Here is a 56,346-nt window from a genome sequence, read left to right on the forward strand (position 1 = left end):
GGCCTCCGCGCCGCTGACGCCGCCCGAGACGGGCGCGTCGACGAAGCGGTGGCCGCGGGCGCGCGACTCGTCATGGCACCAGCGCGACGTCGCGACGTCGACGGTCGACGTGTCGAGCACGAGGGTGCCGGGCTGCGCGTTGGCCCAGACGCCGTCGTCGCCGTCGAGCACATGCCGCACGTGCTCGCCGCGCGGCAGGCTCAGCACGACGACGTCGGCGACGCGCACGGCGTCGGCGACCGACGTCGCCGCGGCGACGCCGTGCGCAGCGGCCGCCTCGACGAGGGCAGGCACGACGTCGACGCCGCGCACGGCGTCGCCCGCCTCGACGAGGTGGGCCGACATCCGCCCGCCCATGGCGCCGAGCCCGATCCAGGCCACGGTGCTCATGCGGCGCCCCGCTCGGCGATGAGGCGCTGCCTGTCCTCCTCGTCGACGTCGCGCAGCGACGAGCCCTTCGTCTCGCGCAGGGCGAGCACCGCGACGAACGTGACGGCCGCGGCGAACGCGAGGTAGATGGCGATCGGCAGCGAGCTCCCGGTCGCGCCGAGCAGCGCCACGGCGATGATCGGCGCGAGCGAGCCCGCGAGGATCGACGTCACCTGGTAGCCGAACGAGACGCCCGAGTAGCGCATGCGGGTCGGGAACATCTCGGCCATGATCGCCGGCTGCGGCGCGTACATGAACGAGTGGATCACGAGGCCGAGGCACACGGCGGCGATGATGATCGGCGGCTGCTCGGTGTCGAACATCGGGAAGGCGACGAAGCCCCATCCTGCCGCGAGCACGGCGCCGATGCCCGACAGCGGCCGCCTGCCCACGCGATCGGAGAGGTACCCGACGACGGGCACGACCAGCATGTGCAGCACGTGCGCGACGAGCATGAACCGCAGGATGGATGCGGTGTCGTAGCCGTGCTGCGTCGCCAGGTACGTGATGGAGAACGTCACGACGAGGTAGTACATGATGTTCTCGCCGAACCTGAGGCCCATGGCCGTCAGCACGCCGCGGGGGTAGCGGCGCAGCACCTCGAAGACGCCGTACGACTGCGCCGTCGACGCCGCGACCTCCGCCTTGACCTCCTGGAAGATCGGGGCGTCGTCGATGCGCGTGCGGATGTAGTAGCCGATGATCACGATGACCACCGAGAGCCAGAACGCGACGCGCCAGCCCCAGCCGAGGAACTGCTCCTCGGGCAGGGTGCTGGAGAGGATGAGCAGCACGATCGTCGCGAGCAGGTTGCCGATCGGCACGGCCGCCTGCGGGAAGCTCGACCAGAAGCCGCGCTGCCGGTCGGGGGAGTGCTCGGCGACGAGCAGCACGCCGCCGCCCCACTCGCCGCCCACGGCGAACCCCTGCACGAAGCGCAGCAGCACGAGCAGCGCCGGCGCCCAGAAGCCGATCTGGTCGAACGTCGGCAGGCAGCCCATGAGGAAGGTCGCCGCGCCGACCATGAGGATCGCGAGCTGCAGGAGGCGCTTGCGGCCGTACCTGTCGCCGAAGTGGCCGAAGACGATGCCGCCGAGCGGTCGCGCGACGAAGCCGACGGAGTACGTCGCGAACGCGGAGAGGATGGGCACGAGCGGGTCGTCGCTCTGCGGGAAGAAGATGAGGTTGAACACGAGCGTCGCAGCGCTCGCGTAGAGGAAGAACTCGTACCACTCGACGACGGTGCCCGCCATCGACGCGGTCACCACCCGTCGCAGTCCGCCCTGCCTCGTCGTCGACGACGCGGTCATGCCTACCTCCTCGTAGGTGCCATCGCTGGTCTCAGCCACCGTAGCCGACGCGTCCCCGTCTCGCGGGAGCGCTCGCCGGACGCGACGATGCCCGCCGCATCGCGCGGCGGGCATCGTCTCAGGAGCGGATGCGGTGCGTCAGGCGGGATCGTCGTCGCCGCGCGCACCGAAGACGATCTCGTCCCAGCTCGGCATGGACTGACGGCTGCCGCGTCGGGGTCGCGTGCCGGAGAGCGGGCTCGTGTGGTGCACGCCGGGCTGCTCGTCGTCGGCTGCCTCGGCGCCGAAGAGGGCGTCCTGCTGCGCACCGGGCCTCGGCAGGTCGGGGACGGTGCCGGTCTCGGCCTGCTGCAGCGCCGCCTCGCGCTCGCCGCGACGACGGCGGAGCGCCTCGAGGAGGTCGGCGGTGTGGTTGGGCGCCTGCGCGGGCCGCGCGGTCGTGACGGCGGCCTCGACGACGGCTGCGGGCTGCCCCTGCGCCGCGTCGCGGAGCACGGGGTTCGGGGTCACGGGCTTCGACGGCGACTGCGTGCCGACGCGGAACGCGCCCGAGTCGAACCGCTGGCCCTCGACGCGCGGCTGCGGCGCGGTCGGCTGCGGCGTCTCGGTCGCGGCGGGCGCGGCGGGCGCGGCGGTGGGCGCGGCTGCCTGGGCCTGATCCTGCTGCTGCTGGTGGTCGACGGCGCGCAGCCGCGGCATCAGCACGGTCGAGGCGTCGCCGCGCGTGCTCAGCGCGGTCGACTCCTTGTCACGCGGCGTGAGCGCGGCCTTGCGCGGCTCGAACGTCCAGGTGGCGACGTGGTCGATGCCCTGCGCGTGGAAGCGCAGCCGCACGACCCACTCGCCCGCGCCCTCGCGCCAGGCGAACCACGACTCGTCGCTCGCGCCGAGGTCGCGCAGGCGACCCTCGAGCGCCTCACCGAACGTCGCCTCCTTCGCGAGCGGGTCGATGTCGCCGGAGGCGACCGCGACGCGCAGCGCCTGGTCGAGCACGTGGTCGCGCTCGGCGACGACGGGACCCTCGAACCGGCGCACGAACTCGAGGTCCTCGCCCGTCTCGGTCGCGACCTCCTCGGCGGTCTGGCCGGCGCGCAGCGCCGTCTGGATCTCGCGCGGCGAGGCCTTGCGCTGCGACGTCGCGGTCTTCGCGCGCGGCAGCTCCGGCAGCGCCGCGACGTCGATCGCGAAGCGCCTGCCGTCGGCGGCCTCCACGACGAGCAGGTCGTCCTCGACCCCGATCACACTGAGCTTGTCCATGCGCCTCACGTCCCGGTTCGGATGGTCGACATCAGCATGTCATCGGCCCTCGACCGGGTGCGGGAATGACCGTGGCGTGCCGCGAGTTGCATTCGCAGGATCGAGCGTGCAGACTGTGCGCCGAATCCCCCCCGAATCCACGCCGAAGGAACGCTGAGAACGCAATGGCAACCGACTACGACGCCCCGCGCAAGAACGACGACGACGCGGAGTCGATCGAGGCGCTCAAGGAGCGGGTGCCCGCGGGCACGCAGACGGCGACGGACGACGACGCCGACAACCCGGGCAGCTTCGACCTGTCGGCCGCGGACCTGTCGGACGTCGAGCTCGAGACGATCGTGCTGCCCCCGCAGGAGGACGAGTTCACGTGCGTGAGCTGCTTCCTCGTGAAGCACCGCCTGCAGTTCGACCACGAGTCGAAGCTCGGACCCATCTGCAAGGAGTGCTCGTAGCCTCGAGCACCTCCTCGCCGGCGCCTTCAGGCGCCTTCGACGCCCTCGCCACGGATCGCCGCGGCGAGGGCGTCCGGCTTCCTGGTCGACATGATCCAGGCGGTCGTCGGATCGGCCTGGTCGACGACGGGCACGCGCACCATGAGCCGCGTCCAGGGCACCGTCGTGTGGAACGCCCTGGCATCCCATCCCGTGTGCAGCGCGACGTGCGCGGCCGCCGCGTCGAGCGACTCGGGTGCGCCGAGAGCGGACAGCGGGATGCGGGCGCGGCCGGCGCGCAGCGTCGTGGCGTCGACCTCGACGACGGGGGCGGCGGCGACGAGCGCCACCACGATGCCCGCGTAGAGCACGACGGCGACGATCCAGCCCCACGTGGGGGAGATCGGCAGGAAGACCAGCACGGCCGACGGCACGATCAGCAGGCAGACGGCGAACAGCCAGATCGGGGGGAGGAGTCGCTCACGATGACGCACCCCTCCATCCTGCCCGCTAGCCTTGGTCCCCGTGGACGAGGTCGAGGTGCTCATCGTCGGCGACGCGCCGACCTACGCGCATCCTGGCGACGCGGGCGCCGACCTGCACGCCGCGGAGGCGCGCACGTTGCAGCCCGGTGAGCGAGCGATGATCGGCACGGGCGTGCGCATCGCGCTGCCCGCTGGACACGTGGCGTTCGTGGTGCCCCGCAGCGGCCTCGCCGCGAAGCACGGCATCACGATCGTGAACGCCCCCGGCACCGTCGACGCGGGCTACCGCGGCGAGATCAAGGTGATCCTGCTCAACACGGGCAGCGAGCCGCACGCCATCGCCGTCGGCGATCGCATCGCGCAGGTCGTCGTGCAGCGCGTCGAGCGCGCGCGCTTCGTGCGCGTCGACGAGCTGCCGGGTTCGGACCGCGGCGAGGGCGGCTTCGGCTCGAGCGGATTCGGAAGGACGAAGGAGACCCATGGCTGACGAGACTCCCGAGGACGACTTCGAGGTCGACGCGTTCGAGAAGAGCGCGCCGGAGGACCGTGCGGAGGCAGGGCCGCTCGACGAGTCCGAGGCGCCCGTGCGCCCGTACATCGACCTGGGCGGGCTGCGGATCGTGCCGCGGCAGGGGCTGCAGATGCGCCTCGAGGTCGAGGAGGCCACGAAGCGCGTCGTCGCCGTGACGCTCGAGCACGCGGGCTCCACGGTGCAGCTGCAGCCGTTCGCGGCGCCGCGCTCGGAGGGCATCTGGGGTTCGGTGCGTGCCGTGGTGTCCGCGCAGCTCGTGCGCCAGGGCGCCTCGGTCGAGGAGGCCGACGGCCCGCTCGGCCCCGAGCTGCGCTGCACGCTGCAGTCGGGCCCCGACGGTCAGCCGCGCGCGGTGCGCGTGGTGGGGGTCGATGGCCCGCGCTGGATGCTGCAGGGCATCATCGGCGGCGCGGCCGCCACCGACGACGAGGCCGTCGCGGGCATCGTCGAGATCTACCGCTCGACGGTGGTCGTGCGTGGCGAGACGCCCATGCCGCCTCGCGAGCTCATCCCGCTCAACGCACCGAAGCCCGCATGACCGACGAGCAGCGACCCGCGGCGGACGCCGAGCGCGATCGCGCCGACGAGGCGATCGCGAGCGCCGTGCGATCGTCGCGGCTCGGCCACATCGCACCGGGGGAGCGCCCGAGCGGCGGCGCCATCCTGCAGGCGATGGGCGGCGTGCGCGGCATCGTGGAGTCGCTGCTGCCCGGCATCCTCTTCCTCGTCCTCTACACGGTCACGCAGGACGTGTGGATCTCGGTGCTCGTGCCCCTCGGCGTCTCGATCCTCGCGGTGCTGCTGCGGGTCGTGACGAAGGGCCAGCCCGTGCTCGCGTTCGCGGGGCTCGTCGGCGTCGGCATCTCCGCGGCCGTCGCGCTGCTGACGGGCAACGCGAACGACAACTTCCTCTGGGGCTTCATCGTCAACACCGTGGGCGTCATCGCGCTCGTCGTGTCGCTCATCGCCCGCAGGCCGCTCGTGGGACTCCTCGCCGGTGGCCTCACGGGCACGCCCTACGCATGGCGCACGGAGCCCGCCCGCAAGGCCGTCGCCGTGCGGGCGACGATCCTCTGGGTCTGCGTGCTCGGCGCTCGGCTCGCGGTGCAGGTGCCGCTCTACCTCGCGGAGGCGACGCAGGCCCTCGCGACGACGAAGCTGCTCATGGGCGTGCCGCTCTACGGCGCAGCCCTCTGGGTCACGTGGCTCATGGTGCGCGCCGTGCCCGAGCCCGAGCAGCCCCGCGACACGCCCGCGACGACCTGACCTGCGTGCCTGCGCCGGGCGATCGGCGTAGGATGTCTTGACGTCAAGATACTTTCGGCCGCAGCCTCGAGCCCGCGGCTATGCTCGGACGCGCACAGCGTCAGGACGATCGTGTGAGGAGTCACCGTGTCGGCAGTCGACAGCTTCGGAGCCCGCACCACCCTCGAGGTGGGCGGCCAGGACTACGAGATCTTCAGGATCGACCAGGTCGAGGGGCACGAGTCGCTGCCGTTCTCGCTCAAGGTCCTCCTCGAGAACCTCCTCCGCACGGAGGACGGCGCCAACGTCACCAAGGCGCAGATCGAGGCGCTCGGCGCGTGGAGGGCGGACGCCGACCCCGACACCGAGATCCAGTTCACGCCCGCGCGCGTCGTGATGCAGGACTTCACCGGCGTGCCCTGCATCGTCGACCTCGCGACCATGCGCGAGGCCGTCACCGAGCTCGGCGGCGACCCCGACCGCATCAACCCGCTCTCGCCGGCCGAGATGGTCATCGACCACTCGGTGATCGCCGACCTCTTCGGCTCCGAGAACGCGCTCGAGCGCAACGTCGAGATCGAGTACGAGCGCAACGGCGAGCGCTACCAGTTCCTCCGCTGGGGCCAGACGGCCTTCCAGGACTTCAAGGTCGTGCCTCCCGGCACCGGCATCGTGCACCAGGTGAACATCGAGCACCTCGCGAAGGTGGTCTACGACCGCACCGTCGACGGCGTCCTGCGCGCCTACCCCGACACGTGCGTCGGCACCGACTCGCACACGACGATGGTCAACGGCCTCGGCGTGCTCGGCTGGGGCGTCGGCGGCATCGAGGCCGAGGCGGCCATGCTCGGCCAGTCCGTCTCGATGCTCATCCCGCGCGTCGTGGGCTTCCGCCTCACGGGCGAGATCCCCGCCGGCGTCACGGCCACCGACGTGGTGCTCACGATCACCGACATGCTGCGCCAGCACGGCGTCGTCGGCAAGTTCGTCGAGTTCTACGGCGAGGGCGTCGCCTCCGTGCCCCTCGCGAACCGCGCGACCATCGGCAACATGAGCCCCGAGTTCGGCTCGACGGCGGCGATGTTCCCGATCGACGACGTCACGCTCGAGTACCTCCGCCTCACGGGCCGCGACGAGCAGACCGTGGCGCTCGTCGAGGCGTACGCCAAGGAGCAGAAGCTCTGGCACGACCCGTCGCGCGAGCTGCGGTTCTCGGAGTACATGGAGCTCGACCTGTCGACGGTCGTGCCCTCGATCGCCGGCCCGAAGCGCCCGCAGGACCGCATCCTGCTGTCGGAGTCGAAGGCGCAGTTCGAGCGCGACGTGCTGAACTACGTCGCGGCGGGCGGCTCGACGGGCGAGACGACGACCGACGTCGTCGACTCGGCCTCCATGGACTCGTTCCCCGCCTCCGACCCGGGCAGCGTGCCCGGCGAGGAGCACGAGCACCACGAGCACGCGACCTCGAAGGTCGCCGTGCTGCAGTCGGGCTCGTTCCAGGGCGCCTCGACCCCCGCGAACGTCACGACCCCGGACGGCGAGGAGTACGTCCTCGACAACGGCGCCGTCACGCTCGCCGCCATCACGTCGTGCACGAACACGTCGAACCCGTCGGTCATGATCGCCGCGGGCCTGCTCGCCCGCAAGGCACGCGAGAAGGGCCTCACGCGCAAGCCGTGGGTCAAGACGACCCTCGGCCCCGGCTCGAAGGTCGTCACCGACTACTACGAGAAGTCGGGTCTGAACCACGACCTCGAGCACGTCGGCTTCTACACCGTCGGCTACGGCTGCACGATCTGCATCGGCAACTCGGGCCCCATGATCGAGGAGGTGTCGGAGGCGATCAACGCCAACGACCTCGCGGTCGCCGCGGTGCTCTCCGGCAACCGCAACTTCGAGGGCCGCATCAGCCCCGACGTGAAGATGAACTACCTCGCGTCGCCGCCGCTCGTCGTGGCGTACGCACTCGCCGGCTCGATGCACTTCGACTTCGAGACCGACGCGCTCGGCATCGACCAGGATGGCGACGAGGTGTTCCTGAAGGACATCTGGCCGTCGTCCGACGAGGTGCAGGCGATCATCGACTCGTCGATCTCGCGCGAGCAGTTCATCACGCAGTACGCCACCGTCTTCGACGGCGACGAGCGCTGGAAGAGCCTGCCGACGCCCGAGGGCCCCGTCTTCGAGTGGGACGAGGAGTCGACCTACGTGCGCAAGGCGCCGTACTTCGACGGCATGACGATGGAGCTGACGCCCGTCGCCGACATCCATGGCGCGCGCGTCATGGCGACGCTCGGCGACTCGGTCACGACCGACCACATCAGCCCCGCCGGCAACATCAAGGCGGGCACGCCCGCCGCGCAGTACCTCACGGAGCACGGCGTCGGCCAGCGCGACTTCAACTCCTACGGCTCGCGCCGCGGCAACCACGAGGTCATGATCCGCGGCACGTTCGCGAACATCCGCCTGAAGAACCAGCTCGTCGCGGCCGTCAACGACGGCAAGGTCGTCGAGGGAGGCTACACGCGCGACTTCACGAAGCCCGAGGGCCCGCAGTCGTACATCTACGACGCATGCCAGGCGTACGCCGAGCAGGAGACCCCGCTCGTCGTGTTCGGCGGCAAGGAGTACGGCTCGGGCTCGAGCCGCGACTGGGCGGCGAAGGGCACGCGCCTGCTGGGCGTGAAGGCCGTCATCACCGAGTCGTTCGAGCGCATCCACCGCTCGAACCTCATCGGCATGGGCGTCGTGCCGCTGCAGTTCCCCGCCGGGCAGTCGTGGGAGTCGCTCGGCCTCGACGGCACCGAGGTGGTGTCGATCACGGGCCTCGAGCAGCTGAACGAGGGCGTCACGCCGAAGACGGTCACCGTCACGGCCGAGCCGAGCGAGCACTCCGCGCCCGGCAAGGAGACGATCGAGTTCGAGGCGGTCGTGCGCATCGACACCCCCGGCGAGGCGGACTACTACCGCAACGGCGGCATCCTGCAGTACGTGCTGCGCTCGCTCGTCTGATCCCACCGCACCGAGCGACGAGGACCCCCGCAGGCATCGCGCCTGCGGGGGTCCTCGCGTCGCGTGCGCATCTGCGGGTGCCGTAGCGTCGACGACGGGAGGTCCGGGATGGATGCGTTCAGCCGTGCGTCGGCCGCGGCGCTGCTGCGCGCGCCGACCGCGACCGACGACAAGTACGCTCGCGGCGTCGTGGGGCTCGTGACCGGGTCGCACGCCTACCCGGGCGCCGCGGTGCTCGGCGTCGAGGCGGCGCATCGCGCGGGGGCGGGCATGGTGCGGCACGTCGGGCCGCGGCGCGTCGCCGACCTCGTGCTCGCGCGGCGGCCGGAGACGGTCGTGCAGGGCGGGCGCGTGCAGTCGTGGGTGCTCGGCTCCGGCACGGACCCGACGGTGCGGTCGACGTCGCTGCGCGCCGTGCTGCACGACGCGCTCGCCGCAGGCGTGCCGGTGGTGCTCGACGCGGGCGCGCTCGACCTCGCTCGCCTCGGCGACGCGCCGAGGCTGCTCACGCCGCACGCGGGCGAGCTGCGCACGCTGCTCGGCGCCGTCGGGGTCGATGTCGACCGTGAGGACGTCGAGGCGGAGCCCGAGCGCTGGGCGCGCGAGGCGGCGGCGCGCACGGGGGCGACGGTGCTGCTAAAGGGTGCCCGGACCATCGTGACCGACGGTCGTCGCGCGCTCGTCGTGGAGGCGCCGACGCATTGGCTCGCGACCGCGGGCACGGGCGACGTGCTGGCCGGGCTTGCCGGCGCGCTGCTCGCCGCGCATGCCGACGCGGTCGCCGACGAGGCCGGGATGCTCGTCGACCTGGGCGCGGCGGCCGCCTGGCTGCACGGTGAGGCGGCCGCGCGCGCATCCGGCGGGGGCCCGCTCGTGGCGCTCGAGGTCGCCGAGCGCGTCGCGGGCGTCGTCCGCGACCTGCTCGCCGAGCGTCAGGGTGCCGCGGCGCCCGCCTCTGCGAGGTAGCCGCGCGTCCACAGCTCGCGGACCGCGGGCAGGGCCTCGCGTGCGAGGGCGCCGGCGTCGACGTCGAGCAGCGACGCGATCGCGTCGAGGATGGCGCCGACCGACAGCTCGCCGTCGCATGCGCCCACGAGCGCCGCCACGGCCGTGTCGACCCGGGTCGTGCGCCCCAGCGCACCACCCTGCGTCAGCTCGATGACCGTGGGGCCCGAGGCGCCGGGGCGGAGGTGCCGCAGCTCGGTGACGTCGGGCTGCGTCACGAGGTGCACGTCGCGCAGCGCCCGATCGTCGAGCGCGTCGAGACGGGCCTGCACGTCGAGGGACGCGGCGAGGTGCGCACCGGCATGGTCGAGGGCGAGCGGGTGGCCCACGTGCTCGACCCGGATGCGCGGCGAGGCGGCGTCGCTCGCCGCGTGCGCCGCGACCCATCCGAGGCCGACGCTCCGCACCTCTCTCGCGGCGAAGTCGTCGAGCCACGCCGTGAGCAGGGGAGCGTGGTCGTCGTCGCCGGGACGCGTGCCGCCATCTCGCAGCCACAGCTCGGCGTACCGCGCGACGTCGAGCGACTCGCGCTCGAGCACCCAGCCGTCGACCCCTCCCGCACGCAGCCACGCCCGGACGCGGTCGAGGCCCGTCGCGCCGGCGAGCGACTCCCAGTTGCCGAGCAGCCGCGCGGTGCCGCCGGGCGCGAGATGCGCGCCGAGGCCCTCGACCACGTCCTGCATGAGCGCGTCGCCCGTGCGTCCGCCGTCGCGGTACTCGTACGCGGGCACGCCGTCGACGCGGGGTGTGATGACGAACGGCGGATTCGAGGCGATGAGGTCGAAGCGCTCGCCGGCGACGGGCTCCCACAGGTCGCCAGGACGGGTCTCGACGTGCCGGGCGCCGTTCAGCGCGCACGTGAGGCGCGTCATGGCGAGCGCGCGCTCGGACAGGTCCGTCGCGACGACGCGCTCGGCGAGTCGCGACAGGTGCATCGTCACGATGCCGCAGCCCGAGCCGAGGTCGAGCGCCGACACTGCGAGCACCGGCGGCAGGATGGCGGCGAGGGTGCGGGCGGCGCCGCCCACCCCGAGCACGTGGTCGGGTCGCAGCGGATGCACGCCGGAGAGCTCGTCGAGGTCGCTCGCGATCCACCACGAGCCGGCGCCGTGCGCGTCGACGAACGCGTACGGGCGGATCGTCAGGAGGGGCGCTGCCGACGCACCACGACGTTCGACGATGCCGAGCGACCCGGCGCCGTCGAGGCCCAGCGTCGGCAGCGCAGCGGCGAGCGCTTCGAGGGGCACGGCGTCGCCGAGCCACAGCGCCCGCACGAGGATCGCGAGGGGATCGGCGGCGTCGCCGAGCGCGAGGCGGGCGGGCGTCGCGACGGAGCGAGCGAGCGCATCCATCGCCGGCGCACCCACCCGCGTGGCGACGCCCTCGCTCGCGTACCCGGCGGCTGCCAGGTCGCGGGCGAGGGCGCCGGCGAGGTCGTGCCGCACCTAGGCGGCCGGCCCCGCGACGCGCGGCTCGTGGAACGCGCCGCCGAAGGCGCGCTCCGAGGCGCCGACCCGGTCGAGGTACGGCGTGACGCCGCCCATCTGGAACGGCCATCCCGCGCCGAGGATCATGCAGAGGTCGATGTCCTCGGCTCCCACGACGACCTCGTCCTCGAGCATGCGGTGGATCTCGTCGGCCAGCCCGACCTCGAGCCGCTCGCGCAGCTGCTCGGCCGTGTACGGCGTCGCACCCTTCGGGGTGTGGCGCTTGACGATCGCGACGGCGCGCTTGTCGATGCCCTTCACCTCGCCCTTGCGGTCCTTCTCGAGCAGCACGCCGGCCTCGGCGAGCTCGTGCAGGGCCTGCGACTCGAAGAAGCGCTCGGGGAAGGCGCCGTGATGGGTGTCGAGCACGTGGGCGCCGACCTTGAGCCCGACGAGGTCGAGCAGCACGAACGGGTCCATCGGCAGCCCGAAGGGCTGCTGCGCCGCGACGACCGTCTCGAAGGGCGTGCCCTGCTCGACGGCGTGCATCGCCTCGCCGAGCAGCTTCGCGAGCACGCGGTTCACGACGAAGCCGGGGGTGTCGCGCGTGATGACGGCGGTCTTCCTCAGGTCCTTCGCGACCCGCATCGCGGTGGCGAGCGCCGCGTCGGCGGTGTGCGGCGTGCGCACGACCTCGATGAGCGGCATGACGGCCACGGGGTTGAAGAAGTGGAAGCCGACGAGGCGCTCGGGGTGCGCGAGGCGGGCCCCGATCTGCTCGACCGACAGGCTCGACGTGTTCGTGGCGATGATCGCCTCGGGGCTCAGGTGCGGCTCGACCTCCGCGAAGACCTGCTGCTTGACGCCGAGCTCCTCGAAGACCGCCTCGATGACCCAGTCGCAGTCGGCGAAGTCCGCCTTGTCGACGGTGCCCGACACGAGATGCGAGAGCCGGTTGGCGGTGTCGCCGTCGAGCCGGCCCTTCTCGCGCAGGCCCTCGATCTCGGAGCGGATGCCGGCGAGCGCCGCATCGACGCGACCCTGGTCGAGGTCGGTGATGACGACGGGCACCTGCAGGCGACGCAGGAAGAGCAGCGCGAACTGGCTCGCCATGAGGCCGGCGCCGATGATGCCGACCTTCGTGACGGGGCGCGCGAGCTCCCTGTCGGGTGCGCCGGCCGGTCGCTTCGCGCGCTTCTGGACGAGGTCGAAGGCGTAGATCGACGCGTGGAACTGGTCGGATGCGATGAGCTCGGTGAGCGCCGCGTCCTCGGCGGCGAACGCCTCGGCGCGCGTCGCCCGCTTGGCGCCCTGCAGCAGCTCGAGCGCCTTGTAGGGCGCGAGGGCGACGGTGCCGATCCTCGACTCGAGCGACTTGCGCGCGATGCCGATCGCGACGTCCCACTTCACGGCGCGCTCGAGACGGCCGGGCACGTTGGGTCGCTCGACCTTGGCGCCGCCGAGCACGCCGTCAGCCCACGCGAGCGACTGCTCGAGGAACGACGCCGGCCCGAACATCGCGTCGGCGATGCCGAGCTCGAGCACCTGCTGCGGCTTCAGCACGCGGTTCTGCTTCAGCGGGTTCTCGATGACGACCTTGAGCGCGTGCTCGATGCCGATGAGGTTTGGCAGCAGGTACGCGCCGCCCCAGCCGGGGATGAGGCCGAGGAAGACCTCGGGCAGCGCGACGGCGGGCGCGGTGGCGTTGATGGTGCGGTAGTCGGCGTTGAGCCCGATCTCGAGCCCGCCGCCGAGCGCGAGGCCGTTGATGAAGACGAACGTCGGCACGCCCGCGTCGTGCAGCATGCCGAGCACGCGGTGGCCGAGTCGGCCGAGCTCGGCGCCGGTCTCCCGGTCGGGGAGCAGGCCCACGTTCGACAGGTCGGCACCCGCGGCGAGGAAGTAGGGCTTGCCCGTGATCGCGATCGCGTCGATCCGACCGGACGCCGCGCGTCCGCGCTGCGCCTCGAGCACGTCGCCGAGCTCGAAGAGCGTCGCGGGGCCGAGGGTCGACGGGCGCGTGTGGTCGCGACCGTTGTCGAGCGTCACGAGCGCGATGGTGCGGCCTGAGGCCATGGTGACGTCGCGCACGTGCGAGTGCGTGACGACCTCGTCGAACTGCGCGGCTGCGAGGCGCGGGAACTCGTCGGCGATGCTCACTTGCGCTTCCTTCCGGTGAAGTGCGGGTTCTCCCAGATCACGGTGCCGCCCTGGCCGAGGCCCACGCACATCGCGGTGAGGCCGTAGCGCACCTCGGGGTGCTGCTCGAACTGGCGGGCGAGCTGCAGCATGAGCCGCACGCCGCTCGACGCGAGCGGGTGGCCGATCGCGATGGCGCCGCCGTACGGGTTGATGCGCGGATCCTCGTCGTCGATGCCGAAGTGGTCCGTGAAGGCGAGCACCTGCACCGCGAAGGCCTCGTTGAGCTCGAACAGGCCGATGTCGTCGATCGACATGCCGGCCTTGCGCAGCGCCTTCTCCGTGCTCGGCACGGGACCGATGCCCATGATCTCGGGGTCGACGCCCGCGAAGCCGAACGAGACCATCCGCATCTTCGTCGTCAGACCGAGCTCCTTGGCCGCGTCGGCCGAGGCGATGAGCGACATCGTCGCGCCGTCGTTGAGGCCGGACGCGTTGCCTGCGGTGACGCGGCCGAACTCGCGGAACGGGGTCTTGAGGCCGCCGAGGCCCTCCATCGTCGTCTCGGGGCGCGGCGCCTCGTCGGCGGTCGCGAGACCCCAGCCCTCGGCGGTCTGCAGCGCCACCGGCACGAGGTCGGGCGAGATGTCGCCCGCGGCGAGCGCCGAGGCGTACTTCTGCTGGCTGCGCATCGCGTAGCGGTCGGCGCGCTCCTTCGTGAGGTGCGGGAAGCGGTCGTGGATGCGCTCGGCCGTCTTGCCCATGTTGAGGGCGTCGGCCGACACCATGCGCTCTGCGACGAAGCGCGGGTTCGGGTCGGCGTCGAGCCCCATCGGGTGCCGGCCCATGTGCTCGACGCCGCCGGCGACGGCGACGTCGTACGCGCCGAAGGCGATGCCGCCCGCGACGGCCGTCACGGCCGTCATGGCGCCGGCGCACATGCGGTCGAGCGCGTAGCCGGGCACCGACTTCGGCAGGCCTGCGAGCATGCCGACCGTGCGGCCGAGCGTGAGCCCCTGGTCGCCGGTCTGCGTGGTCGCGGCGATGGCGACCTCGTCGATGCGCTCGGTGGGCAGCGACGGGTTGCGCTCGAGGAGCCCGACCAGCGCCTTCACGGCGAGGTCGTCGGCCCTCGTCCGCCAGTACATGCCCTTCTCGCCCGCACGCCCGAACGGGGTGCGGACGCCGTCGACGAACACGACGTCGTGTGCCACTGAAGCCTCCTGCATGGGTGGATGCACGTCACGGTGCACCTCGAGCCTATGGACGCCGTGCGCGTGGCGAGGGGCGGTTGCGGATTCCCTACGACTCGTCGTCGGACGGCTCGGCCGGCGTTTGGTCGGCCTCTACAAACGCGAGGGCGATCCGTTGTGCAGTCGCGTCAACCTGCCAGGGTCGCGCACCCAGGTCGGCGAGCCCGGAGGCGACGGCCTCGGCCGTCGGCTCGGCACGGAGGTCCCAGGTGAGCCTGCGCAGCGTGTCGGGCGTCAGCAGCTGCTCGTTCGGCATCGACAGCTCCTCGGCGATCGCCTGCACCGCCGCGCGCGCGCGCTGCAGGCGAGCGGCGGCCTCGGGCCGCTTCTGCCTCCAGAAGCGCGGCGGCGGCGGTCCCTCGGCAGGCGTGCGCAGCACGGGCAGATCCTCGGCCGCTCGCCCCTCCTCGAGTGCGGCGATCCAGCGATCGAGCTGCGAGCGCGACGCGCGGCCGTGGAAGCCGCTCGTCGACGCCAGCTGCGCCTTCGTGCGCGCTCCGCTCGTCGCCGCGGCCATGAGCGCGGAGTCGGGGATGAGGCGGCCCGGTGCGCCATCGACCTCCCGTGCATACGCGTCCCGCGCCATCCACAGCGCGCGCGCGATCGCGAGGGTGCGACGATCCTTCACCTGGTGCAGGCCCGAGAGCCTGCGCCACGGCTCGGCCGCGGGCGGCTTCGGCAGGCGCGTGCGGGCAGCCTCGAACTCCTGCCTCGCGATCTCGGCCTTGCCCTGCGCCTCGAGGTCGGCGGCCATCGCGTCGCGCAGGTCGACGATGAGCTCGACGTCGAGCGCCGCGTACGCGAGCAGCGCAGGCTCGATGGGGCGCCGCGACCAGTCGGACGCCGCGTGCTCCTTCGCGAGCCGGATGCCGAGCAGACGCTCGACGACCGCCGCGAGGCCCACGCGCTCGTAGCCCGCGAGGCGCGCGCCGAGCTCGGTGTCGAACAGCGATCCGGGCTCGAGGCCCAGCTCGCGCAGGCAGGGGAGATCCTGCGACGCGGCGTGCAGGATCCACTCCTCGTCGCCGATGGCGTCCTGCAGCTCGGACCAGGCCGTGATGCCGATCGGGTCGAGCAGCACGGTGCCCGAGCCGCGTCGGTAGAGCTGCACCAGGTAGGCGCGCGACGAGTAGCGGAAGCCGTTCGCGCGCTCGGCGTCGACGCCGATGGGGCCCGTGCCCGCGACGAGCCGCGCGATCGCGGCGCGCAGCCCCTCGTCGTCGACGACGGTCTCGAGCGGCCCGACGGGCACGGCGTCGACGAGGTCCGGCTGCGGAGCGGGCACGGGGGAGTCGATGGTCGCGTCGGTCACCGCTGGAGCCTCCTGGCATCGAGGCTGATCGCTCCGGGCTGGAGCGGCAGGCCCGCCACGGCGCAGACGAGGTCGCACCAGGCGGCGAGGTGCCTGTCGATGTCGTGGCCGGTCGGCGTCCACGAGGCGCGCAGCTCGAGCTGGGCGCCCTCGCCCTGCTCGGCGAGCTCGCCGAACCCGGTCGACAGCACGCGCGTCGCCGTGCCCGAGGCCGCGTGGTACCCGGCGTCGCGCTGATCGAGGGACTCGAGCAGCCACGACCACGTCACCTCGGGGAGCATGGGGTCGGGCGCGATGTCGAGATCCTGCGTCGCCTGCGTGAAGGTGACGACGCGGAAGGACCCGCCCCACGACTCGGGCTCCTCCGGGTCGTGCATGAGGATGAACCGGCCCGTGCCGCGCTCGCTGTCGCGGCCGTGCTCCGGCGAGCCGACGTCGGCTGCGACCGCGTACGACCACGGCGCGATGCGCCCCGGAGCGGGGATCTCGCGCACCGAGAGCTCACTGCGCGTGTCGGCGCCGCGCATCCGCTCGACCGCGGCGAGGAAGATCGCCGGCGCCTCAGCCGGCTCCGAGCCTGTGTCCACGTCGAAAGACTAGGCTGACGCCGTGAGCAGGTCAGCGAGGCGCGCCGCAGCCCTCGCCGCCGCCGGGCTCACCGTCGGCGCAGGTCTCGTGACCGGCCTGTCGGTCGTGCTGGCCCGCACGCTCATCACCCCGCCGAGGCACCGCGACGACGTCGAGATCGTCTCCATCGGTCCCGAGGGCATCCGGCTCGTGCGCACGCCCGACACCGAGCTGCCCGGCCGCTACGCCCTCTGGATCGGCGATCGCCTCGTGCGGATCGGCGAGATCGTCGACGAGGACGACGCGACGGTGCTGCGCGAGATCACCGACAAGGGGCGCGTGCGCGTCGGCGGCCGCGCGAGCGCGCGGTTCTCGGGCTACCACCTCTACCGGCCGCGCGACCTCGACCTGCCGTTCCGCTCGGTGATCGTCGACACCGAGCTGGGTCCGGCGCCCGCGTGGATCATCGGCGACGAGTCGTCGCCGACCTGGTGCATCCAGGTGCACGGCCGCGGCGTCAACCGGCGCGAGCCGCTGCGTGCCGTGCCGATCCTCGCCGAGCGAGGCATCCCGTCGATGTGCGTCGCGTACCGCAACGACGGCGAGGCGCCGCGCTCGGTCGACGGCACGTACCGGCTCGGGCTCGACGAGTGGCGCGACGTCGACGCCGCGATCGACGTCGCGGTCGCAGCCGGCGCCCAGCGCATCCTGCTCATGGGCTGGTCGATGGGTGGCCAGGTCGTGCTGCAGCTCGCGCGCCGATCGCGGCATCGCCGGCGCATCGTCGGCATCCTGCTCGACTCGCCCGTCGTGTCGTGGGGGCCGACGCTGCTGTTCCACACGCGCATCGCCCGCGTGCCCGCCGCGTTCGTGCACACGGCGACCGCGCTGCTCGAGTCGCCCGCCGCGCGGCTCGCGGGCGGCGACGCCCTCGACTTCGGCGAGCTCGACGGCGTCGCCTACGCCGACTCGTACGCCGTGCCGATCCTGCTGCAGCACTCCGCCGACGACGGCTTCGTGCCGCCCGACGCGTCGCGCGCGTTCGCCGAGGCGAGGCCCGACGTCGTCGAGTACCACGAGTGGCACGGCGCGAAGCACTGCAAGCTGTGGAACCTCGACGAGCAGCGCTACCGCGAGATCGTGCACGGATGGCTCGACCGCACGGGGCTCGCCGCCCGCTGACGCTACGCCGCGGTGCGCTCGCGGATCTGGCGTTGGATGCGGCCGAGCATGCCCGACATGCCTCGCAGCCGCAGCGGCGACACGGCACGCTCGAGCCCGAGCATCGACGACAGGTCGGCCGGCACCTCGAGCGCGGCTGCGACGCTGGCGCCGTCGAGGCCGCGGACGAGGATCGACGCGAAGCCCCTCGTGGTCGGCGCCTCCTCCGGCGCGGTCGCGTGCACGTGCACGACGCCGTCGTCGACCTCGACGAAGAGGAAGACGGGCGACTGGCACTCGAGCACGCGCTCGAGCAGGTCGGGGTGGTCGGCGTAGCGCGCCGGCAGCTCGGGCAGCGCGTCGGCGTGGTCGAGGAGCAGCATGAGCCGCTCCTGCTCGCCGACGGCGGCGAAGTCGTCGACGACGTCCTGCAGCGCGGGCGTGAGCGTCATCGCCCAGCCACGGTCCCCGGCTCGGCGCCGATCGCGATGGGCACCCGCACGAGCGAGCCCCACTCCGTCCACGACCCGTCGTAGTTGCGCACGCTCGGGTAGCCGAGCAGGTGGGTGAGCACGAACCAGGTGTGGCTCGAGCGCTCGCCGATGCGGCAGTACGCGATCACGTCGTCGGCGTCGCCGAGGCCAGCGTCGTCGCGGTAGATCGCCTCCAGCTCGGCACGGGGGCGGAACGTGCCGTCCTCGCGCACCGCCTTGCCCCAGGGCACGTTCGCGGCCGTGGGGATGTGGCCCGCGCGCAGCGCACCCTCCTCCGGATACGCCGGGGCGGTGGTGCGCAGGCCCGTGTACTCCTCGGGGCTGCGCACGTCGACGAGCGGCTTGCCCAGGTGCGCGAGCACGTCGTCGCGGAAGGCGCGCAGCGTCGTGTCGTCGCGCTCGACGAGGGGGTAGTCGGTGCGCTCGCGCACCGTCGCGTCGCGCGTGAGCTCGCGCCCCTCGGCGACCCACAGGTCGCGGCCGCCGTCGAGGATGCGCGTGTCGTGGTGGCCGTAGAGCGCGAGCACCCAGAGCGCGTACGTCGCCCACCAGTTCGACTTGTCGCCGTAGAGCACGATCGTGTCGTCGCGGCCGATGCCCTTCGCGCGCATGAGCTCGGCGAACGCCTCGGGGGAGAGGTAGTCGCGCGTCACGGGGTCGTTGAGGTCGGTGTGCCAGTCGAGCTTCACGGCGCCCGGGACGTGACCGGTCTCGTAGAGCAGCACGTCCTCGTCGGACTCCACGACCACGATGCCGGGGTCGCTGCGGTGCTCGGCGAGCCACGCGGTCGTCACGACGCGCTCGGGGTGCGCGTACTCGGCGATGCGTGCTTCGGTGCTCTCGGTCATCGTGTGCTCCTCCATCCGGCCCCCGGGCAGCGTGCCCGCGGGCCTGCGTCTACGCTGGAACGCGGCGACCACGCCGATTCTTCCACGCAGCCGCCCGCCCGGGGTGGCGCCCCAGACCGTCCGGAGCAACCCGACGTGCCCACGCTCACGCGCATCGCAGACCGTCAGCCCACGACCGACGCCGCGCGGATCGTCGCGCATCTCACGCCGCCGCGGCAGTTCGAGACGGCGACGTTCGAGTCGTACGTGCCCGATGCCGCGCACCCGTCGCAGGCGCACGCCGTCGAGCGCATGCAGGAGCTCACGTCGATCTGGCGCGGTGGCGGGCGCAAGGGCCTCTTCCGCAAGGCGCCGCAGGTGAAGCCGGGCATCTACCTCGACGGCGGCTTCGGCGTCGGCAAGACCCACCTGCTCGCCGCGCTGTGGAAGACGAAGCCGGGCGTGAAGCACTTCGGCACGTTCATCGAGTACACGGCGCTCGTGGGTGCGCTCGGCTACAAGGAGGCGGTCGCGGCGCTCGCCGGCGCCTCGATCGTGTGCATCGACGAGTTCGAGCTCGACGACCCGGGCGACACCATGGTGATGACGCGCCTGCTCGGCGAGCTCGTCGCCCAGGGCACGAAGATCGCCGCGACGAGCAACACGCCGCCGAACGCGCTCGGCGACGGGCGGTTCGCGGCGAAGGACTTCCTGCGGGAGATCCAGGCGATCTCGGACCGCTTCGAGATCCTCCGCATCGACGGCGACGACTACCGTCAGCGCGACGTGTCGGGCGAGGCGCCCGTGCTCGCCGACGACGCCGTGGAGCCAGCGCTCGCCGAGCGCGGGGAGTCGGTCGCGCTCGACGACTTCGACGAGCTCGTCGGCCACCTCTCGAGCGTGCACCCCTCGCGCTACGTCGACCTCGTCAGCGGTCTCGACGCCGTCGGCTGGCGGGGCGTGCGCACCCTCACCGACCAGAACGACGCGCTGCGCCTCGTCGCGCTCGTCGACCGGCTGTACGACGCGCAGGTGGCGATCGTCGCGTCGGGCACGCCGCTCAACCACGTCTTCTCCGACGAGATGCTCGGTGGCGGCTACCGCAAGAAGTACCTGCGCGCGATGTCGCGCCTCATCGCGCTGACCACCGGCCAGGCCTAGGGGTCATTCGCCGTCGGTGCGGCGGCGCTCCTCCGCGTCGTCGGCGGCGCGCCGTGCCGCGGCGTCGACGGGGGCGAGCCGGGCGCTGCGGATGGCGGCGAGCGTGCCGCCGAGGACGACGGCGACGAGCGAGCCGAGCAGGACGCCGAGGGTGCCGTCGACGACGAGCTCCTCGGAGCCGCGGTGCGCGAGCTCGTTCATCAGCAGCGCGACGGTGAAGCCGATGCCTCCGAGCAGCGCGACCGTCACGAGGTCGCCGAGCGGCAGGCGCTCGGCGCGCGGCGTCCGCAGCGCCACCTGCCCGAGCCATCCGGCTGCGGTGATGCCGACGAGCTTGCCGAGCGGCAGCGCGACCGCGATGGCGAGGAACACGGGGCTCAGCTCGCCGAGCGGCACGCGGGGGATGGCGACGCTCGCGGCGACGAAGGCGAACACCGGCAGGATCAGGCCGTTGACGAACGGCTCGAGGCGGTGCCGCGCCGACTCGGCCGGCGCTGGGGCGAGCACGAGCCCGGCGGCGACGCCCGCGATCGTCGCGTGCACGCCCGACTGCAGCACGAGCCACCAGAGCGCGACGCACGCGATCGCGATCGCGACGCGCAGCGGCCACGAGCCGCGTCGCGATCGGTAGGCGCACCCGAGCGCCCATACGACGACGACCATCGCCGCGGCGCCCACGAGGGCGAGCACCTGGAGGTCGGCGGTGAAGAGCACGGCGATGAGCGCGATCGCGATGAGGTCGTCGATGACCGCGAGCGCGAGCAGCAGCGCGCGCACCGCGACGGGAAGGCGTCTGCCTGCGATCGCGAGCACCCCGAGCGCGAAGGCGATGTCGGTGGCGGTCGGGATGGGCCAGCCGGTCGCGAGCTCGGCGGGCACGAGCGCGACGAAGAGCAGCGCGGGCGCGGCGACGCCGCCGACGGCGGCGATGGCGGGCACGGCAGCGCGACGTCGATCGGCGAGCTCGCCCTGCGTGAGCTCGTAGCGCAGCTCGATGGCCGCGACGAAGAAGAACACGGCGAGGAGGCCGTCCGTCACCCAGTGCGCGAGCGACAGGTCGACGCCGGCGAAGGGGGTGAGGTGGAGGGCCTTCAGATCCTGCAGGCCGGGCCCGAGCGGCGTGTTCGCGATGCCGAGGCCTGCGACGGCTGCGACGAGCAGCAGGGCGGCGGCGAGCTGGGGGTTCCGGATCCACGACACGGCTCCATCCAACCAGCGCCGTGCGCGACCGCCGGTCGCACGCGAAACGCCTGCGAAACATCCGCGGCGGTTTCGTTACGCGTCGGAAACACGGCGCGCGGGCAGGCGAAACGAGGTTCGCTCAGGCTGAGGACGATCCCTGACCGGAACACCCCAAGGAGCCCCTCCCATGGATGCAGGAAGCATCGCCTTCGGCGTCGCAGCGACGGCCCTCGTGCTGTTCATGACGCCCGGCCTCGCGTTCTTCTACGGCGGCCTCGTCCGCGCGAAGAGCGTCATCAGCATGATGATGATGTCGTTCGGATCCCTCGGCCTCATCGGCGTGCTGTGGATCCTCTACGGCTACAACATGTCGGCCGTCGACAGCCCGTTCGCCTTCGCAGGCAACCCGTTCTCCGACTTCGGCCTCGGAGGCCTCGCCGCCGGCGACACCGCCAACACCGACTTCGTGGGCGTCGCCTACGGCTCGACGTTCGCGATCATCACGGTCGCGCTCATCTCGGGTGCGATCGCCGACCGTGCGAAGTTCGGCGCCTGGATGCTCTTCGCCGGCGTCTTCGCGACGCTCGGCTACTTCCCGATCGCGGCGTGGGTCTGGGGCGGCGGCTGGATCTACAGCCTGGGCGACCTCATGGGCCTCCCGTCGGTCATCGACTACGCGGGCGGCACGGCCGTGCACATCAACGCCGGTGCCGCGGCGCTCGCGCTCACGTTCGTGCTCGGCAAGCGCGTCGGCTTCGCCAAGGGCTCGCACAAGCCGCACAACGTGCCGTTCGTGCTGCTCGGCGCCGCGATCCTGTGGTTCGGCTGGTTCGGCTTCAACGTGGGCGCGGAGTGGCTGAACGAGATGGGCAACGCCGGCCTCATCACGATCAACACGATCGGCGCGACCGCGGCCGCCGTGCTCGCGTGGCTCGTCGTCGAGAAGATCAAGGACGGCAAGCCGACGGCGGTCGGCGCCGCATCGGGTGCCGTGTCGGGTCTCGTCGCCATCACGCCGGCCTGCGCGAACCTCACGCCCGGCTGGGCGCTCGTGCTCGGCGTCGTCGCGGGTGCCGTGTGCGCCATCGCGATCGAGCTGAAGTTCAAGCTCGGCTTCGACGACTCGCTCGACGTCGTCGGCATCCACCTCGTCGGCGGCCTCATCGGCACGCTGTACCTCGGCCTCTTCGCGACGGGCACGGGCCTGCTCGTGGGCGGCGACGCCGGCCAGCTCGTCGTGCAGCTCATCGCAGCGGTGGGCGCCATGGTCTACGCGTTCGTCGTGGCGCTCGTGGTCGGCTTCGCCATCGAGAAGACCATCGGGTTCCGGGTGCGGAACGAGGACGAGCTCGCGGGCGTCGACTCGATCGTGCACGGCGAGGAGGCGTACGCGTACGAGATCGAGAAGGTCTGATCCGAGCATCGAGCGCGCACGCACGAGGGCCCGCATCCGAGAGGATGCGGGCCCTCCGCGCGTGCGTGCGACCTCAGCGGTCGGCGTCGAGGTCGAGCGCGAGCGCCCGCAGCTGGTCGCGCAGCTCGGCGAGGCGGTCGTCGTGCCCGTCGTCGGCGAGCGCGGGGGAGCCGCGGAGGCTGTGCAGCACCGAGCCGAACATGTCCTCCATCGCCGCGCGCCGCGCGGCGCGCACGAGCTCGCGCACCGTCTGCTCGTCGGCGACCGTGGCCTCCAGGCGCTCGACGAGCAGCGCGGCGATGCGCTCGCGCCGTTCGAGGGGTGCGACGTCGCCGCGACGGAAGTCGGCGCTGTGCAGCGCGTGCCCGTGCCGGTTCGCCGCACGGGCCCGGATGCGCTGAAGGCGTGCGACGATCGCGCGCTGCTCGGCGACGATCGCCTCGGCGTCCGAGCGCACGCCTGCGACGACGACGTCCTCGTCGTAGTCGGCGCGCTCGCGCATGGCGTCGAGCACGATGCGGTTGCGCGTCGACAGGCGCAGCCCCGTCATGACGATGAGCAGGCCCTCGTCGACCTGGTCGGCGAGCTCCTCGTCGGTCGGCGGGCTCGGCGGCGTCCTGCGCGCTCGCTCCCACGGCCACCGCACGGCGACACCTCCCGCATCCGCGGGGCACGGACGGCCCCGTTCGAGCCTACGACCGGGCGTCCGCCCGTCGCAGGAGACGACGAAGGCCCCGATCCGTGCGGATCGGGGCCTGTGTCGTGGTGGGCGATACCAGACTCGAACTGATGACCTCTTCCGTGTGAAGGAAGCGCGCTACCAACTGCGCCAATCGCCCTCGACCGCTCCATCCTGCCACACGCGCGAGGTGTCCCGTGACCATCCGGCACATCGATCACCGTCGGGAGGCCGGCGAACGGGAGGTGAATGACACGCGTGTGACCTCATGGCGGCGTCGATTTGGCAGAGCGCGAAGCGTGGGCTACTGTTGGTGAAGTCCGAGGGGCGAGCAGCCCGGAAGACGATGCGGATGTGGCGCAGTGGTAGCGCATCACCTTGCCAAGGTGAGGGTCGCGAGTTCGAATCTCGTCATCCGCTCGAGGAAACTCTCGTGGTCGAGCAGGGCATGCCCAGCTCGACCGACGTGGTGGGGTGGCCGAGTGGTCAGGCAGCGGCCTGCAAAGCCGTCTACGCGGGTTCGAATCCCGTCTCCACCTCGCATCTGGGCGATTGGCGCAGCGGTAGCGCGCTTCCCTGACACGGAAGAGGTCACTGGTTCGATCCCAGTATCGCCCACCAGATCCGAAGCCCCGGTCCAGCAAGACCGGGGCTTCGTCGTGTCGCGGCGAGCAGCGACCGGCGCGCATCGGGCCGAGCGATCGCCCCTCAGCGCCCGGCCGGATGCCGCGCGAGCAGCTTCGACGCGACCATCATCGCGCCACCGAGCACCGCGGGGATGCCGCCGCCGGGGTGCACGGACGCGCCGACGCGCCACAGCCACGGCCTGCGCAGGTCGTGGTGCGCCGGGCGATGCAGGGGGCCGCTCAGGAAGAGCGGGCGCGTCGCACCGTAGAGCGCACCGTGCGGCTCGCCGAACGTGCCGAAGTGGCGCGGATCGAGCACGGTGCGTTCGACCATCGCGTCGGTCAGGGGAGCGTCGAGCCCCATCTGCGACGAGATGCGCTCGACCTCGCGGCGCACGAACGGATGGTCCGCGCCGTACTCGCGGCCGTCCGCAGGGCTCGTGAGCAGGATCGCGAGCGTGCTGCGGTCGTTCGGGTACACCTCGCCTGCGCGGTAGTGGTTCACGAACGCCATGGTCTCGGCGGGCTCGTCGCCGGCGGCGAGGCTGCGGTGCAGCGCCGCGGGGTCGCGGGGCAGCACGACGCTGTGCGCCGCGTACGTCTCCGGCAGCGGCTCGCGCAGCACCCCGTAGAGCGCGACGGCCGAGCACGACAGGCCGCTCGGACGCCGGCGTGCAGCCTCGCCGCCCAGCAGGGCGTCACCGCGATCCGCGTCGAGCGCGCTCACGACGACGTCCGCCGCGTGCACGGTCTGGGTCGTGCGCACCCTGCCGCGCTCGATGCGCGTGACGGCCTCGCCCGTGCGCACCTCGACCCCCGCGGCCTCCGCGAGCCGGCGCAGGGCGAGCGCGATCTCGAACACGCCGCCGCGCGGCACCCACACGCCGGTCTCGGCCATGATCGCGGGCATGCTCGCGTACAGCGCCGGGGTGCGAGCGGGGGAGACGCCCGCGTTGAGCGTGTGGATCGCGATGATCTCGCGCAGGCCATCCGGCATCCAGGGCAGGCCGTCGAGGTAGGCGCGCGTGCTCAGCCGTCGGCCGTAGACGCCGAGCATGCGCCGGAGCGCTGGCAGCGACGCCCTGTCGAGCGGGTCCGCGACGAGCAGGCGGGTGACGTCGTCGGCGAGCGGGGCGTGCAGCGCGCTGAATCGCTGCCATGCGGCGTGCCAGGGGTGGCCGGGCGCGACCGGCAGCGTCGTCTCCTCGCCGTCGAAGTAGTAGCGGCCCACCTCGGGCAGGCGCATGAGGTCGAGCGCGCCGACGTCGGCGACGCCGCGCGGGCCGGCGTCGAGTCGCCGCAGCAGCGCCTCCCACACGCCCGGGAAGGTCACGAGCGACGGACCGGTGTCGATGCGGGCGCCGCCCAGCTCGATGCGGTGGCTCTTGCCGCCGACGACGTCCGCGGCCTCGAGCAGCGTGACTCGATGCCCGGCGTGCGCGAGGAGCGCGGAGGCCGCGAGCCCGCCGAGACCCGCGCCGACGACGACGATGCGGCTCACGGGTACGTCCCGAGGACGATGGCGACGAGGACGAGCACGCTCGCGACGCAGCCGGCGAGGTAGGGGAACGCCACCGAGAGCCGATAGAGGCGGTGGGCGGTCTCGGGCGTCGGGCGTCGCAGCAGCAGGAGCACGAGCGTGCCCGCGATGATGGCGTTCACGATCGCGACGGGCACGCTCACGAGCGCGAACAGCACGGTGGAGGCGGCCCACCAGGCAGCGCTCCAGATCGCGGTGCCGCGCGGGCCGAGCAGCACCGCCGTCGTCGTGATGCCGGCTCGGCGATCCTCGTCGATGTCCTGCACCGCGTCGAAGGCGTGCTTCGCGACGCTCCAGACGAGGAGGCCCGCGACGGCCGGCCACACGGGGGCCGCGTCGAGCGCGAGGGGCACGATGAGCAGCGGCAGGCCGTACGCGGCGTTGCTCAGCGAGTCGAGGAACGGGCGTCGCTTGAAGTGCAGCGGGGGCGCCGAGTACCAGACGAACACGGCGGCGTACACGGCGATCGCGGCGAGGGCCAGCGGCGGCAGCGTGACGACGAACCACGCGAGGAAGGGCACGTTCGTCAGCACGACGCCCCACGTGATGGCACGCACCTCGCGCGCCTCGATGCGCGCGCCCTCGATCGAGCCCTTCCTGGGGTTCAGGGCGTCGGTGTCCTGGTCGAAGATGTCGTTCACGCCGTAGATCAGCAGGTTGAACGGCAGCGTGAGCCACAGGATGAGCGGGATCGCGGCCACGTCGAGCAGCTGGCCCGTGAGCCACATGCCGAGCACGCCGGTGCCGACGGCGTTGATCCACAGGACGGGACGCGAGATGTGGACGAGGCGACGCAGCGTCGCCCATGAACCCGCTCGATCGGCGACGGCGGTCATCGCGACCCGCGCGACGCGGTGGTGAGGCGATCGTCGATGACGGGGCTCCTCGGGGATCGTGGCGACACGGCGTGCGACCGTCTCGATCGTACCGCCGGCGCCGTGCGTCGCGCCGCGACCCGGGCGCCGCACGGCGCCTCGTGCACGTCGTCCGAGGTGCCGCCGTCGACGCGCGGCGCGCCTAGGATCGAGTGGTGACCACCGGCTTCGATCTCTTCACCGACCGTGCCGTCGTCGCCATGCGCGTCGACGGCGAGCTCCAGGACCTCGCTCGCGAGGTGACCGACACGCAGACGGTCGAGCCCGTGACGATCGACTCGGAGGACGGCCTCGCCATCCTGCGCCACTCGGCTGCGCACGTGCTGGCGCAGGCGGTGCAGCGCATCGACCCGCAGGCTCGTCTCGGCATCGGCCCGCCCATCCACGACGGCTTCTACTACGACTTCGACGTCGCCGAGCCCTTCACCCCCGAGGCGCTGAAGGCGATCTCGAAGGAGATGGATCGCATCGTCCGCGAGGGGCAGCGCTTCACGCGCCGCGTCGTCACCGAGGACGAGGCGCGCGCCGAGCTCGCGAACGAGCCCTACAAGCTCGAGCTCATCGGGCTGAAGGGCCCGAACGACGAGGCGGCCGTCGAGGTCGGCGGCGGCGAGCTGACCATCTACGACAACGTCGACCGCGAGGGCCAGACGGTCTGGAAGGACCTGTGCCGCGGACCGCACCTGCCCTCGACGCGCATGGTCGGCAACGGCGCCGCGCTCATGCGCGTCGCCGCCGCCTACTGGCGCGGCAAGGAGTCGAACCCGCAGCTGCAGCGCATCTACGGCACCGCGTGGCCCACGAAGGACGAGCTGCGCGCCTACCAGGCCCGGCTCGAGGAGGCAGCGAAGCGCGACCACCGCCGGCTCGGCAAGGAGCTCGACCTCTTCTCGTTCCCCGAGGAGGTGGGCTCGGGCCTGTCGGTGTGGCACCCGCGCGGCGGCATCGTGCGCCAGGAGATGGAGCAGCACGCGCGCAGGCGCCACCTCGAGGGCGGCTACTCGTACGTCTACACGCCGCACATCTCGAAGGCCGACCTGTTCTCGGTCTCCGGGCACCTGCAGACGTACGCCGAGGGCATCTGGCCCCCCATCCACATGGACGAGGTGCGCGACGCCGACGGCGAGATCGTCAAGCAGGGCGCCGACTACTACCTGAAGCCCATGAACTGCCCGATGCACATCCTCATCTACAAGGAGCGTGCTCGGTCGTACCGCGACCTGCCCATGCGGCTCGCCGAGAACGGCACGGTCTACCGCAACGAGCTCTCGGGCGCGCTCCACGGCCTGACGCGCGTGCGCGGCTTCACGCAGGACGACGCGCACCTCTTCGTCACGCCCGACCAGCTCGAGGCCGAGTGCGGCAAGGTGCTCGAGTTCGTGCTGTCGCTGCTGCGCGACTTCGGCCTCACCGACTTCGCGCTCGAGCTGTCGATGCGCGACGACGAGAAGTCGAAGTGGATCGGCGACGAGGAGCACTGGGCGGAGGCGACGGATGCGCTGCGCCGCGTCGCGCAGGCGAGCGGGCTCCAGCTCACCGAGGTGCCAGGCGAGGCTGCGTTCTACGGTCCGAAGATCGACCTGAAGACCAAGGACGCCATCGGGCGCACGTGGCAGCTCTCGACGGTGCAGATCGACTTCAACCTGCCCGAGCGCTTCGACCTGGAGTTCACCGGTCGCGACGGATCGAAGCAGCGCCCGATCATGATCCACCGGGCCCTGTTCGGCTCGATCGAGCGCTTCTTCGCCATCCTGCTCGAGCACTACGCCGGCGCCTTCCCCGCGTGGCTCGCGCCCGTGCAGGTCGTCGGCATCCCCGTCGCCGCCGACTACGCCGACTACCTCGACCAGATCGCGGCGCGCCTTCGCGCGAAGGGCGTGCGCATCGACGTCGACCACTCCGACGAGCGCATGCAGAAGAAGATCCGCACGCACACGCTCGCGAAGGTGCCCTTCCAGCTCATCGCGGGCGGGAAGGACGCCGAGGCCGGCAGCGTCTCGTTCCGCTTCCTCGACGGCACGCAGGAGAACGGCGTGCCCGTCGACGACGCGATCGCCCGCATCGTCGAGGCGATCGAGTCGCGCCAGACCGAGCTGGTGGCCTGATGCCGAGCGCCGACGGTCGCGGTCCCGAGGACTTCCCTCTGCCGGACGACCCGACGCGCGAGGCGGGTGCGCCCACGTGGATGTCGTCGGAGCTGCCGGGCGTGCCCGACGAGTTCCAGCGGCTGTGGACGCCGTATCGGATGGCGTACATCCAGCAGGGGCAGCAGCCCGAGCGCGACGCGTGCCCGTTCTGCATCGCGCCGACGCTCGCCGACCCGGACGGGCTCGTCGTGCATCGCGGCGAGCACGCCTTCGTGCTGATGAACCTCTTCCCGTACAACACGGGCCACGTCATGGTGTGCCCGTACCGGCACGTCGCGACCTACGACCTCGCGACGGCGGAGGAGGTCGCCGAGATCGGCCTGCTCACGCAGCAGGCGATGCGCACGATCGCGCACGTGAGCGGCAACGACGGCTTCAACATCGGCATGAACCAGGGCCGTGTCGCAGGCGCCGGCATCGCCGACCACCTGCACCAGCACATCGTGCCGCGGTGGGCGCTCGACTCGAACTTCTTCCCGATCATCGCGAAGACGAAGGCGCTGCCTCGCCTCATCGAGGAGGTCCGCGCCGAGCTGCAGGAGGCGTGGCTCGACTGAGCCGGACTGCCGCGATCAGCAGGGCGTGCTGAGCGCGACCGTCACGGTCGCGCCCGTCAGGTCGAGCGCCGCGAACTCCGTCGAGAAGGTCCCGCCCTCGTAGGTGGCCGGCGCCGTCTCGTCGCGCTGGACGTAGGACGAGTCGCCGTCGTTCAGCAGCATGCCGGTGGCCTGCCACGACCCCGACTCGTCGGAGCCCGTGCCGAACATCGATCCGGTGTCGTCGCTCGACGAGAGCAGCGCCGTGCCGCCGAACACCGAGCACTCGACGATCGCGCCCCAGGAGCCGGTGGGCTGACCGTCGATCGTCACGGTCGAGCCCGTGGGCGCAGCGGGCGCCGAGCTCGACGGCGGATCGGCGGGCTCGCTCGTCGCCGGCGCCGACGAGGCGGGGGTGGAGGGCGCGGGCGGCTGCGTCGCGGGCTCGGTCGTCGCCGGCGCGCCGGGAGCCGGCGCGGGCGGCGAGAGCACGCACCCCGAGAGCGCGAGCGTGCCGAGCGCGACGACGGCGGCGGCGAGGATGCGACGAGAGGTCATGCGCCGATGGTGGCAGCGTCGGCTGGACGAGCGCCGACGATAGCCTCGGCGCCATGCAGCTCTACTCGGCCAGGCCCGACCGTCTCGCCTGGCAGGTCCTGGGCGACCTCGCCGCGGTCGGCGCGCTCGTCGCGGCGATCTGGCTCGCCGGGGAGGTCACGCGCGCGATCGACTCGCTCGCGCGGTTCGGCGTGCAGATGCAGGACGCGGGCTCGCAGCTCTCGGACACCCTGCTGGGCGCGGCGGACGGGCTCGAGGACATCCCGCTCGTCGGCTCGGGTCTCGGCCAGCCGTTCGTCGATGCCGCCGGCGCCGCCGACGAGCTGACGACGGCCGGGCGCACGCTCGAGGCAGCGATCCACGCGCTCGCCACCGGCGTCGGGGCGGCGGTGTGGATCGTCACCGCGCTCGTGCTCGTCGTCGTCTGGCTCGTGCCCCGGCTGCGCTTCGCGCTGCGCTCCGCCGAGACCGCCAGGGTCGCCGCCACGCCCGCCGGACGCGACCTGCTCGCCCTGCGCGCGCTCGTCGCCCGACCGCTCGGCGAGCTGCAGGCCGTCGCACCCGATCCGCTGCGCGCCATCCGCGACGGCGACGACGCGGTGCTCGACGCGCTCGCAGGGCTCGAGCTCTCGGCATCCGGCGTGCGCCGTCGCAGGGACGTCGCGACGTCCTGATCGGGCCGGGCGGGCCGTGCGACGCGGGCGCCGCCGGTAGACTGATGCGTCGACCGACCGGGAGGGCACGTGTCCGGACATTCCAAGTGGGCGACGACCAAGCACAAGAAGGCCGTCATCGACCAGCGCCGCGCGAAGTCGTTCGCGAAGCTCATCAAGAACATCGAGGTCGCGGCCAAGCTCGGCGGCGCCGACCTCGCAGGCAACCCGACGCTGTACGACGCGGTGCAGAAGGCGAAGAAGACGTCGGTGCCCAACGACAACATCGATCGCGCCATCAAGCGCGGTGCGGGCATCTCGGGCGACGCCGTCGAGTACACGACGATCATGTACGAGGGCTACGCGGGCGGCGGCGTCGCGCTCATGATCGAGTGCCTCACCGACAACAAGAACCGCGCGGCCGCCGAGGTGCGCACCGCCATGAGCCGCAACGGCGGCACGATGGCCGACCCCGGCTCGGTCGCCTACAACTTCCACCGCAAGGGCGTCGTGTCGGTCACGAAGACCGACGACGTCACGGAGGACGACATCCTGCTCGTCGTGCTCGACGCCGGCGCGGAGGACGTCGTCGACCAGGGCGGCGGGTTCGAGATCGTCTCCGAGCCGAACGACCTCGTCGCCGTGCGCTCGGCGCTCGTCGACGCCGGCATCGACTACGACTCCGCCGAGGCGGAGTTCGTGGCCGACCTCAAGGTCGAGGTCGATGCCGAGACCGCGCGCAAGGTCATGCGCCTCATCGACGCCCTCGAGGACTCCGACGACGTGCAGAACGTGTTCACGAACCACGCGCTCACGCCCGAGGCGCAGGCCGCGCTCGACGCCGAGGACGAGGACTAGCGGGCTCGGGCGGTCGTCGCCGTGCGCATCCTGGGCATCGACCCGGGCCTGACGCGCTGCGGCGTCGGGGTCGTCGACGCCGCAGGGCGCTCGGTGCGCCTCGTGACGGTCGACGTGCTTCGCTCGGCCGCCGACGAGGCGCTCGAGCAGCGGCTGCATCGCATCGCCACGGGCATCGAGGCGGCGATCGCCGAGCACCGGCCGGACGCCATCGCCATCGAGCGCGTCTTCGCGCAGCACAACGTGCGCAGCGTCATGGGCGTCGCGCAGATCTCGGGACTCGTGCTGCGCGCCGCCGCGGCGGGCGGCATCCCCGTCGAGCTGCACACGCCGAGCGAGGTGAAGGCCGCCGTCACCGGGTACGGGCAGGCCGACAAGCGGCAGGTGGGCACGATGGTGCAGCGCATCCTCGGCCTCGACGCCGCGCCCCGACCGGCGGACGCCGCCGACGCCCTCGCGATCGCGATCTGCCATGCATGGAGCGCGCGATCGGTCGCCCCCACCGCGGGCCTCACGCCTGCGCAGCTCGCGTGGCAGGCGGCGGAGCGCGCCACCCGCAGGTGAGCGACGGCGCGGCGACCGGACGCCGTCACCCGTCGAACCTAGGCTGGAGCCCATGATCGCGAGGCTCGACGGCACGGTGCTGGGCGCTGCAGGCAACCGCATCGTCGTGGGCGTCGGCGGCGTCGGGCTCGCGGTGTCGGTGACGCCGCAGCAGTCGCTCGTCGCCTCCGTCGGCTCGACCATCGCGCTCCACACGACCCTCATCGTCCGCGAGGACGACCTGTCGCTCTACGGCTTCGGCTCGCAGGCCGAGCTCGACGCCTTCGACCTGCTGCGCGGCGTCTCGGGCGTCGGCCCGAAGTCGGCGCTCGGCGTGCTGAGCCACATGACGCCCGACCAGCTCGCCGACGCCGTCGAGCGCGAGGACGAGCGGGCCTTCAAGGCCGTCAGCGGCATCGGTCCGAAGACCGCGCGCCTCATCATCGTGCAGCTCGCAGGCAAGCTGCACGCGTCCGCACCCGCACCCGCCGCCGTCGGCGACGCCGGTGCCGACGTGCTCGTGGCGCTCACGGGCCTCGGATGGCCCGAGCGGCAGGCGCGCGCCGCGCTCGACGCGGTGGGCGCGCAGCCCGACGCAGGCTCGCTGCTGCGCGCCGCGCTCGCCGAGCTGGGGCCGCGCAGGTGACCGACGAGCTCACGCAGCCGGAGGCGACGGGCGACGAGATCGCGTTCGAGGGCGCGCTGCGACCCGGCTCCCTCGCCGAGTTCGTCGGGCAGCCGAAGGTGCGCGGCCAGCTCGAGGTGCTCCTGCGCGCGGCCGCGCTGCAGGATCGCAGCCCCGACCACATCCTCCTCGCAGGCCCTCCCGGGCTCGGCAAGACGACGCTCGCGATGATCATCGGCGCCGAGACGGGACGCGCCGTGCGGCTGTCGTCGGGGCCCGCCATCCAGCACGCCGGCGACCTCGCCGCCGTGCTGAGCGCCCTCACGCCCGGCGACGTGCTCTTCGTCGACGAGATCCACCGCATGGCGCGCTCCGCCGAGGAGATGCTGTACCTCGCGATGGAGGACTTCCGCATCGACATCATGGTCGGCAAGGGAGCGGGTGCCACCTCGATCCCGCTCGAGCTCGCTCCGTTCACGCTCGTCGCGGCGACGACGAGGTCCGGCATGCTGCCGAGCCCGCTGCGCGACCGCTTCGGCTTCACGGCCCACCTCGAGTTCTACGACCCCGCCGACCTCGAGCGCGTGCTGCGCCGCTCGGCCTCGCTGCTCGGCGTCCCGCTGCCCGACGAGGCCGTCGCCGAGCTGGCGCGTCGCAGCCGCGGCACGCCCCGCATCGCCAACCGCCTGCTGCGCCGCGTGCGCGACTGGCTGCTCGTGCACGCCGGCAGCGACGGCATCGAGGCCGTGCGGGCGGCGCTGCGTCTCTACGACGTCGACGAGGCGGGGCTCGACCGCCTCGACCGCGCCGTGCTGCACACGATCGCGCACCGCTTCCGCGGCGGGCCCGTCGGCCTGTCGACGCTCGCGGCCTCGGTCGGCGAGGAGGCCGACACGATCGAGTCGGTCGTCGAGCCGTACCTCGTGCGCGAGGGGCTCCTCGCCCGCACGCCGCGCGGCCGCGTCGCGACGCCGGAGGGCCTCGTCCACGCCGGTGTGGTCGTGCACCCCACGCTGGACGATCGACTATGATCATCGGGTCCGTGCCCGCGCGCACGCATGCCCCGAGCCGGACCCATCCGCACTTCGACTGAAGCGACTTCCACATGCATCTCCTCCCTCAGACCGCGAACGACAACGCCCAGGGCGGCTTCGTCTTCGACCCGCTGACGATCGGCATGCTGCTGGTCCTCGCGGTGCTCATCTTCTTCATGTTCCGCAACAGCCGGAAGCGCAAGGCGCAGCAGGAGGAGCTGCAGACGAAGATGCGTCCGGGCGCCCAGGTCATGACGAACTTCGGCCTCTTCGGCCTGCTCGTGGCGATCGACGACGAGAGCAACGAGGCCCTCATCGAGGTCGCGCCGGGCACGACGCTGCGCGTGCACCGCCAGACGCTCGCCCGCGTCGTCGAGGACGACGCTCCCGCCGACGCGACGCCGGTCGACGACGCCGAGACCAGCGGCGACGGCACCACCACCGAGCGCCCGTAGTGGCGCGGGCGCGGGCGCGCACCGGGCGCGCACTCATCTGGCTCGTCGTCATCGGGGCGCTCTTCGCGGCGCTCAACTGGGCGAGCGTCGCAGGAGGCGACGGCGCCTGGACGCCGCGGCTCGCGCTCGACCTCGAGGGTGGCACGCAGGTGATCCTCGAGCCGCAGCTGCGCGAAGGCCAGGAGGTCACCGACGAGCAGCTCGACCAGGCGGTCGAGATCATCCGCGACCGCGTCGACGCCTCCGGCGTCTCCGAGGCCGAGATCACGACGCAGGGTGGGCGCAACATCGTCGTCGCCATCCCCGGCGAGGTCGACGACGCGACGATGGATCGCCTCCGTGCGAGCGCGCTCATGGAGTTCCGGCCCGTGCTCGTCGTCGCCGCGGCGCTGTCGCCCGCCGAGATCGAGACGAACCAGGCCGCGCAGGAGCAGACGCCGCCCGCCGACGACCCCGCAGCCGCCGAGCCCGCCGACGCCTCCGACCTCGCGTGGATCACGCCGACGCTGCAGGCCGAGTTCGACACGTTCGACTGCGCGTCGCTCGAGGACCCCGAGCGGGGCGAGCAGCCGACCGACGAGCCGCTCATCACGTGCAGCGAGGACGGCACGGCCCGCTACATCCTCGGTCCGACCGAGGTCGAGGGCTCCGACATCGCCGACGCGACGGCCGGCCAGGCCCTCACGTCGACGGGTGCCGCGACGAACGAGTGGGAGGTCCGCCTGCAGCTCGACGGCGCGGGCACCGAGGCGTTCGACGAGGTCACGACCCGCATCACGAGCCTCGAGAGCCCCCGCAACCAGTTCGCGGTCGTGCTCGACGGCGCCGTCATCATCGCCCCGCAGTCGAACGCCGTCATCACGAACGGCGAGGCCTCCATCACGGGCGGCTTCGACCAGGAGTCGGCGCAGTCGCTCGCCGACCAGCTGAAGTTCGGCTCGCTGCCCATCGGCTTCGAGGTGCAGTCGGAGGAGACCATCGCGGCGACGCTCGGCGAGAGCCAGCTGCAGGCGGGCATCATCGCCGGCCTCATCGGCCTCATCCTCGTCGTCGGATACTCGATCTTCCAGTACCGCGCCCTCGCGGTCGTGACGATCGCGTCGCTGCTCATCGCGGGTGGCCTGACGTACCTCATCATCACGTGGCTGTCGTCGGCCGAGGGCTACCGCCTCTCGCTCGCCGGCGTGACGGGCCTCATCATCTCGATCGGCCTCATCGCCGACTCGTTCATCGTGTACTTCGAGCGCGTCCGCGACGAGCTGCGCGACGGGCGAGCCCTCACGAGCGCCGTCGAGGCCGGATGGCGGCGAGCGTTCCGCACGATCCTCGCCTCGAAGGCCCTCAACCTGCTCGCGGCGGTCGTGCTGTACCTCGTCGCGGTCGGCAACGTGCGCGGCTTCGCATTCACGATCGGCATCACGGCGATCATCGACCTCATCGTCGTGGCGCTGTTCACGCACCCGATGCTGCAGCTCGTCGCCCGCACGCGATTCTTCTCCGGCGGGCACCCGATGTCGGGCCTCGACCCCAAGGCTCTCGGCGCCGTCTACCGCGGCAGGGCGCAGTTCCGCGACCCCGTCGCAGCCGGCAGGGGCGCGACGAGCTCGCGCGAGGCCCAGCGTCGCCAGTCGATCGCCGAGCGCAAGGCATCCGCCTCGGCAGAGCAGGAGCGGTGATGGCATCCCTCACCCAGTTCGGCAACCGCCTCTACACGGGCGAGTCGTCGTTCCCGTTCGTCGCGAAGCGGCGGACGTGGTTCCTCGTCGCGCTCGCCGTCATCGCGGTGTGCATCATCGGCCCGCTCGTGCGTGGCGGCTTCGAGTTCGGCATCGAGTTCCGTGGCGGCAGCGAGTTCCGCGTCTCGGGCGTCGAGCAGGTCGACGAGCAGGTCGCGGCCGACGCGGTGACCGACGTGCTCGGCGCATCGGCCGTGCCGAACGTGGCGCAGATCGGGCAGGACGGCCTGCGCGTGCAGACCGAGCAGCTCTCCGACTCCGACACCGTCGAGATCCGCGACGCCCTCGCCGAGGCGCTCGACGTGTCGGCCGACGACATCACGTCGTCGTTCGTCGGTCCGTCGTGGGGTCAGGACATCACGAGGCAGGCGATCGTGGGCCTCCTCGTGTTCGTCGTGCTGGCGGCGGTCGTCATGGCGTTCTACTTCCGCACCTGGAAGATGTCGGTGGCCGCGCTCGCGTCGCTGTTCTTCACGCTCATCGTGACGATCGGCGTGTACGGCACGGTCGGCTTCGAGATCACCCCGGCGGCGGTCATCGGATTCCTGACGATCCTCGCCTACTCGCTGTACGACACGGTCGTGGTGTTCGACAAGATCCGCGAGAACACCGCACCGGGCGTCTCGGGCACCTACGCCGACAACATCAACCTCGCCGTCAACCAGACGCTCGTGCGCTCGATCAACACCTCGGTGATCGCCGCGCTGCCGACGGCCGCGATCCTCTTCATCGGGTCGTTCCTGCTCGGCGCGGGCACGCTGCGCGACATCTCGCTCGCGCTCCTCATCGGCACGCTCGTGGGCGCGTGGGCGACGCTGTTCGTCGCCGCGCCCCTCTACGCGCAGATGCGCAGCAACGATCGCATCGGCGAGGCCAGGGCCAAGCGCCCGTCCGAGCGCGGCGCAGTCGTCTGACGGCACGTCCGCGAGAGCAGGATGGACGCATGAGCGAGACGCAGACCACCGGCGCGTTTCGCACCCTGCTGCCCTTCCTGTTCTCGCGGTCGAGCCGTGCGGGTGCGGTCGACGACCTCATCCGCACGGTCAAGGGGCACCATCCGAAGGCCGACGTCGGACTGATCCAGCGCGCGTACGTCGTCGCCGAGCGCGCGCACCAGGGGCAGTTCCGCAAGTCGGGCGAGCCCTACATCACGCATCCCGTCGCGGTCGCGCAGATCCTCGCCGACCTCGGCATCGGTCCCGTGACGATCGCGGCTGCGCTGCTGCACGACACCGTCGAGGACACCGAGTACACCCTCGACCAGTGCCGGGCCGACTTCGGCGACGAGGTCGCGATGCTCGTCGACGGCGTGACGAAGCTCGACAAGCTGCAGTACGGCGAGGCCGCGCAGGCCGAGACGATGCGCAAGATGGTCGTGGCCATGGCGAAGGACATCCGCGTCCTCGTCATCAAGCTCGCCGACCGCCTGCACAACGCGCGCACCTGGGGCTTCGTCGCCAGCGAGTCCGCGCAGCGCAAGGCGCGGGAGACCATCGAGATCTACGCGCCCCTCGCGCACCGCCTCGGCATCCAGGCGATGAAGACCGAGCTCGAGGACCTCTCGTTCGCGGTGCTGAACCCCAAGGTGTACGTCGAGATCAAGAACCTCGTGGAGGGGCGCGCGCCCGAGCGCGACCGCTACATGGAGGAGGTCGTGCAGGTGCTCGTCGACGACATGCGCGGCGCCCGCATCAAGGGCCGCGTGACGGGCAGGCCGAAGCAGTACTACTCGATCTACAACAAGATGCAGGTGCGCGGCCACGAGTTCGCCGACATCTACGACCTCGTGGGCGTGCGGGTCATCGTGCCGAGCGTGCGCGACTGCTACGCGGTGCTCGGGCAGATCCACGCGCGATGGAAGCCCATGCCCGGTCGCATGAAGGACTACATCGCGACGCCGAAGTTCAACCTGTACCAGTCGCTGCACACGACGGTCGTCGGCCCCGAGGGTCGCCACGTCGAGATCCAGATCCGCACCGAGGAGATGCACCGGCGCGCCGAGTACGGCGTCGCCGCCCACTGGAAGTACAAGCAGGGCGGTGGCCGCGCCGTCACGGGCGAGGACATGGCGTGGCTCGCGCACCTGAACGACTGGCAGGCCGACACGCAGGATCCCGGCGAGTTCCTCGACTCGCTGCGCTTCGAGATCGGCGCGAAGGAGGTCTACGTCTTCACGCCGAAGGGCAAGGTCATCGGCCTGCCCGCCGGCGCGACGCCCGTCGACTTCGCGTACGCCGTGCACACCGAGGTCGGGCACCGCACGATGGGCTCGAAGGTCAACGGGCGTCTCGTGCCGCTCGACACCCGCGTGCAGACGGGCGACGTCGTCGAGGTCTTCACCTCGAAGAATCCCGATGCCGGGCCCAGCCAGGACTGGCTCTCATTCGTGCAGAGCGCTCGCGCACGCAACAAGATCCGTCAGTGGTTCACGCGCGAGCGCCGCGACGAGGCGATCGAGCAGGGCCGCGACGCGATCGCGAAGGCCATGCGGCGGCACAACCTGCCCCTGCAGCAGCTCATGAGCCGCGAGTCCTTCGTCGAGGTCGCCTCGTCGATGGGCTACGACGACGTCAACGGCCTCTACGCCGCGGTCGGCGAGGGCCACGTGTCCACGCAGTCGGTGCTCGAGAAGGTCGTGGCGGGCCTGCAGGGCACCGTCGACGAGGACGAGATCATCCCCGTCAGCCCCTCGCGCGTGCAGCCGCGCGCGTCGGGCTCGGGCGTGCTCGTGCGCGGCGCCGACGACATCCTCGTGAAGCTGTCGAAGTGCTGCACGCCCGTGCCGGGCGACGACATCGTCGGCTTCGTGACGCGCGGCCAGGGCGTGAGCGTGCATCAGCGCACGTGCCCCAACGTGCAGGGGCTGCTCGCCGAACCCGAGCGCATGATCGACGTGTCGTGGGCCGACAACGTCAAGAGCATCTTCCTCGTGCACATCCAGGTCGAGGCGCTCGATCGCTCGGGGCTGCTCTCCGACGTGACGCGGGTGCTGAGCGAGCACCACGTCAACATCCTCTCGGCGTCGGTGCAGACCGGCACCGACCGTCTGGCCATCCGGCCACCTTGCCGGCGTCCTTCGACGCCCGCGCGGCCTCGAGTGCCGCCTCGAGCTGCTCGATCGACTCCTCGAGCTGACCTGCGAGGCCCTCGGAGCGCGCCTTGCGCTCGGGGTTCGAGCGCTGCCAGTGGTCGTCGTCGAGCTTGCGGACGTGGGCCTCGACGCGGCGCATGCCGTCCTCGACCTCGCGCACGGCGTCGCGGGGCACGCGGCCGATCTCGTCCCAGCGGCGCTGCAGGCCCGTGAGGATCTCGCGCGCCTTGGCGCGGTCGGTCTCCTGCAGGAGCGGCTGGGCCTCCTCGAGGATGGCGCGCTTCGCGGCGAGGTTCTCGCCCTGCTCACCCTCGACGACGGCGGATGCCTCGGACTTCGCCTGGAAGAGGAGGTCGCCCGCGGCCTTGAAGTCGGCCCAGAGCGCGTCGTCGACCTTGCGGCCCGCACGGCCAGCAGCCTTCCACTCGTCGAGGAGCGATCGGTACGCGGGGATGCCGTCGGCGCCCTGCGGTGCGAGCGCCTGCGCGCGCTCCACGAGCGCCTGCTTGCGGGTGCGGGCATCCTTGTGCTGCGAGTCGAGCTCGGAGAAGAACGCGCGGCGACCCTGCTCGACGGTCTGACGCGCGTCGCGGAACCGCTTCCACAGCGCGTCGGCCACCGACTTCGGGATGCGCGGGCCGTCCTTCTGCGCGGTCTGCCAACGCTGGAAGAGCTCGTCGAGCTCGGCGCTGGCCCGCTTCCACTGCACCTGCTTCGGGTCGCGGGCCGCGAGCTCCTCCGCGGCGGCCACGATGGCCTCGCGGTCGGCGATCGCGACCTGCGCCTGCTGCTCGGCCTCGGCCCTCTGCTCGGCGCTCAGCTCCTCGAGCTTGCCTGCGAGGGCGTCGAGCCGCGTGAGCAGGGCCTCGAGATCGCCGACGGCGTTGGCCCCGACGACCGACTCGCGCAGATGCCTCGCGGCCTTCTGCACGTCGTTCGCCGAGGCGCCGGCACGCTGCCGCTGCTCGAGCAGGCGCACCTGCCCCTCGAGGTCTGCGTACTTGCGCTGGAAGTAGGCGAGCGCCTCATCGGGGCTCGCGTCGGGGTACTGGCCGACCTCACGCCACTGCTCGCCCTCACGGACGGAGACGGTGCCATGCTCGTCGACGCGGCCCCACGGGTTCGCGTCCATGGCCCCAGGCTACTTCACGCGCGGGCCGTCATTCGACGGTCGCGGCATCGATCGTCACGGGCTCGGCGGGCTCGCCGTCCTGCGGCGCCGTGCCGGTGGCCTCGTCGGGCTTCGTGCCGGCCGAGATGACGTCGCCGACGAGCTGGTCGAGGCCGCTCGTGACGGTGCCGATCACCGTGTACCCGCCTGCTGCGTCCGACGGGATGTCGGTGTCGCCGTAGACGATGAAGAACTGGTGCCCGTTGGAGTTCGCGTCGCCGCCGGCGCGCGCCATGGCGATGGTGCCAGCGGGGTACACGTCGTCCTCGGGGGCGTTCTCGATCGGGCCGTACTGGTACTCGGGGTCGCCTGCGCCCGTGCCGTCGATCGAGCCGCACTGCAGCACCTCGAAGCGCTCGGCGGTCGTGAGGCGGTGGCAGGTCTTGCCGGGGTAGTAGCCCGTCTGGATGTCGTTGACGACGGCCGAGACGGCCTGCGGCGCGGCGGCGCCGTCGAGCTCGATGCCGAGGTCGATGCCGTTGATCGTGAGCGTGCCCGTCCAGGTGCGCTCCTCGGCGAGCGAGGGATCGGGCACGGCCTCGGATGCGCTCGCCTCGTCGGTCGTAGAGGGCGAGGGCGACTCCGAGGCGGCGGCGTCCTGCGCGGGGTTCGCGTCGGCGTACCACCACTGGCCGAGGCCCGCGAGCGCGCCGACGACCACGACCGCGGCGACGGCGATGACGTTGTCGCGGCGCAGCCTGCGCTGCTTGCGCTCGTGCACCGTACGGCGTGCGCGGTAGTCGCGGACGCGCCGCTGCTGCTCCTTGGTGCTCGTCACCGATGATCTCCCGTCTGGATCGCTCGGACGAGCGTAGCGGCTGCGACTGTGCCGGGACGCCGGTGGTCGGTGGCCGACCCTACGATGGTCGGCATGGCGAACGCGGGGCTCGGATCGTCGACCGCGCCGCTCGCGGTCCGCATGCGGCCGCGCTCGCTCGACGAGGTCGTCGGGCAGCGTCATCTGCTGCGCGACGGGTCGCCCCTGCGGCGCCTCGCGACGCCGGGTGCGCGCACCGGGCAGTCGGTCATCCTGTGGGGTCCGCCGGGCACCGGCAAGACGACGATCGCGCAGGCGATCGCGGCCTCGAGCGACCGGCGCTTCGTCGAGCTGAGCGCCGTGACGGCCGGCGTGAAGGACGTACGGCAGGTCATGGAGGAGGCGCTGTCGACGCGCGACCTCTACGACACGCAGACCGTGCTCTTCCTCGACGAGATCCACCGCTTCACGAAGGCGCAGCAGGATGCGCTGCTGCCCGGCGTCGAGAACGGCTGGGTCACGCTCATCGCGGCGACGACGGAGAACCCGTCGTTCAGCGTCATCAGTCCGTTGCTGTCGCGCTCGCTGCTGCTCACGCTCGAGCAGCTGCCCGACGACGAGCTCGCAGGGCTCCTCGACCGCGCGGTCGTCGATCCGCGCGGCTTCGGCGACCGCATCCGGCTCGACGACGCCGCGCGCGCCGCGATCGTGCGGCTCGCCTCCGGCGATGCGCGGCGCGCGCTCACGGTGCTCGAGGCAGCGGGCTCGCACGTGCTCTCGCTGGTCGAGACGAGGGCGGTCGACGACGAGGACGACGACGACGAGGACGACGACGACCACGGCGACGCGGACGACGCCGTGCAGCCGCTCGTCACCGACGAGATCGTGGCCGAGAGCGTCGACGCGGCGCTGCTGCGCTACGACCGCCAGGGCGACGAGCACTACGACGTCATCAGCGCCTTCATCAAGTCGGTGCGGGGCTCCGACCCCGACGGCGCGCTGCACTGGCTCGCGCGCATGATCGAGGCGGGCGAGGACGCCCGCTTCATCGGGCGGCGGCTCATCATCCTCGCCTCGGAGGACGTCGGCATGGCCGATCCGCAGGGGCTCGTCATCGCGACGGCCGCCGCGCAGGCCGTGCAGCTCATCGGCATGCCGGAGGGGCGCATCCCGCTCGCGGAGGCGACGGTGTACCTGGCGACCGCCCCGAAGTCGAACCGCTCGTACCGCGGCGTCGACGCCGCCATCGCCGACGTGCGCCGCGGCGCCTTCGGTCGCGTGCCGACGCATCTGCGCGACGCGCACTACCCGGGGGCGAAGCGGCTCGGCCACGGCAAGGGCTACCGCTACGCGCACGATGCGCCGCACGGCGTCGCCACGCAGCAGTACCTGCCCGACGAGCTCGTCGGCACCGTCTACTACGAGCCGGGCGCGCACGGCTTCGAGCGCGAGGTCGGCGCTCGGCTCGAGCGCATCCGCGCGATCCTGCGCGGCGACTGACGTCGCGCCGCGGCTGGCGGCGGCCGGTCTGGTAGCCTGGACGACGGCCCATTCGGGTCACCACCCATCCTTGAGCCGGGAGACCGGCTGGCCGCTCGCGCGGCCGCGATGCGAAGGAAGCAACGCATGACCACCAAGACCAGCATCACGCGCAAGTCGCGTGCGCTCGGCGTCGCCCTCACCCCGAAGGCCGCCAAGTACCTCGAGAAGCGCCCCTACGGCCCCGGCCAGCACGGACGCACGAAGCGCAAGGCCGACAGCGACTACGCCGTCCGTCTGCGCGAGAAGCAGCGTCTGCGGGCCCAGTACGGCATCCGCGAGAAGCAGCTGCGCCTCACGTTCAACGAGGCTCGTCGCCAGGCGGGCCTGACCGGTGAGAACCTCGTCGAGCTGCTCGAGATGCGTCTCGACGCCCTCGTCGTCCGCGCCGGCTTCGCCCGCTCGACGGCGCAGGCCCGCCAGCTCGTCGTGCACCGCCACATCACCGTCGACGGCCAGCGCGTCGACCGCCCCTCGTTCCGCGTGAAGGAGGGCCAGGTCATCGGCGTGCACGAGCGCTCGGAGGGCATGGAGCCCTTCCAGGTCGCGGCCGCGGGCGGCCACGCACAGGTGCTGCCCCCCGTCCCGGGCTACCTCGACGTGACGCTCGACCGCCTCCAGGCGCGCCTCGTGCGCCGCCCGAAGCGCGCAGAGGTCCCCATCGTCTGCGACGTCCAGCTCGTCGTCGAGTACTACGCAGCCCGCTGACCCAGGGCAGCGAACGAGGGCCGTCCGGGAATCCCGGGCGGCCCTCGCCCGTCTGCGCCGACCGCGCGGATAGACTGGCCGTCCACGTCCCACGAGGAGATCAGCCATGAGGACCATCGCCCTGCTCGCCCTCGGTGCCGTCGTCGGCGCCGTGGCCGTCACGCGCATGCAGCAGACGCCGAAGGGCAGGGAGATCCTCGGCGGCGCCGACGCGCGGGTGCGCGAGTTCACCGACGCCGTGAAGGACGGGTACTCGAGCCGCGACCGCGAGCTGCGCGGCGAGTAGTCGCCGCACGCCACGAACGACCGATCGCGGCCCTCCCCAGGAGGCCGCGGCGCCCGCATGGGCGCGAGAGATGCGAGCCGAGAGCACGATGCAGACCGCCGAGATCCATGACCGCTTCCTGCGCTTCTTCGAGCGCAAGGACCACACGATCGTGCCGTCGGCATCGCTCGTGAGCGACGACCCGACGATCATGTTCACGATCGCCGGCATGGTGCCGTTCATCCCGTACCTCACGGGGCAGGAGCCCGCGCCGTACCCGCGCGCCGCCGACGTGCAGAAGTGCATCCGCACCAACGACATCGAGGAGGTCGGCCGTACGCCGCGGCACGGCACCTTCTTCCAGATGACCGGCAACTGGTCGTTCGGCGACTACTTCAAGCGCGAGGCGATCGCGTACGCCTGGGAGTTCCTCACCGGCGCCGAGGACGACGGCAACCTCGGCTTCTCGCCCGACGACCTGTGGGTCACGGTCTTCGAGACCGACGACGAGGCCGTCGCGCTGTGGCGCGAGATCGCGGGCCTGCCCGAGGAGCGCATCCAGCGGCTCGGCCGCGACACGAACTACTGGTCGACCGGGCAGCCCGGCCCTGCCGGCCCGTGCTCGGAGATCTTCTTCGACCGCGGCCCGGCGTACGGCGCGGACGGCGGCCCCGCGACCGACGACGACCGCTACGTCGAGATCTGGAACCTCGTCTTCATGCAGGACCAGATCGCCGACGTGCGGTCGAAGACCGACTTCCGCATCGTGGGCGAGCTGCCCGCGAGGAACATCGACACCGGCATGGGTCTCGAGCGCATCGCGTTCCTCAAGCAGGGCGTCGAGAACATGTACGAGATCGACCAGGTGCGCCCCGTGCTCGATCTCGCGGCCGAGCTCTCGGGCCGCCCCTACGGCGCCGACCACGAGGACGACGTGCGGATGCGGGTCGTGGCCGACCACGTGCGCTCGTCGCTCATGCTGCTCTCCGACGGCGTGACGCCCGGCAACGAGGGTCGCGGCTACATCCTGCGCCGCCTCATGCGCCGGGCCATCCGCGCCATGCGGCTCCTCGGCGTCGACGAGCCGACCTTCCCGACGCTGTTCGCGGCGTCGCGCGACGCCATGCAGGACGCCTATCCCGAGCTCGCGACCGACTGGTCGCGCCTGTCGCGCTTCGCGTTCGCCGAGGAGGAGACCTTCCTGAAGACGCTCGAGGCCGGCTCGACGGTGCTCGACGGGGCGGTCGCCTCGACGAAGGGCGATGGTCGCGTGCAGCTCGCTGGCGACACGGCCTTCCTGCTGCACGACACGTACGGCTTCCCGATCGACCTCACGCTCGAGATCGCCGAGGAGCAGGGGCTCACGGTCGACCGCGCCGCGTTCGATCGGCTCATGGGCGAGCAGCGCTCGCGCGCGAAGGCCGACGCGAAGGCGAAGCGCGGTGCGCTCGCCGACCGCTCGGTGTACGGCGAGTTCCGCGCGGCCGGCGAGACGACGTTCCTCGGCTACGAGGAGCTCGAGGCCGACGGCGAGGTCGTCGGCATCCTCAAGGACGGCGCCAGCGTGCAGCGGGCGGCGGCGGGCGAGACGGTCGAGCTCATCCTCACGGCGACGGCGCTCTACGCGGAGTCCGGCGGCCAGGACTCCGACGAGGGTCGACTCGTGGGCGACGCGTTCGAGGCCGACGTCGTCGACGTGCAGCGGCCCGTGCCGGGGCTCACGAGCCACACCGTCACCATCGCCTCCGGCGAGGTCGGCGTCGGCGACCGTGCGCACTCGATCGTGGACGCCGCCTACCGTCGCGGTGCCACGCAGGCGCACTCGGCGACCCACGTCATCCACGCGGCGCTGCGCCAGGTGCTCGGTCAGGACGCCCACCAGTCGGGCTCCTACAACAAGGCCGGCTACATGCGCCTCGACTTCTCCTGGTCGAACCCGCTGAGCGCCGACACGCGCTCGGAGCTCGAGGAGATCGCATCGACGGCCATCGCCGACGACCTCGAGGTCGCGACGCGCGTCATGCCGCTCGACGAGGCCCGCGAGGCGGGCGCCATGGCGCTCTTCGGCGAGAAGTACGGCGACACCGTGCGCATGGTCGACATCGGCGGACCGTGGTCGCGCGAGCTCTGCGCGGGCACGCACGTCTCGTCGTCCGGGCAGATCGGCCTCGTCGCGATCACGGGGGAGTCCAGCGTCGGGGCGACGAACCGTCGCATCGAGGCCATCGTCGGGCAGGACGCCTTCCGCGAGCTCGCGGCCGAGCGCGCGCTCGTGCAGTCGATCTCGCAGAGCCTCCGCACGCCGAAGGACCAGCTGCCGCAGCGCATCGACGACCTCGTCGCATCCCTGCGGGCAGCCGAGCGCAAGGTCGCGGAGTTCGAGTCGCAGCGCCTCGCGCTGCGCGTGCCCGAGCTGGCGCAGACCGCGTCGCGCGAGGGCCGCTCGCGGCTCGTCGCGGCCGACCTCGGCACGCTCGGCTCCGCCGACGACGTTCGCTCGCTCGCGATCCAGGTGCGCGAGCGCCTCGGCGCGGAGCCCGCGACGGTCGCGCTCGGCGCGACCGTGGGCGACAAGCCCGTCGTCGTGGTCGCGACGAACCAGGCTGCGCGCGACGCCGGGGTGCAGGCCGGCCCGCTCGCGAAGGCGGCGGCCTCGGTGCTCGGCGGAGGCGGCGGCGGCAAGCCCGACCTCGCGCAGGGCGGCGGCACGGACGCCGCGCGGATGCCGGAGGCGCTCCGCGCGATCGTCGAGGGCCTCGCCTGATGCGCCAGGGCGTGCGGCTCGGCATCGACGTGGGCAGGGTCCGCGTCGGGGTCGCTCGCTCCGATCGCGACGGCCTGCTGGCGACGCCTGTCGAGACCATCCAGCGCGATGGCGTCGACGGCGTCGTGCAGCGACTCGCGGCGCTCGTCGACGAGCTCGACGTCGTCGAGCTCGTCGTCGGGCTGCCGCTCTCGCTCTCCGGTGGCGACACCGCGAGCACGCAGGACGCGCGCGACGTCGCCGCAGCCCTCGTCGCCGTCGCCCCCGTGCGCCTCGTCGACGAGCGCCTGTCGACCGTGACGGCGCAGGCGGGGATGCGTCAGGCAGGGCGATCGACGCGGCAGCAGCGCGCGGTGATCGACCAGGCAGCGGCCGTCGTCATCCTGCAGCACGCGCTCGACGCAGAGCGGTCCGGTCGCCTGCCGGGCATGATGGTGGACCACGAGGAGGACTGATGGGACGTCGGGGGAGACCGCCGGGCATGCCCGAGCACGGCCAGGAGCCCGAGCTGCCGGGGCAGCCCGAGCAGTCGCAGCGGCCCGAGGAGCCGCGGGAGCCCGTGGGGCAGCCCGCGCAGCCGGCCGAGCCGGCTGAGCCCGCGGAGCCGACCTTCGAGGACATCTTCGGCAGCCCGAGCGCTGGCGAGCCTGCGCGCGCGTCGCAGGAGCCGGCCACTCGACGCTCGGCTGAGCCCGCCGCCTCCGCGCAGGCCGACGCATCCGAGCCCGCGGGCGTCGAGGCCATCGCCGATGCGCTCGCCACGCCGACGTCGCAGACGCCCTGGGCGACCACGACGGCCGCCTCCACGCCGGCCGCCACGCCGCGTGCGCCAGTGGCTCGCGGCCGCGGCGAGCGACCGACGAAGGCCGCGAAGCCCGCGAGGCGTCGCAGCGGCAGGCGCGGCGGCATCGTGATCCTCGTGGCGCTCGTCGCCATCGTCGCCGCCGTGCTCGGTGGCGGATGGGCGCTGTTCGGACCCGCCATCACGGATCGCTTCGCCGAGCCCGAGGACTTCTCGGGCGCGGGATCCGGCGAGGTCGTCGTGCGCATCGAGTCCGGCTGGACCGGTGCGCAGGTCGCGACGATGCTCGAGGAGGAGGGCGTCATCGCCGACCAGGAGTCGTTCTACGATCTGCTCGTCGCCGACCCGAGCATCTCCTTCCAGCCCGGCTCGTACCGGCTCGCGAGCGAGATGTCGTCGCAGGCCGCGCTCGACGCGCTCCGCGACGAGGCGAACCGCGTCGTGCTGCAGATCGCGATCCCCGAGGGCTTCGTGATCCAGCAGGTGTACGCGCGGCTCGCCGAGCAGTCCGGCATCCCGGAGGCCGACTTCGTGCAGGCGGGCGCCGATCCCGCCGCCTACGGCGTGCCGGGCACCTCGCTCGAGGGCTGGCTCTTCCCCGCGACGTACACGTTCGACGGCGGCCAGACCGCGGCCGAGATGCTGCAGACGATGGTCGACCGCATGGAGCAGGCCCTGCAGGAGCGCGGCGTGCCGCAGGAGCAGTGGCAGTCGGTCGTGACGATGGCGTCGCTCGTCGAGCGCGAGGGCGGCCCCATCGAGAACTTCCCGCAGGTCGCGCGCGTGTTCCAGAACCGCCTCGACATCGGCATGCTCATGCAGTCCGACGCCACCGTGCACTACGGCATCGGCGACTTCGGCGTCATCACGACGACCGACGTGGAGCGCGCGGACGGCAACAACCCGTACAACACGTACGTGCATCCCGGCCCGCCGATCGGCCCGATCGGAGCGCCTGGCGATGCGGCGCTCGACGCGTGGCTCTCGCCCGCGGAGGGCGACTGGCTGTACTTCGTCACCGTCGACCCGTCGACGGGCGAGACCGTCTTCTCGGAGACGCTCGCCCAGCACGACCAGGCGGTGCTGCGATTCCAGGAGTGGCTGCGGGCGAACCCCGAGTACGGCAGCTGATGCGCAGGCTGGCGGTGCTCGGCGATCCGGTCGAGCACTCCCGGTCGCCGCGCATCCACGCCGCCGCCTACGAGGCGCTCGGGCTCGACTGGTCGTACGGGCGGGAGCGGCTCGGGGCGGATGCGCTCGCGGGGTTCGTCGACGCGCTCGGTCCCGAGTGGCTCGGGCTGTCGGTGACGGCACCGCTCAAGGAGGCGGCGGCGGCGTGGGCCACCGACCGCGACGCGCTCGTCGAGCGCACGGGCGCGGCGAACACGCTGCGGGTCGACCTCGGAGCCGCGTGGAACACCGACGTCGCGGGCATCGTCGGCGCGTTCGCGGAGGCGGGCGTCGCCGGCATCGAGCGCGGCGCGATCGTCGGCGGGGGAGCGACCGCTGCGTCGGCGGTGTGCGCGCTCGCCGAGATGGGCGCGGGCCGCGTCGACGCGTGGCTGCGCACGCCCGCGAAGGGCGAGCGGCTCGTGGCGCTCGGCGCGCGGCTCGGCGTCGACGTGCGCCTCGTCGGACCCGGCGCCTCGCCGCTCGCGGGCGACGTCGTCGTGAGCACGTTGCCCGCATCCGCAGACGCCGCACCCGCGCTCGTGGGCCCGCTCGCCATCCTCGACGCCGACTACGCGTCGGGCGCGAGCAGGTACGAGGGCGTCGCGCCGCTCGTGCCCGGCCTCGCGATGCTGCTGCACCAGGCGCTGCGGCAGGTGCGCATCTTCGTGCACGCCGACCCCGAGGCGCCCGTCGACCGCGAGGCCGAGGCGTGGGCGGCGATGGTGGCCGCGGCCTGAGCGCCCTGCATCGCCTTCGTGCGCGTCGACACGTGCACGGGATGGAAGGATGGATGCCATGCTTCGATGGCTGACCGCAGGCGAGAGCCATGGCCCCGAGCTCCTCGCGATCCTCGAGGGACTCCCCGCCGACGTGCCCGTGACGGCCGAGGCCATCCAGGCCGACCTGCAGCGGCGCAAGCTCGGCGCCGGCCGGGGGGCGCGCATGAGGTTCGAGCAGGATGCGCTGTCGATCTCCGGCGGCGTGCGCCACGGCCGCTCGATGGGGTCGCCGGTCGCGCTGCGCATCGGCAACACCGAGTGGCCGAAGTGGACGGACGTCATGAACCCGGCCGTGCCCGACGAGGCGCCCAGCGGCGCTCGTGCGGCAGCGCTCACGCGCCCGAGGCCCGGCCACGCCGACCTCGTCGGCATGCAGAAGTACGGCTTCGACGAGGCCCGACCCGTGCTGGAGCGTGCGAGCGCACGCGAGACCGCCGCTCGCGTGGCGCTCGGCGCCGTCGCCAAGGCGTTCCTCGGCGAGCTGGGCGTGCGACTCGTGAGCCACACGCTCGCGATCGGGCCCGTGCGCGTGCCGGATGGCTCGCCCATCCCCACGCCGGACGACGTCGACGCGCTCGACGCCGACCCGCTGCGCTGCCACCACGCCGAGACGTCGGCGGCGATGCTCGCCGAGGTCGAGGATGCGAAGTCGTCCGGCGACACGCTCGGTGGCGTCGTCGAGGTCTGCGCCTACGGCCTGCCGCCGGGGCTCGGCTCGTACGTGCACTGGGACCGCCGGCTCGACGCCCGCCTCGCGGGTGCGCTCATGGGCATCCAGGCGATCAAGGGCGTGGAGGTCGGCGACGGGTTCGAGACCACGAGGCGCCGCGGCTCCGTCGCGCACGACGAGCTCGTGCCCGGCGACGGCGGCATCGAGCGCGTCACCGACCGCGCGGGCGGCACCGAGGGCGGCATGACGACCGGCACGGTGCTGCGCGTGCGTGCGGGCATGAAGCCGATCGCGACGGTGCCGCGGGCGCTGCGCACGATCGACACGACGACCGGCGAGGCCGCCGCGGCGCATCACCAGCGCTCCGACGTGTGCGCCGTGCCCGCATCGGGCGTCGTGGCGGAGGCGATGGTCGCCCTCGTGCTCGCCGACGCCATGCTCGAGAAGCTGGGCGGCGACTCGGTCGCCGAGGTGCGCCGCAACCTCGACGCCTACCTCGCCGCGATCCCCGAGACGCTGGTCACGGACGCGTGAGACCCGTCGCGCTCATCGGGCCGATGGCTGCCGGCAAGTCGAGCGTCGGCCGGAAGCTCGCGAGCAGCATCGGCGCGAGGTTCGTCGACACCGACCGCGAGATCGTGCGCGAGCACGGCGCGATCGCCGACCTCTTCGCGTCGCGCGGCGAGCCCGAGTTCCGGCGCATCGAGGCGGAGGTCGTCGCGGCGTCGCTCGTCGATGGCGCCGTCGTGTCGCTCGGCGGCGGGGCACCGCTCGCCACGGCGACGCAGGAGCGGCTCACGGGCGCCCGCGTCGTGCTGCTCATGATCGACGACCGGCAGGCCGAGCGACGCATCGCGGGGTCGGCGCGGCCGCTGCTCGCGTCGGACGGCATCGACGCCTGGCGCCGCATCCTCGCCGAGCGCGAGCCCACGTACCGCGCGATCGCCGACCTCGAGGTCGACGCGTCGCGCCGCAAGATGAGCGACATCGTCGCCGAGATCGCCACCTGGCTGGAGGCCAACCCGTGACCACGATCACCGTCCGCACCGAGCGCCCCTACGACGTCGTCGTCGGCCGCGACATCCTGCTGCCGCAGCTGACGGACGCGCTCGCGGGGGCCGCGCAGGTGCTCGTCGTGCATCAGCCGGCCATGGCGAGGCAGGCGGATGCGCTGAAGGCGGCGCTCGGCGATCACGTGCTCCTCGCCGAGGTGCCCGACGCCGAGGCGGCGAAGCGCATCGAGGTCGCGCAGTTCCTGTGGCAGATCATGGGCCAGGCCGACTTCACGCGGACCGACATGGTCGTGGGGCTCGGAGGCGGCGCCGTCACCGATCTCGCGGGCTTCGTGGCGGCGACGTGGCTGCGCGGCGTCGGCATCGTGCTCGCCCCGTCGAGCGTGCTCGGCATGGTGGATGCTGCCGTCGGCGGCAAGACGGGCATCAACACCGAGCAGGGCAAGAACCTCGTCGGCGCCTTCCACCACCCGACGCGCGTGGTCTGCGACGTCGCGCTGCTCGACACCCTGCCGCGCAACGAGCTGCTGACGGGCTTCGCCGAGATCGTGAAGGCGGGCTTCATCGCCGACCCGGCGATCCTCGACCTCCTCGAGCAGCGGCTCGACGCGGCCACCGACCCGACGACGCCCGAGTTCGCCGAGATCGTCGCCCGCGCCATCCAGGTGAAGGCCGACGTCGTGGCGGAGGACTTCACCGAGCAGGGTCTGCGCGAGATCCTGAACTACGGGCACACGCTCGGCCACGCGATCGAGCACACCGAGCGCTACCGCTGGCGCCACGGGGCGGCCGTCGCGATCGGGCTCATGTTCGCCGCCGAGCTGGGTCGCCTCGCCGGACGCCTGCCCGAGTCGGTCGTCGATCGGCACCGCGCGATCCTCGAGTCGCTCGAGCTGCCGACGACGTACCCGATGGGGCGCTGGCAGACGCTCCTCGCGACGATGCGCCGCGACAAGAAGGCGCGTGGGGCGATGCTGCGCTTCATCGTGCTCGACGACGTCGCGCGCCCGCGCGTGCTCGAGGGACCGGACGACTCGATGCTCTTCACGGCGTACCAGTCGCTCGCGGACTGACGACCCGGCGTCGCGCCGCGCCGTCGAGGGCGCACCGTAGGCTCGTGCCCATGCGCATCCTCGTGCTCAACGGCCCGAACCTCGGTCGCCTCGGCTCCCGCGAGCCCGACGTCTACGGCTCCGCCGGCCTCGACGACGTCGAGCGCGTCGTCTCGTCGACGGGCGTCGAGGTCGACCTCCGGCAGACCGACTCCGAGGCCGAGCTCGTGCGCTGGATCCACGAGGCCGTCGACACCCGCACGCCCGTCGTGCTGAACCCCGCCGCGTTCACGCACTACTCGTACGCGCTGCGCGATGCGTGCGCCATGGTGACGACGGCCGGCATCGCCCTCGTCGAGGTGCACATCACGAATCCGCATGCGCGCGAGTCCTTCCGTCACACCTCGACGATCTCGGGCGTCGCGACGGGCGTGATCGCCGGCTTCGGGATCGACGGCTACCGTCTCGCGACGCTCGCGATCCTCGCCCGTCTGGCCTGAGCCTCCCCGGGGCCTCGGGGCCCGTCGGCTAGGATGCTTCGTCGGCCCCTCACGGGCCGCGACGACTTCTCACACGAGGGACACATGGCGACGACGAACGACATCAAGAACGGCGCGGTGCTGAGCATCGACGGGCAGCTCTGGAGCGTGATCGAGTTCCAGCACGTCAAGCCCGGCAAGGGTGGCGCGTTCGTGCGCACCAAGCTCCGCAACGTGCGCAGCCTCAAGGTCGTCGACAAGACGTTCAACGCGGGCACGAAGATGGACTTCGCGACGGTCGACCGCCGCGACTACCAGTTCCTGTACAACGACGGCACCGACTTCGTGTTCATGGACAACGACACGTACGAGCAGTTCCAGGTGAGCCCCGAGATCGTGGGCGACGCGGCGAAGTTCCTGCTCGACGGCGCGACGGCCCAGATCACGATGCACGAGTCGGAGGCGCTCCAGGTCGAGCTGCCCGCATCCGTCGTGCTCGAGGTCACGTACACCGAGCCCGGCCTGCAGGGCGACCGCTCGAACGCCGGCACGAAGCCCGCGACGGTCGAGACGGGCGCCGAGATCCAGGTGCCGCTCTTCGTCGAGCAGGGCACGCGCGTGAAGATCAACACGACCGACGGCTCGTACCTCGGTCGCGTCACCGACTGACGTGACGCAGCAGTACCCCTCGCGTCGCAAGGCGCGCAAGCACGCGGTCGAGATCGGCTACAGCGCCATCGTGCGCGACGCCGACCCGATCGAGCTCCTGCGCGTCACGACCCTCGACCAGGGCTGGTCGAAGCACCCGTGGTTCGCCTACTGCGAGGAGCTCGTCACGGGCGTCGCCCATCACGACCGCGAGCTCGACGAGCTGCTCGAGCAGTCGAGCGAGCACTGGTCGCTCGAGCGGATGGCGCGCATCGACCTCGCCATCCTGCGGGTCGGCGCATGGGAGCTCGCGCACAACCCGGCGGTGCCGAACGAGGTCGCGATCTCGGAGGCGGTGCATCTCGCAGGCGAGCTCTCGACCGAGCGCTCGAGCACGTTCGTGAACGGCGTGCTCGCCCAGGTCGCGGGCCAGGTCGGCTGAGCGGTCGGAGCGCAGGCAGCGCGCACGCAGCGCGGCACGCGGCGCCGGAGCGGGGGGACACCCTCGCGCCGGCGCCGCGTTCGCGCGTGGCCGGCTCGCGCGTTCGATAGGATGGGCGCACCGACAACCTTCGAGTCCGTCCAGAGAGGCGGCTGCGACGCCCAGAGAGGCAGGAAGGGGGTCTGCATGCCTGCGCGCACCGTGCTGCAGGAGGCGGACATCGCCCGCGCGCTCACGCGCATCGCCCACGAGATCCTCGAGGCGAACCGAGGCGAGGAGTCCCTCGTCATCCTCGGCATCCCGACCCGCGGGGCCGCGCTCGCCGAGCGCCTCGCCGCTCGGCTCGGCGACATCACGGGGATCGACTTCGCCGCCCGCACCGGCACCCTCGACGTCACGATGCACCGCGACGACCTCGCCCGCACCGGCGCGCGTCCCACGCATCCCACGCGCATCCCCGCCTCGGGGATCGACGGCCAGACGGTCGTGCTCGTCGACGACGTGCTCTACTCGGGCCGCACGATCCGCGCCGCCCTCGACGCGCTCGCCGATCTGGGGCGCCCCGCGGCGGTGCGGCTCGCCGTGCTCGTCGACCGCGGCCATCGGCAGCTGCCGATCCGCGCGGACTTCGTCGGGAAGAACCTGCCGAGCGCGGCGAGCGAGCACGTCTCGATCCTGCTGACCGAGGTCGACGGGCAGGATGCCGTGACCATCCAGGAGGGCAGCGCGCGATGAGGAGCCTGCTCACGGCTGCGCTGCCGCGCGACGAGGCGATCGAGCTGCTCGACATCGCCGAGGACATGGACCAGATCCACGACCGCGACCAGAAGAAGCTGCCCGCGCTGCGCGGTCGCACGGTCGTCAACCTCTTCTTCGAGGACTCGACGCGCACGCGCTCGTCGTTCGAGATCGCAGGCAAGTGGCTCTCCGCCGACGTCGTCAACGTGTCCGGCAAGGGCTCGAGCGTCTCGAAGGGCGAGGATCTGCGCGACACGGTCACCACGATCTCGGCCATGGGCGTCGACGGCGTCGTCATGCGGCACGGCTCCTCCGGCGCCGCCGACCTCGTCGCGTCGTGGATCCCGCAGGTCGTCGTCAACGCGGGCGACGGCACGCACGAGCACCCCACGCAGGCCCTGCTCGACGCGTTCGCGCTGCGGCGGCGCATCCACGGCGAGGCCTCGCGCGGCAAGGGCCTCGACGGGGTGCGCGTCGCGATCGCCGGCGATGTGCTGCACAGCCGCGTCGCGCGCTCGAACGCGCTGCTGCTGCCCGCCCTCGGCGCCGAGGTGACGATCGTCGGCCCGCCGTCGATGCTGCCGCCGGGCATCGCGACATGGGATGCCGAGCACACCACCGACCTCGACGCCGTCGTCGACGCCCGGCCCGATGCGCTCATGATGCTGCGCGTGCAGCTCGAGCGCCAGACGGGCGCGTTCGTGCCGAGCGCCGCCGAGTACGTCGGCGGATGGTCGCTGACGCCCGAGCGCTTCGCGCGACTCGGCGGCGAGACGCTCGTCATGCATCCCGGCCCGATGAACCGAGGGCTCGAGATCTCGTCGGTCGCCGCCGACGCCGCCGCCTCGCTCGTGCTCGAGCAGGTCCGTGCGGGCGTCTCGGTGCGCATGGCCGTGCTCTACCGACTCCTGGCAGGAAGGACCGACTCGTGACCCTCATCGTCCGCGGCGCCCGCATCCTCGGCGGCGAGCGCGCCGACCTCACGATCGAGCACGGCACCATCACGGCGATCGGCTCGGCGTCGGCGTCCGCCGGCGCGACGGAGGTGGACGCCGACGGCCTCGTCGCGCTGCCCGGCCTCGTCGACCTGCACACGCATCTGCGCGAGCCCGGCTTCGAGCAGTCCGAGACGGTCGCGACCGGCGTGCGCGCCGCAGCGGCGGGCGGGTACGCCGCCGTGTTCGCGATGGCGAACACCCGGCCGGTCGCCGACACCGTCGCGGTCGTCGAGCAGGTCGCCGAGCTCGGTCGCCGCGCGGGCCTCGCGCACGTGCAGCCCATCGGCGCCGTCACGGTGGGACTCGCGGGCGAGCGCCTCGCCGACATGGGGATGATGGCGCGCTCGGCCGCGAAGGTGCGCGTCTTCTCGGACGACGGGCACTGCGTGCACGACGCGCAGCTCATGCGCCGCGCGCTCGAGTACGTCGCGCCCTTCGACGGCGTCATCGCGCAGCATGCGCAGGAGCCGACGCTCACCGTCGGCGCGCAGATGCACGAGTCGCCCCTCGCGGGCGAGCTCGGGCTCGGCGGCTGGCCGTCGGTCGCCGAGTCGTCGATCGTCGCACGCGACGTGCTGCTCGCGGAGGCGACGGGCGCCAGGCTGCACGTCTGCCACGTCTCGACGGCCGAGACGGTCGACGTGCTGCGCTGGGCGAAGGCGAGGGGCATCCGCGTCACCGCCGAGGTCACGCCGCACCACCTCGTGCTCACCGAGCAGGAGGTGCGCGGCTACGACGCGCGGTTCAAGGTCAACCCTCCGCTGCGCGCCGCCGCCGACGTCGAGGCGCTGCGCGCCGCGCTCGCCGACGGCACGATCGACGTCGTCGCCACCGACCACGCCCCGCATCCCGTCGAGGCGAAGCAGGCGGCGTGGGCGGACGCGGCGATGGGCATGGTCGGCCTCGAGACGGCGCTCTCGGTGGTGCAGCAGGCCATGGTCGACACCGGGGCGCTCGACTGGTCCGGCGTGGCCCGCGTCATGTCCTCGGCGCCCGCGCGCATCGGACGCCTCGACGGCTTCGGCGGTGCGATCGAGGTCGGCGCGCCCGCGCACCTCGCGCTCGTCGACCCGGCTGCGTCGACGCCCATCGGCACGCAGCACCTGCACGGCCGGTCGACGAACTCCCCGTTCCTCGGCCGTTCGCTGCCCGGTCGCGTCGTGCACACGATCCTCGCGGGTCGTCAGACGGTGTTGGATGGGGTGGTCGCATGAGCTACGAGACCTTCATCCTGCTGAGCGCCGTGCTCGTCGCGGTGCTGCTGACGGCAGGCGTCCTCGGCTGGCGGTCGCGCCGCCGGCGCCACCGCGACCTCGTGGCGCCGCAGGTGCCCGACCGGTTCGAGGCCGTGCTCGACGCCCCCATCCTCTACGTGGCGACGACCGTCGCCGGCGACCCGTACGACCGCGTCGCCGTGCACGGCCTCGGCTTCCGGGCGCGCGGCCGCGTCGCCGTCGGCCCGTCCGGCGTCGTCCTCGACCTGCCGGGCTCCGCCGTGCTCCTGCCGATCGCCGACCTCGACGGCGTCGAGCGCGCGACGTGGACGATCGACCGCGTCGTCGAGCCCGGCGGCCTCCTCCGCATCGCCTGGCGACTGGGGGAGCGGCCGCTCGAGACCTACCTGCGCGTGACCGGCGACGACGAGCCGGTGCTCGCCGCCATCCGCGACATCCAGCAGCATCCGACCTCTTCAGGAGCAGCAGCATGACCATCGCCCACCTCGTGCTGGAGGACGGCACCATCTATCGC

Annotated in this window: 55 protein-coding genes, 4 tRNA genes and 1 pseudogene (2 of these 60 cut by a window edge); 41 read left to right on the forward strand and 19 right to left on the reverse strand. The window is 72.4% G+C overall.

Translation table 11 applies throughout. The annotated features are described in order from the left end of the window. The 3 genes from ACFQPP_RS05505 to sepH all read right to left on the reverse strand — a co-directional run. A protein-coding gene (locus ACFQPP_RS05505) for an NAD(P)-dependent oxidoreductase (protein ID WP_376915553.1) crosses the window boundary here: on the reverse strand, nt 1-390 show its 5' end (the start). The gene continues 540 nt to the left of window position 1, outside the view; the window shows 390 of its 930 coding nt (coding positions 1-390); it begins with the start codon at nt 388-390; its stop codon lies off the left edge, out of view. Continuing rightward, nucleotides 387-1,739 carry an MFS transporter gene (locus ACFQPP_RS05510; RefSeq protein WP_376915554.1) on the reverse strand — a complete coding sequence of 451 codons (1,353 nt, stop codon included), beginning with the start codon at nt 1,737-1,739 and terminating at the stop codon, nt 387-389. The genes ACFQPP_RS05505 and ACFQPP_RS05510 overlap by 4 nt, the downstream gene beginning before the upstream one ends. A 138-nt stretch (nt 1,740-1,877) precedes the next feature. Next, nucleotides 1,878-2,996 carry a septation protein SepH gene (gene sepH / locus ACFQPP_RS05515; RefSeq protein ID WP_376915555.1) on the reverse strand — a complete coding sequence of 373 codons (1,119 nt, stop codon included), beginning with the start codon at nt 2,994-2,996 and terminating at the stop codon, nt 1,878-1,880. A gap of 164 nt (nt 2,997-3,160) precedes the next feature. Between sepH and ACFQPP_RS05520 the strand changes: the two genes are divergently transcribed. After that, on the forward strand, nt 3,161-3,448 hold the full coding sequence (locus ACFQPP_RS05520) for a DUF4193 domain-containing protein (protein WP_376915556.1): 288 nt from the start codon (nt 3,161-3,163) through the stop codon (nt 3,446-3,448). Nucleotides 3,449-3,474: 26 nt separating this feature from the next. Here the strand turns inward: ACFQPP_RS05520 and ACFQPP_RS05525 are convergent, their stop codons facing one another. Next, entirely contained in the window at nt 3,475-3,921 is a 447-nt protein-coding gene (locus ACFQPP_RS05525) for a DUF3093 domain-containing protein (RefSeq protein ID WP_376915557.1), read from the reverse strand. Between the two features lie 31 nt (nt 3,922-3,952). Here ACFQPP_RS05525 and dut point away from each other — a divergent pair, with 31 nt between their 5' ends. The 5 genes from dut (at nt 3,953) to ACFQPP_RS05550 (ending at nt 9,667) form a co-directional block, all read left to right on the forward strand. Further along, a complete protein-coding gene (dut, locus tag ACFQPP_RS05530) occupies nt 3,953-4,399 on the forward strand; it encodes a dUTP diphosphatase (protein WP_376915558.1) in 447 nt (148 codons plus the stop codon). Continuing rightward, entirely contained in the window at nt 4,392-4,982 is a 591-nt protein-coding gene (locus ACFQPP_RS05535) for a DUF3710 domain-containing protein (protein WP_376915559.1), read from the forward strand. The genes dut and ACFQPP_RS05535 overlap by 8 nt, the downstream gene beginning before the upstream one ends. Further along, nucleotides 4,979-5,710 (forward strand): DUF3159 domain-containing protein, encoded by a 732-nt coding sequence (locus ACFQPP_RS05540; RefSeq protein ID WP_376915560.1) that lies wholly within the window; start codon nt 4,979-4,981, stop codon nt 5,708-5,710. Before ACFQPP_RS05535 ends, ACFQPP_RS05540 begins: the two co-directional genes overlap by 4 nt. 126 nt (nt 5,711-5,836) lie before the next feature. Continuing rightward, nucleotides 5,837-8,701: an aconitate hydratase gene (locus tag ACFQPP_RS05545; RefSeq protein WP_376915561.1), complete on the forward strand. Its 2,865-nt coding sequence runs from the start codon at nt 5,837-5,839 to the stop codon at nt 8,699-8,701. 108 nt (nt 8,702-8,809) lie between these two features. Then, nucleotides 8,810-9,667: an NAD(P)H-hydrate dehydratase gene (locus ACFQPP_RS05550; protein ID WP_376915562.1), complete on the forward strand. Its 858-nt coding sequence runs from the start codon at nt 8,810-8,812 to the stop codon at nt 9,665-9,667. On the opposite strand, the gene ACFQPP_RS05555 is transcribed toward ACFQPP_RS05550, so the two are convergent. From ACFQPP_RS05555 to ACFQPP_RS05575, 5 genes are all read right to left on the reverse strand, one after another. Next, entirely contained in the window at nt 9,634-11,151 is a 1,518-nt protein-coding gene (locus ACFQPP_RS05555) for a methyltransferase (protein ID WP_376915563.1), read from the reverse strand. The two genes, ACFQPP_RS05550 and ACFQPP_RS05555, sit on opposite strands and share 34 nt — an antisense overlap. After that, nucleotides 11,152-13,293, reverse strand: coding sequence for a 3-hydroxyacyl-CoA dehydrogenase NAD-binding domain-containing protein (locus ACFQPP_RS05560; protein WP_376915564.1), 2,142 nt, complete (start codon nt 13,291-13,293; stop codon nt 11,152-11,154). Next, entirely contained in the window at nt 13,290-14,471 is a 1,182-nt protein-coding gene (locus tag ACFQPP_RS05565) for a thiolase family protein (protein ID WP_376916756.1), read from the reverse strand. Before ACFQPP_RS05565 ends, ACFQPP_RS05560 begins: the two co-directional genes overlap by 4 nt. A gap of 103 nt (nt 14,472-14,574) precedes the next feature. Next, nucleotides 14,575-15,810 carry an HRDC domain-containing protein gene (locus tag ACFQPP_RS05570; protein ID WP_376916757.1) on the reverse strand — a complete coding sequence of 412 codons (1,236 nt, stop codon included), beginning with the start codon at nt 15,808-15,810 and terminating at the stop codon, nt 14,575-14,577. A 23-nt stretch (nt 15,811-15,833) separates the two neighbouring features. Further along, on the reverse strand, nt 15,834-16,424 hold the full coding sequence (locus tag ACFQPP_RS05575) for a DUF3000 domain-containing protein (protein WP_376915565.1): 591 nt from the start codon (nt 16,422-16,424) through the stop codon (nt 15,834-15,836). Between the two features lie 22 nt (nt 16,425-16,446). On the opposite strand from ACFQPP_RS05575, the gene ACFQPP_RS05580 reads away from it, so the two are divergent. After that, nucleotides 16,447-17,586 carry an alpha/beta hydrolase family protein gene (locus ACFQPP_RS05580; RefSeq protein WP_376915566.1) on the forward strand — a complete coding sequence of 380 codons (1,140 nt, stop codon included), beginning with the start codon at nt 16,447-16,449 and terminating at the stop codon, nt 17,584-17,586. A 2-nt stretch (nt 17,587-17,588) separates the two neighbouring features. On the opposite strand, the gene ACFQPP_RS05585 is transcribed toward ACFQPP_RS05580, so the two are convergent. Together ACFQPP_RS05585 and ACFQPP_RS05590 are read right to left on the reverse strand one after the other, a co-directional pair. Further along, a complete protein-coding gene (locus ACFQPP_RS05585) occupies nt 17,589-18,017 on the reverse strand; it encodes a SufE family protein (protein WP_376915567.1) in 429 nt (142 codons plus the stop codon). Then, complete coding sequence (locus ACFQPP_RS05590) at nt 18,014-18,907, reverse strand: sulfurtransferase (protein ID WP_376915568.1); 894 nt, start codon at nt 18,905-18,907, stop codon at nt 18,014-18,016. The genes ACFQPP_RS05585 and ACFQPP_RS05590 overlap by 4 nt, the downstream gene beginning before the upstream one ends. A 135-nt stretch (nt 18,908-19,042) precedes the next feature. Here ACFQPP_RS05590 and zapE point away from each other — a divergent pair, with 135 nt between their 5' ends. After that, a complete protein-coding gene (gene zapE, locus ACFQPP_RS05595; RefSeq protein ID WP_376915569.1) occupies nt 19,043-20,047 on the forward strand; it encodes a cell division protein ZapE in 1,005 nt (334 codons plus the stop codon). 3 nt (nt 20,048-20,050) lie between these two features. Here the strand turns inward: zapE and ACFQPP_RS05600 are convergent, their stop codons facing one another. Continuing rightward, nucleotides 20,051-21,247 carry a Na+/H+ antiporter NhaA gene (locus ACFQPP_RS05600; protein WP_376915570.1) on the reverse strand — a complete coding sequence of 399 codons (1,197 nt, stop codon included), beginning with the start codon at nt 21,245-21,247 and terminating at the stop codon, nt 20,051-20,053. A gap of 169 nt (nt 21,248-21,416) precedes the next feature. On the opposite strand from ACFQPP_RS05600, the gene ACFQPP_RS05605 reads away from it, so the two are divergent. After that, nucleotides 21,417-22,643, forward strand: a complete 1,227-nt coding sequence (locus ACFQPP_RS05605) for an ammonium transporter (protein ID WP_376915571.1) — start codon at nt 21,417-21,419, stop codon at nt 22,641-22,643. 73 nt (nt 22,644-22,716) lie between these two features. Here ACFQPP_RS05605 and ACFQPP_RS05610 read toward each other — a convergent pair whose 3' ends face one another. Beyond that, nucleotides 22,717-23,289 (reverse strand): hypothetical protein, encoded by a 573-nt coding sequence (locus ACFQPP_RS05610; RefSeq protein WP_376915572.1) that lies wholly within the window; start codon nt 23,287-23,289, stop codon nt 22,717-22,719. Nucleotides 23,290-23,406: 117 nt separating this feature from the next. Further along, a tRNA-Val gene (locus ACFQPP_RS05615) sits at nt 23,407-23,482 on the reverse strand. 188 nt (nt 23,483-23,670) lie between these two features. Between ACFQPP_RS05615 and ACFQPP_RS05620 the strand changes: the two genes are divergently transcribed. The 3 genes from ACFQPP_RS05620 to ACFQPP_RS05630 all read left to right on the forward strand — a co-directional run bounded on the left by ACFQPP_RS05620 (nt 23,671) and on the right by ACFQPP_RS05630 (nt 23,943). Beyond that, nucleotides 23,671-23,742: transfer RNA gene (locus ACFQPP_RS05620), tRNA-Gly, on the forward strand. A 48-nt stretch (nt 23,743-23,790) separates the two neighbouring features. Further along, nucleotides 23,791-23,861: transfer RNA gene (locus ACFQPP_RS05625), tRNA-Cys, on the forward strand. Nucleotides 23,862-23,868: 7 nt separating this feature from the next. Next, nucleotides 23,869-23,943 (forward strand) — tRNA-Val (locus ACFQPP_RS05630). A gap of 87 nt (nt 23,944-24,030) precedes the next feature. On the opposite strand, the gene ACFQPP_RS05635 is transcribed toward ACFQPP_RS05630, so the two are convergent. Beyond that, nucleotides 24,031-25,449, reverse strand: a complete 1,419-nt coding sequence (locus tag ACFQPP_RS05635; protein WP_376915573.1) for a phytoene desaturase family protein — start codon at nt 25,447-25,449, stop codon at nt 24,031-24,033. Beyond that, nucleotides 25,446-26,324: a UbiA family prenyltransferase gene (locus ACFQPP_RS05640; protein ID WP_376915574.1), complete on the reverse strand. Its 879-nt coding sequence runs from the start codon at nt 26,322-26,324 to the stop codon at nt 25,446-25,448. The genes ACFQPP_RS05635 and ACFQPP_RS05640 overlap by 4 nt, the downstream gene beginning before the upstream one ends. Nucleotides 26,325-26,563: 239 nt before the next feature. On the opposite strand from ACFQPP_RS05640, the gene thrS reads away from it, so the two are divergent. Continuing rightward, nucleotides 26,564-28,468: a threonine--tRNA ligase gene (thrS, locus tag ACFQPP_RS05645; protein ID WP_376916758.1), complete on the forward strand. Its 1,905-nt coding sequence runs from the start codon at nt 26,564-26,566 to the stop codon at nt 28,466-28,468. Between the two features lie 80 nt (nt 28,469-28,548). Continuing rightward, nucleotides 28,549-29,067, forward strand: a complete 519-nt coding sequence (locus tag ACFQPP_RS05650; RefSeq protein WP_376916759.1) for an HIT family protein — start codon at nt 28,549-28,551, stop codon at nt 29,065-29,067. 15 nt (nt 29,068-29,082) lie between these two features. On the opposite strand, the gene ACFQPP_RS05655 is transcribed toward ACFQPP_RS05650, so the two are convergent. After that, nucleotides 29,083-29,604, reverse strand: a complete 522-nt coding sequence (locus ACFQPP_RS05655; protein ID WP_376915575.1) for a hypothetical protein — start codon at nt 29,602-29,604, stop codon at nt 29,083-29,085. 53 nt (nt 29,605-29,657) lie between these two features. Here ACFQPP_RS05655 and ACFQPP_RS05660 point away from each other — a divergent pair, with 53 nt between their 5' ends. The 9 genes from ACFQPP_RS05660 (at nt 29,658) to ACFQPP_RS05700 (ending at nt 38,812) form a co-directional block, all read left to right on the forward strand. Then, a complete protein-coding gene (locus ACFQPP_RS05660; RefSeq protein ID WP_376915576.1) occupies nt 29,658-30,278 on the forward strand; it encodes a hypothetical protein in 621 nt (206 codons plus the stop codon). A 69-nt stretch (nt 30,279-30,347) separates the two neighbouring features. Next, a complete protein-coding gene (locus tag ACFQPP_RS05665) occupies nt 30,348-31,115 on the forward strand; it encodes a YebC/PmpR family DNA-binding transcriptional regulator (protein WP_376915577.1) in 768 nt (255 codons plus the stop codon). A gap of 21 nt (nt 31,116-31,136) precedes the next feature. Beyond that, the gene (ruvC, locus tag ACFQPP_RS05670) at nt 31,137-31,679 is read left to right on the forward strand and encodes a crossover junction endodeoxyribonuclease RuvC (protein WP_376915578.1); all 543 of its coding nucleotides are present in this window, start codon (nt 31,137-31,139) and stop codon (nt 31,677-31,679) included. 52 nt (nt 31,680-31,731) lie between these two features. Then, nucleotides 31,732-32,304, forward strand: coding sequence for a Holliday junction branch migration protein RuvA (gene ruvA / locus ACFQPP_RS05675; RefSeq protein ID WP_376915579.1), 573 nt, complete (start codon nt 31,732-31,734; stop codon nt 32,302-32,304). Then, nucleotides 32,301-33,314, forward strand: a complete 1,014-nt coding sequence (gene ruvB / locus ACFQPP_RS05680) for a Holliday junction branch migration DNA helicase RuvB (protein WP_376915580.1) — start codon at nt 32,301-32,303, stop codon at nt 33,312-33,314. Before ruvA ends, ruvB begins: the two co-directional genes overlap by 4 nt. Nucleotides 33,315-33,388: 74 nt before the next feature. Then, nucleotides 33,389-33,772 (forward strand): preprotein translocase subunit YajC, encoded by a 384-nt coding sequence (gene yajC, locus ACFQPP_RS05685; protein WP_376915581.1) that lies wholly within the window; start codon nt 33,389-33,391, stop codon nt 33,770-33,772. After that, nucleotides 33,772-35,448 (forward strand): protein translocase subunit SecD, encoded by a 1,677-nt coding sequence (gene secD, locus ACFQPP_RS05690; RefSeq protein WP_376915582.1) that lies wholly within the window; start codon nt 33,772-33,774, stop codon nt 35,446-35,448. Before yajC ends, secD begins: the two co-directional genes overlap by 1 nt. Further along, nucleotides 35,448-36,422, forward strand: coding sequence for a protein translocase subunit SecF (gene secF, locus ACFQPP_RS05695; RefSeq protein ID WP_376915583.1), 975 nt, complete (start codon nt 35,448-35,450; stop codon nt 36,420-36,422). Before secD ends, secF begins: the two co-directional genes overlap by 1 nt. Before the next feature lie 29 nt (nt 36,423-36,451). Then, nucleotides 36,452-38,812 (forward strand): RelA/SpoT family protein, encoded by a 2,361-nt coding sequence (locus tag ACFQPP_RS05700; RefSeq protein ID WP_376915584.1) that lies wholly within the window; start codon nt 36,452-36,454, stop codon nt 38,810-38,812. A gap of 10 nt (nt 38,813-38,822) precedes the next feature. Here ACFQPP_RS05700 and ACFQPP_RS05705 read toward each other — a convergent pair. Then, nucleotides 38,823-39,731, reverse strand: a pseudogene (locus ACFQPP_RS05705) (DUF349 domain-containing protein); the annotation flags it as partial. Between the two features lie 28 nt (nt 39,732-39,759). Further along, complete coding sequence (locus ACFQPP_RS05710; RefSeq protein WP_376915585.1) at nt 39,760-40,548, reverse strand: peptidylprolyl isomerase; 789 nt, start codon at nt 40,546-40,548, stop codon at nt 39,760-39,762. 93 nt (nt 40,549-40,641) lie between these two features. On the opposite strand from ACFQPP_RS05710, the gene ACFQPP_RS05715 reads away from it, so the two are divergent. From ACFQPP_RS05715 to carA, 18 genes are all read left to right on the forward strand, one after another. Then, nucleotides 40,642-42,027 (forward strand): replication-associated recombination protein A, encoded by a 1,386-nt coding sequence (locus ACFQPP_RS05715; protein ID WP_376915586.1) that lies wholly within the window; start codon nt 40,642-40,644, stop codon nt 42,025-42,027. Between the two features lie 126 nt (nt 42,028-42,153). Next, a complete protein-coding gene (rpsD, locus tag ACFQPP_RS05720; RefSeq protein WP_376915587.1) occupies nt 42,154-42,774 on the forward strand; it encodes a 30S ribosomal protein S4 in 621 nt (206 codons plus the stop codon). Between the two features lie 106 nt (nt 42,775-42,880). Further along, nucleotides 42,881-43,060 (forward strand): hypothetical protein, encoded by a 180-nt coding sequence (locus ACFQPP_RS05725; RefSeq protein WP_376915588.1) that lies wholly within the window; start codon nt 42,881-42,883, stop codon nt 43,058-43,060. A gap of 88 nt (nt 43,061-43,148) precedes the next feature. Further along, nucleotides 43,149-45,803, forward strand: a complete 2,655-nt coding sequence (gene alaS, locus ACFQPP_RS05730) for an alanine--tRNA ligase (protein WP_376916760.1) — start codon at nt 43,149-43,151, stop codon at nt 45,801-45,803. After that, nucleotides 45,803-46,258: a Holliday junction resolvase RuvX gene (gene ruvX, locus ACFQPP_RS05735; RefSeq protein WP_376915589.1), complete on the forward strand. Its 456-nt coding sequence runs from the start codon at nt 45,803-45,805 to the stop codon at nt 46,256-46,258. The genes alaS and ruvX overlap by 1 nt, the downstream gene beginning before the upstream one ends. Next, nucleotides 46,258-47,736, forward strand: coding sequence for an endolytic transglycosylase MltG (gene mltG, locus ACFQPP_RS05740; RefSeq protein WP_376915590.1), 1,479 nt, complete (start codon nt 46,258-46,260; stop codon nt 47,734-47,736). The genes ruvX and mltG overlap by 1 nt, the downstream gene beginning before the upstream one ends. Then, on the forward strand, nt 47,736-48,515 hold the full coding sequence (locus ACFQPP_RS05745) for a shikimate dehydrogenase family protein (protein ID WP_376915591.1): 780 nt from the start codon (nt 47,736-47,738) through the stop codon (nt 48,513-48,515). Before mltG ends, ACFQPP_RS05745 begins: the two co-directional genes overlap by 1 nt. A 58-nt stretch (nt 48,516-48,573) precedes the next feature. Further along, nucleotides 48,574-49,761 (forward strand): chorismate synthase, encoded by a 1,188-nt coding sequence (aroC, locus tag ACFQPP_RS05750; protein WP_376915592.1) that lies wholly within the window; start codon nt 48,574-48,576, stop codon nt 49,759-49,761. Further along, nucleotides 49,758-50,255: a shikimate kinase gene (locus ACFQPP_RS05755; RefSeq protein ID WP_376915593.1), complete on the forward strand. Its 498-nt coding sequence runs from the start codon at nt 49,758-49,760 to the stop codon at nt 50,253-50,255. Before aroC ends, ACFQPP_RS05755 begins: the two co-directional genes overlap by 4 nt. Further along, on the forward strand, nt 50,252-51,313 hold the full coding sequence (aroB, locus tag ACFQPP_RS05760) for a 3-dehydroquinate synthase (RefSeq protein WP_376915594.1): 1,062 nt from the start codon (nt 50,252-50,254) through the stop codon (nt 51,311-51,313). Before ACFQPP_RS05755 ends, aroB begins: the two co-directional genes overlap by 4 nt. A 50-nt stretch (nt 51,314-51,363) precedes the next feature. Beyond that, nucleotides 51,364-51,792 (forward strand): type II 3-dehydroquinate dehydratase, encoded by a 429-nt coding sequence (locus ACFQPP_RS05765; protein ID WP_376915595.1) that lies wholly within the window; start codon nt 51,364-51,366, stop codon nt 51,790-51,792. An 84-nt stretch (nt 51,793-51,876) separates the two neighbouring features. Beyond that, the gene (gene efp, locus ACFQPP_RS05770; protein ID WP_376915596.1) at nt 51,877-52,440 is read left to right on the forward strand and encodes an elongation factor P; all 564 of its coding nucleotides are present in this window, start codon (nt 51,877-51,879) and stop codon (nt 52,438-52,440) included. A 1-nt stretch (nt 52,441) separates the two neighbouring features. Then, entirely contained in the window at nt 52,442-52,861 is a 420-nt protein-coding gene (gene nusB, locus ACFQPP_RS05775; protein WP_376915597.1) for a transcription antitermination factor NusB, read from the forward strand. Nucleotides 52,862-53,047: 186 nt separating this feature from the next. Beyond that, nucleotides 53,048-53,596 carry a bifunctional pyr operon transcriptional regulator/uracil phosphoribosyltransferase PyrR gene (gene pyrR / locus ACFQPP_RS05780; RefSeq protein WP_376915598.1) on the forward strand — a complete coding sequence of 183 codons (549 nt, stop codon included), beginning with the start codon at nt 53,048-53,050 and terminating at the stop codon, nt 53,594-53,596. Then, nucleotides 53,593-54,531: an aspartate carbamoyltransferase catalytic subunit gene (locus ACFQPP_RS05785; protein ID WP_376915599.1), complete on the forward strand. Its 939-nt coding sequence runs from the start codon at nt 53,593-53,595 to the stop codon at nt 54,529-54,531. Before pyrR ends, ACFQPP_RS05785 begins: the two co-directional genes overlap by 4 nt. Then, the gene (locus tag ACFQPP_RS05790) at nt 54,528-55,811 is read left to right on the forward strand and encodes a dihydroorotase (RefSeq protein ID WP_376915600.1); all 1,284 of its coding nucleotides are present in this window, start codon (nt 54,528-54,530) and stop codon (nt 55,809-55,811) included. The genes ACFQPP_RS05785 and ACFQPP_RS05790 overlap by 4 nt, the downstream gene beginning before the upstream one ends. Next, nucleotides 55,808-56,305 (forward strand): hypothetical protein, encoded by a 498-nt coding sequence (locus tag ACFQPP_RS05795; protein WP_376915601.1) that lies wholly within the window; start codon nt 55,808-55,810, stop codon nt 56,303-56,305. Before ACFQPP_RS05790 ends, ACFQPP_RS05795 begins: the two co-directional genes overlap by 4 nt. Further along, nucleotides 56,302-56,346, forward strand: partial view of a glutamine-hydrolyzing carbamoyl-phosphate synthase small subunit gene (gene carA / locus ACFQPP_RS05800; protein WP_376915602.1) — the beginning only. The gene runs 1,080 nt beyond the window's last position; only the first 45 of its 1,125 coding nucleotides appear in the window; its start codon is at nt 56,302-56,304; its stop codon lies beyond the right edge, outside the window. Before ACFQPP_RS05795 ends, carA begins: the two co-directional genes overlap by 4 nt.

Source organism: Agrococcus sp. GCM10030265, assembly GCF_042666675.1.
In the GTDB taxonomy this organism is placed as follows: domain Bacteria; phylum Actinomycetota; class Actinomycetes; order Actinomycetales; family Microbacteriaceae; genus Agrococcus.

Coding starts and splice junctions, on each gene's coding strand:
- ACFQPP_RS05590 (WP_376915568.1), bottom strand. CDS start 18,907: ATGACCGAGAGCACCGAAGCACGCATCGCCGAGTACGCGCACCCCGAG.
- thrS (WP_376916758.1), top strand. CDS start 26,564: ATGCGCGTCGACGGCGAGCTCCAGGACCTCGCTCGCGAGGTGACCGAC.
- efp (WP_376915596.1), top strand. CDS start 51,877: ATGGCGACGACGAACGACATCAAGAACGGCGCGGTGCTGAGCATCGAC.
- ACFQPP_RS05785 (WP_376915599.1), top strand. CDS start 53,593: ATGAGGAGCCTGCTCACGGCTGCGCTGCCGCGCGACGAGGCGATCGAG.
- ACFQPP_RS05795 (WP_376915601.1), top strand. CDS start 55,808: ATGAGCTACGAGACCTTCATCCTGCTGAGCGCCGTGCTCGTCGCGGTG.
- ACFQPP_RS05585 (WP_376915567.1), bottom strand. CDS start 18,017: ATGACGCTCACGCCCGCGCTGCAGGACGTCGTCGACGACTTCGCCGCC.
- ruvX (WP_376915589.1), top strand. CDS start 45,803: ATGCGCCAGGGCGTGCGGCTCGGCATCGACGTGGGCAGGGTCCGCGTC.
- ACFQPP_RS05655 (WP_376915575.1), bottom strand. CDS start 29,604: ATGACCTCTCGTCGCATCCTCGCCGCCGCCGTCGTCGCGCTCGGCACG.
- yajC (WP_376915581.1), top strand. CDS start 33,389: ATGCATCTCCTCCCTCAGACCGCGAACGACAACGCCCAGGGCGGCTTC.
- ACFQPP_RS05535 (WP_376915559.1), top strand. CDS start 4,392: ATGGCTGACGAGACTCCCGAGGACGACTTCGAGGTCGACGCGTTCGAG.
- ACFQPP_RS05520 (WP_376915556.1), top strand. CDS start 3,161: ATGGCAACCGACTACGACGCCCCGCGCAAGAACGACGACGACGCGGAG.
- ruvA (WP_376915579.1), top strand. CDS start 31,732: ATGATCGCGAGGCTCGACGGCACGGTGCTGGGCGCTGCAGGCAACCGC.
- ACFQPP_RS05605 (WP_376915571.1), top strand. CDS start 21,417: ATGGATGCAGGAAGCATCGCCTTCGGCGTCGCAGCGACGGCCCTCGTG.
- aroC (WP_376915592.1), top strand. CDS start 48,574: ATGCTTCGATGGCTGACCGCAGGCGAGAGCCATGGCCCCGAGCTCCTC.
- ACFQPP_RS05640 (WP_376915574.1), bottom strand. CDS start 26,324: ATGACCGCCGTCGCCGATCGAGCGGGTTCATGGGCGACGCTGCGTCGC.
- ACFQPP_RS05715 (WP_376915586.1), top strand. CDS start 40,642: ATGGCGAACGCGGGGCTCGGATCGTCGACCGCGCCGCTCGCGGTCCGC.
- ACFQPP_RS05650 (WP_376916759.1), top strand. CDS start 28,549: ATGTCGTCGGAGCTGCCGGGCGTGCCCGACGAGTTCCAGCGGCTGTGG.
- sepH (WP_376915555.1), bottom strand. CDS start 2,996: ATGGACAAGCTCAGTGTGATCGGGGTCGAGGACGACCTGCTCGTCGTG.
- ACFQPP_RS05700 (WP_376915584.1), top strand. CDS start 36,452: ATGAGCGAGACGCAGACCACCGGCGCGTTTCGCACCCTGCTGCCCTTC.
- alaS (WP_376916760.1), top strand. CDS start 43,149: ATGCAGACCGCCGAGATCCATGACCGCTTCCTGCGCTTCTTCGAGCGC.
- ACFQPP_RS05660 (WP_376915576.1), top strand. CDS start 29,658: ATGCAGCTCTACTCGGCCAGGCCCGACCGTCTCGCCTGGCAGGTCCTG.
- rpsD (WP_376915587.1), top strand. CDS start 42,154: ATGACCACCAAGACCAGCATCACGCGCAAGTCGCGTGCGCTCGGCGTC.
- ACFQPP_RS05540 (WP_376915560.1), top strand. CDS start 4,979: ATGACCGACGAGCAGCGACCCGCGGCGGACGCCGAGCGCGATCGCGCC.
- pyrR (WP_376915598.1), top strand. CDS start 53,048: ATGCCTGCGCGCACCGTGCTGCAGGAGGCGGACATCGCCCGCGCGCTC.
- ACFQPP_RS05510 (WP_376915554.1), bottom strand. CDS start 1,739: ATGACCGCGTCGTCGACGACGAGGCAGGGCGGACTGCGACGGGTGGTG.
- ACFQPP_RS05725 (WP_376915588.1), top strand. CDS start 42,881: ATGAGGACCATCGCCCTGCTCGCCCTCGGTGCCGTCGTCGGCGCCGTG.
- mltG (WP_376915590.1), top strand. CDS start 46,258: ATGGGACGTCGGGGGAGACCGCCGGGCATGCCCGAGCACGGCCAGGAG.
- secF (WP_376915583.1), top strand. CDS start 35,448: ATGGCATCCCTCACCCAGTTCGGCAACCGCCTCTACACGGGCGAGTCG.
- ACFQPP_RS05745 (WP_376915591.1), top strand. CDS start 47,736: ATGCGCAGGCTGGCGGTGCTCGGCGATCCGGTCGAGCACTCCCGGTCG.
- ACFQPP_RS05765 (WP_376915595.1), top strand. CDS start 51,364: ATGCGCATCCTCGTGCTCAACGGCCCGAACCTCGGTCGCCTCGGCTCC.
- ACFQPP_RS05550 (WP_376915562.1), top strand. CDS start 8,810: ATGGATGCGTTCAGCCGTGCGTCGGCCGCGGCGCTGCTGCGCGCGCCG.